Here is a 56708-nt window from a genome sequence, read left to right as displayed (position 1 = left end):
CGGCGTACGTCGCCAGGTCGGAGATGTTCATGACGAGCGCGCCGCCCGCGTCGCTGACCAGCGGGAACATGCCCGGGTCCTGCCCGCCGTCGTAGAAGCGGAAGCCGGTCGCCGACGCCGGCGCGAAGGACGTGTGCGGGGTGATGGTGAGGGTGGCGCCCTGGAGCAGTCGGAGGCCGGTCGGCTGGAGACGTACGCCGGCGACCAGACCCGTCGGGAGACCGGTGAGCCCGGTCAGCGCACTCATGGTCACCTTGGTGCTCGCGGCGACGGCGCCTGCCGGCACGGCGAGCCGGTAGGTCGTCCCGTCCGGGCCGGTCGCATCGAGGACGCTGGCGGTGCCGGTGGTCGGGTCGTTGCCGGTGTAGGCGTAGAGCCAGGGCAACGACGGCGGTGTGGTCATGTCGGCGTACGTCGGCCCGGCGGTCAGCGGGTTCGGCTGCTGCGGGAACGTGCCGGGTGCCGGCGGTGTGGGCGTCGGCGGTGTCGGTGCGACCACGGTCAGGGCAACCGACCGGCAGTTGTTGCGCTCGTTGCTCTCGCGGATCCGCTTGGCCGCGTCGGCGCACGCGACGACGTACCAGCGGCCGGTCGCCGTCGTCGCGGGGATCGTCACCGTGGCGCGCAGGGTCTGCCTCCCGCCCGCCTTCAGCACCCGGGTGGACAGCGCGGCGAGTCGCCGGTCGTGGCTGTCCTGGCTCGCGTCGCGGGACAGCCAGAGGTCCGTCAGGGACGCCTTGGCCCTGGCCTTGGCCGACGTCACCGTGACGCCGACCGAGAGCGAGCGGCCTCGCAGCACCCGAACGACGGACGGCTGGAGTGCCGTCACGCGCAGGTCCGGCCTGCTGGCGGCCTGCGCCGCGCTCGGGACCAGGCTCAGCCCCCCGATGAGCACCAGGGCGACCGTCGCGCTGCCCGCGCGGCGCCGGAGTCGGGGTGCGGACGAACGGTCAGCCGAGGTGTGGGACATGGGTGGTCCTCCGGAGGGTGCGCAGTTGGCTTTACCGTCCGCCTGCCCATCCCGCTGCCGGAATAGTCCGTTCGGGCTATTCGCATAGCCCGCCAATCGATCCTCTCGAACGCCGCTCCGCCTGCCGCGGGACCGCCGGACCGCCCGACCGCCTGCCGCCGGACCGCCTGCCGCCGGACCGCCAAAGTGTCACGGTGACAGTTCGGGCGGTGGGTGACAGCTGCCAACTGTCACCCGTGCCGCAAACCATCACGGTGACAGTTCGGGCGGTGGGTGACACTTGCCAACTGTCACTCGTGCCGCAAACCATCACCGTGACAGTTCGGGCGGTGGGTGAGCGGTCGACCCCTCAGCCGCCCAGAGCGGCGGAGACGACCGCCCGGGCCTCCTCCTGCACCTGCGCCAGGTGCTCGGGGCCGCGGAAGGACTCGGCGTAGATCTTGTAGACGTCCTCGGTCCCGGACGGCCGCGCGGCGAACCATGCCGACTCGGTCGTCACCTTGAGCCCGCCGATCGCGGCACCGTTACCGGGCGCCTCGGAGAGCTTCGCCGTGATCGGCTCTCCGGCCAGCTCGGTGGCAGCCACGGCGTCAGCCGACAGCTTCGCGAGCGCCGCCTTCTCCTCGCGCGTGGCGGCCGCGTCGATCCGCTCGTACGCCGGCTCGCCGAACTGCTCGACGAGCTCGGCGTAGTGCTGCGACGGCGTCTTCCCGGTCGTCGCCAGGATCTCCGAGGCGAGCAGGCACATGACCAGGCCGTCCTTGTCAGTGGTCCATGTCGACGCGTCGCGGCGCAGGAACGACGCCCCGGCGCTCTCCTCGCCACCGAACCCGAACGACCCGTCGATCAGGCCGGGCACGAACCACTTGAACCCGACCGGCACCTCGACGAGCTCCCGCCCGATCGACGCCGCCACCTTGTCGATCATCGAGCTGCTCACCAGCGTCTTGCCGATCCGAGCCGTGGGGGCCCAGCTGCGCCCCCGGCCGAAGAGGTAGCCGATCGCGACCGCCAGGAAGTGGTTGGGGTTCATCAGTCCGGCGTCGGGGGTGACGATGCCGTGCCGGTCCGCGTCGGCGTCGTTCCCGGTGGCGAGGTCGTAGTCGCCTCGCCGCGCGATGAGGGACGCCATGGCGTACGGCGAGGAGCAGTCCATCCGGATCTTCGCGTCCCAGTCGAGCGTCATGAAGCGCCAGGTCGGGTCGACGCCCGGGTTCACGACGGTCAGGTCGAGCCGGTGCTGCTCGGCGATCCGGCCCCAGTAGTCGACGGACGCCCCTCCGAGCGGGTCCGCGCCGATCCGCACGCCCGCGAGTCGGATGCCCTCCAGGTCCACGACCGTGGGCAGCGCGTCGACGTACCCGCCCAGGAAGTCGTACTGACCGACCTTGCGCACGGCGCGCTCGTAGGGCGTCCGCAGCACCTTCTTCAGACCGCCGCGGATCAGCTTGTTGGCGCGCTTGGCGATGGCGGCCGTGGCGTCGGAGTCGGCCGGGCCGCCGTGGGGCGGGTTGTACTTGAAGCCGCCGTCGCCGGGCGGGTTGTGCGAGGGCGTGATGACGATGCCGTCGGCCAGGCCGGAGCCGGTCGTCCGGCCCTCGTTCGCGGTGATGATCGCCAGTGACACCGCCGGGGTCGGCTGGAAGCCCTCCTGCACCAGCACGGTGACGTCGTTGGCGATCAGCACCTCCAGGGCCGAGACGTACGCCGGCTCCGAGAGCGCGTGGGGGTCGCGACCGAGGAACAGCGGGCCGTCGTACCCCTGCTTCTTGCGGTAGTCGCAGATCGCCTGCGTCGTCGCGAGGATGTGGGTCTCGTTGAACGCCGTCCTCAGCGAGGAGCCGCGGTGCCCCGAGGTTCCGAACACGACCTGCTGGTCGGGGTCGTCAGGATCGGGCGTCCGGGAGAAGTACGCCGTCACGAGCTGCGGGACGTCGACGAGGTCCGCCTCCGTGGCGGGTGTTCCAGCGCGCGGGTCAACCATGCGAGGCATCGTGCCACGCCTCGGGTGGTCGCAACCGAAGTGAACAGGAGCATTCGCGCGCGAGGGCCGGATTTCCGACGTTTGCTACTCCCCAGTAGGTACGTCCCCACCGGCAGTAACTACCCTGCCCCCATGGCCCTCGTCACCTGCACGACCACCGACGGCATCGCCCAGGTCCGGCTCGCCCGTCCGGACAAGCTCAACGCGCTCACGCTCCCCCTTCTCGACGAGCTCGTCGCGACGGCGAGCGCGCTGCGCAGGGACAAGACCCTGCGCGCGGTCGTCATCGCCGGCGAGGGGGACTCGTTCTGCGCGGGCCTGGACTTCGCGACCGTGCTCAAGAAGCCGGGTCAGGTGGCGAAGGCGTTCACGCCGCGGCCGTGGCGCGGCACCAACACGTTCCAGGAGGCGTGCTGGGCCTGGCGCCGCGTCCCGGTCCCCGTGATCGCCGCCGTCCACGGACACTGCCTCGGCGGGGGCGTGCAGATCGCCCTGGCCGCTGACTTCCGGTTCGCGACCGCCGACTCGACCTGGTCCGTGCTCGAGGGCAAGTGGGGGATCATCCCGGACATGTCGGGTGTCCAGGCGCTCTCCGAGCTGGTGGGCATCGACACCGCCAAGCGGCTGACGATGACCGCCGAGATGCTCACCGGCGAGCAGGCGCGCGACCTCGGGTTGGTCACCGAGCTGGTCACCGGGCCCGACGCGGACCCGGTCGCAGCGGCCACGGCGTTCGCCCACGAGCTCGCGGAGCGCTCGCCCGACGCACTCGCGGCCGCCAAGCGGCTCTTCAACGACACCTGGCACCGCTCCCCGCGTCGTACCTTCGCCCGCGAGCGGATCGAGCAGGCCTTCCTGCTGTTCGGCGCCAACACCAAGATCGCCCGGGAGGCGGCCTTCAAGAGGATCGCGCCGGACTACCAGCCGCGCCAGCGCTGAGGCGGCTAGGGGTAGGTCAGCCCGACCGTCCGCTCGGAGAGCTCCCAGAGCGCACCCTGGTCGGCCGTGGAGTGCGAACGGCCCGTGCTGCGCACCACCTGCGCCGGGCCTGCCCACTCGCCGAGCCGGCTCGGGCCGGTGAACGTGCCGCCCGGGACGTCCGCGGTCGCGGCCATCAGCGTCGGCCACGCCCCGGCCGCGGGCGTCTGGAAGACCGCCCGCATCGCCGTCTCGACGACAGGTCGCCCGAGCGGGATCCGCTCCAGTGGGCCGTTGCGCATCAGCCGGGTCGTGGCGATGCCCGGGTGCGCGGCCAGCGCCGTCACGGGGGATCCGGCCGCGCGTAGTCGGCGATCGAGCTCGTAGGTGAAGAGCAGGTTGGCGAGCTTGGTCTGCGAGTAGACCTGCCAAGTGCCGACGGCGCCGTACGACGTGGGCGTGGTCCGCGCGTCGCCCAGCGGCGCCGAGCGTGCCATCCGGTGCATGAGCGACGACACCGTGACGACCCTCGCGTCGCCGGCCGCGGCCAGCTGGGGGAGCAGCAGGCCGGTGAGCAGGAACGGCCCGAAGTGGTTGGTGGCCAGCTGGACCTCGAGCCCGTCGACGGTGCGGGAGTACGCCGTCGCCATCACGCCGGCGTTGTTGACCAGCAGGTCGATCGCGCCGAGGTCGGCAGCCTGCGCTGCGGCCGCCCGGACCGCCGCGAGCGACGTCAGGTCGAGCACCAGCCGCTCGACCTTGCCGCCGGGCACCTCGCGTAGCAGTGCAACCGCCGCCTCGTCGAGCTTGTCCGCGGAGCGGCCGGCCAGCACGACACGTGCGCCGTGGCGCAGCAGCTCGAGGGCGGTGAAGTAGCCGAGACCTCCCGCGGTCGGACCGGTCACGACGGCCGTCCGGCCGGTCTGGTCGGGCATGTCATCGGGGGTCCAGGTCATGGAGTCAGGCTAGGAGGCAGGGCCAGAGGTCGGCCCGGCGCGCCGAGTCGGCGCGTCTTCGCACCCGTACGACGCCGAGTCGGCGCATCCTCGCGCGTGTGAGGGGCCGAGTCGGCGCATCTTCGCGCGTGTGAGGGTCCGAGTCGGCGCATCTTCGCGCGTGTGAGGGGCCGAGTCGGCGCATCTTCGCGTCGGCCTTCGCCGCACCGGGACAGGTGTTCGGGGCCGCGCCTTCGTTGGTCGCGCGCGAGTGCAGCCTCGCGATGACGTTCGCCGTCGATCCGGGGCGACTCGCCTCGAGCCGGCCGCGAGGATGCGCCGACTCGACGCAGTACGGGTGCGAGGATGCGCCGACTCGACGCAGTACGGGTGCGAGGATGCGCCGACTCGACGCCGTACGGCTGCGAGGATGCGCCGACTCGGCGTCGTACGGGTGCGAGGATGCGCCGACTCGACAGTGAGTGGTCACCGCCTGCGCTGGATCCAGGCCCCCGGAGCGGGGAGCTTCCGCTTCGTGAACCGCAGCGTCATCCCGTAGAGCGCACGCACCGGCCGGCGGTAGTCCTCCTGCCCGTCCCAGGCGTGGAACGGCTCCTTGCACGGCCGACCGCTGCCGCGGCAGACCCAGGCGTGGAAGTACAGCGAGACAGTGGCCGTCGTGCCGCGCCCGCTGACCAGGACGTCGGCGCCGCCGGGACCGCACAGCCCGGTGTTCGCCTTCGAGAGCAGCGTCCGGCCGGGGCCCGGCCAGGAGAGCATGTTGGGGGAGCGCCGGAAGACGGTCGTGTAGCTGCACCGGGTGTAGTCGCCGACCGAGTCGAACAGGTAGTAGAACCGCCCGCGCTTGAGCATGACCGGGTTCTCGACGACCCCGCTGCTCACCACCAGCGGGCGGCTCCTGCCGGCGACCTGCAGGCCGTTCGGCGCCAGCGGCACGATCCGGATCGAGGACGGCCGCCCGTCGGTCTTGTAGAGCAGCCACGTGCCGCTCGGACCCTGGAAGAGCGAGGGGTCGATGGCGCCCGTCGTGGGCAGGGTCGGCTCGGCGTGACCGGGATCGAGCACGGGGTCGGAGGCCGGCGGCGTGCGGGCGTCGGGAGGGCAGACCAGCGGCCCGGTGCCGATCGGCCGGAAGTGACCGGTCGGGTTGCCGGCCACGGCTACGCCGATGCAGCGGCCGGCGCTGGAGAGCCCTCGCACCGGCGCGGCGTAGTAGAGCACCCAACGTCCGCGCAGCCGGACGATGTCCGACGCCCAGACCGAGCCCGTCGTCCGGGCCCAGGTGGGGCGCGTGAGCAGCGCCGGGCTGGCCAGCCGCCACCGCCTGCCGTTCGTCGACGACATGCGGAGCACCTGGTCTCCGGTGCCGACCACGACGTAGTGCTTGTTCTTCGTCTGCGCGATGCTCGGGTCGGGGACGTCGCCGTTCACCAGGGGGCGGACCCGCGCCACCGCGCTGGGCATCGTCAGGGCGAGCACGCCGGCGAGCAGAGCCGTGCACAGTGCCGTACGTCGACCGGTGGACGTGCGTGGCGTTCGGACGTGCATGGGCTGCTCCCGGATCGACGGCGAGGCTGAGGTTAACCCGACCCTTTACCTCCGGCCAGGACCCGCGCCGCTCAGCGGCGGCGGTGCCTGCGGTGCTTGACGACGTGGTGGCGGGCGCGCGGATGCCGCTTCGCGTGGTGCCGGCGGACGCGGTGCGGGTGCCGCCCCACGTGGTGGCGCCTCACGTGGCGGCGCCTCACGTGGTGACGCTTCACGTGGTGCCCGGCGCGGTGCCGCCGGACCCGATGCCGCTTCGCGTGCGGCGCGTGCGGCCGGATCCACGACCCGACCCGCACCGACGCCCGGGAGAACCGCAGCCGGGCGCCGTAGAGGGCACGGACCCGCCGCGCCGCGTGGAGCGAGTCTGCGCACGGCCGGACTCCGCCGCCGCACGCCCACGCGTGGAAGTAGAGCCGCACCCGGCTCCGGTCGACCACGACGTCGGCCCCGCCGGGGCCGCACAGTCCAGTGCCCTGCCTGGCCAGCAGCGTCCGCTGCGGGCGGCCGCGCCAGCGCAGGATGCTCCTGCTCCGGCGCCACACGGTCGAGTAGCTGCACCGGCTGTAGTCGCCCGCCGACATGAAGAGGTAGAGCCACCGGCCGTGCCGGACCATGACGGGATTCTCGACGACGCCGCGGGCGGCGAGCAGCGGGCGGCTGCGGCCGCGGGCGTGCAGCCCGTTGACGCGCAGGCGCAGGAGGCGGATCGACGACGGCCTGCCGTCGGTCTTGTAGAGCAGGAACACCCGTCCGTGGTCGACGAACGCCGACGGGTCGATGGCGCCGATCGTCGGGAACGTCGGCCGTGCATGCCGCCGGTCGAGGATCCGGTCCTCGGCTCGCGGGGCGTGCGCGGCGGGCGGGCAGACCAGCGGGCGGCGGCTGACCGGTCGGAACCGGCCGGTCGCGTTGCGCGACACGGCGACGCCGATGCACCGGCTGGTCTCGCCCATGCCCCTGACCGGGGCGGCGAAGTAGAGCAGCCAGCGCGGACCGACGCGGACCAGGTCGGCCGCCCAGATCGTGTTGCCGGGGCGGGCCCAGGCCGGCCGGTAGGCCAGAGCGGGCCCGAGAGTGCGCCAGCGCACCCCGTTGGGGGAGACCAGGCGTGCGACGCGCGACCCGGTCGCCACGGCGACGTACTGCCGGGGGCCGGTCTTCACGACGCTCGGGTCGGCCATCGGCCGGCGGTGCTCGAGCGGGCCGGCGGCGGCGTCCGCGTCCGGCACGGCGAGTGCCAGCAGGGTCAGGACCGCGAGCAGCAGACGCCAATGGCGACGACCGGCGGCCGGGGTGAGGAGTGTTCGGTTGCGGGGGTTGTGCGCGTTGTGCAAGGGGGGTCCAGAGGGCCTCGTGGTTCAGGGGGCGCCAGAGGCTAACCCGGGACCATGGCCCCGCTTGCACGGACCCGTGCGTCCGCCGGAAGAAATGTCCGATCGGCCAGATCCGGGGTCGTCGTTCGAACTACCGAGGCCCGCCCGGCGGGTGCCGGACGGGCCTCGGAGTCGTGCAGGGCGAGTGCTCAGAACGCCGCTTCGTCGATCTCCATGATCGAGTTGTCGATCGCCTCGGCGATCGCGCGCTCAGCGGTCAGCTTCGGCAGGTTGTACGCCGCGAAGAACTTCGCCGCCGCGACCTTGCCCTCGTAGAACGCCTTGTCCTTGCCTGCGTCGCCGCCGAGCTTCTCGAGCGCGATCTCCGCCTGGCGCAGCATCAGCCAGGCGCAGACGACGTCGCCGAGCACCATGAGCAGGCGGGAGGTGTTCTGGGCGACCTTGTAGACGTTCTTGATGTCGCCGGTCTCCGCGCTCGGGTCGGAGGACAGCAGGTCGTTGAACATGTGGCTGACGATCGCCTCGGCGTCGGCCAGCGCCGTGGCGAGCAGGGCGCGGCTCTCCTTGAGCTCGCCGTGACCCTCGTCGGCCAGGAACGCCTTGATCTCGTTGGCGATGTGGCCGAGCGCGACGCCCTGGTTCTTCACGATCTTGCGGAAGAAGAAGTCCTGGCCCTGGATCGCGGTGGTGCCCTCGTACAGCGTGTCGATCTTGGCGTCGCGGACGTACTGCTCGATCGGGTAGTCCTGCAGGAAGCCCGAGCCGCCGAACGTCTGCAGCGACTCCGTGCCCAGCAGCACCCACGACCGCTCGGAGCCGTAGCCCTTCACGATCGGGAGCAGCAGGTCGTTGACGTCGACGGCGAGCTGGTTGGTCTCGCCGTTGTGCTTGGCGATCGACACGTCGTCCTGCCACGTGGAGGTGTAGACCACCAGAGCGCGCATGGCCTCCGCGAAGGACTTCTGCACCATCAGCGAGCGGCGTACGTCGGGGTGGTGCGTGATCGTCACCCGCGGGGCGTCCTTCGCCGCGTTCGTGAGGTCGGCGCCCTGGACGCGCGTCTTGGCGTACTCCAGTGCGTTGAGGTAGCCGGTCGACAGCGTGGCGATGGCCTTCGTGCCGACCATCATGCGGGCGTTCTCGATGACGTCGAACATCTGGCGGATGCCGTCGTGGACCTCGCCGAGCAGCCAGCCCTGCGCAGGCTCGCCGCCGCCGACCTGCGGGTCGCCGAAGGTGAGCTCGCAGGTGTTGGACACCTTGATGCCCATCTTGTGCTCGACGTTCGTGACGTAGACGCCGTTGCGCTCGCCGGTGAGCTCGCCGGTCTGGTGGTCGAAGTGGTGCTTCGGGACCAGGAACAGCGACAGGCCCTTGGTGCCCGGGCCGCCGACGCCCTCGACGCCGCGCGGACGCGCGAGGACGAGGTGCATGATGTTCTCCTGCAGGTCCGACTCGGCGCTGGTGATGAAGCGCTTGACGCCGGAGATGTTCCAGGTGCCGTCCTCGTTGGGGGTGGCGAACGTCTTGCCGGAGCCGACGTCGGAGCCGGCGTCGGGCTCGGTGAGCACCATGGTGGCGCCCCACAGACGCTCGACCATGATCTCGGCGATGCGCTTGTCGCGCTCGGTGCCGTTCTCGTAGACGACCTTGGAGAAGAACGGGCCGCAGCCGTACATCCAGACCGGCGCGTTGGCGCCGAGGATGAACTCGGCGGTGGACCACACCAGCGAGTGCGGCGCGGCGGTGCCGCCGATCTCGGCGGGGGCCTGGAGGCTCCAGAAGCCGGCCTCCATCCAGGCGTCGTACGACTTCTTGAACGCGGCCGGGACGGGCGCCGTGTTCGTGGTCGGGTCGAAGACCGGCGGGTTGACGTCGGACTCGACGAACGAGGCGGCCAGGTCCTCGCGGGAGATGCGCTCGACCTCGGCGAGGATCTCCTTCGCGGTGTCGACGTCCAGGTCCGCGTACGGGCCGGTGCCGAGGATCTTGTCGCGACCGAAGACCTCGAAGAGGTTGAACTCGACGTCGCGCAGGTTGCTCTTGTAGTGGCTCACTGCTCCACCTATCCAGATCGGGGAAGGATGCTTGCCTCGTATAGCAACGGGTCGTGCTACCGGCCGGTAACATAAGAGTAGACCGGGGTGTTTGCCGGTGCAAGCGCGGGGTCATCAGGCCCCCGATACGGTGTCCAGGGTGCGAAGGATCAGCGGGACGGTGGCGCGGGTGGCCGCCATCGTCATCCTCGTCCTCGCTCCCGTCGCCGGAGCCGTCGTCGCGGTCCGGTACGCACCGCCGGCGCACGCGACGATCGCCGGCCAGACGATCACGGTGAAGCCGGTGATCGGACGCGACACCACCGAGCTCCAGGGCGGCGCGATCGTCCGTCCCGAGCACGGGCACGTCGGCGTGCTGGGCGTGGGGACCGACATCGGGCTGGACCTCAGCCTCGACTGGAACCGGCTCATCCCGCAGGACAAGCAGACCCGCGCCTACGTGACGCAACTCTTCGACGACCCGCGGCCGGCCATGTCCGAGGTCCGCGAGGCGGCCCAGGCGTACGTCGTCCGCTGGGCCGCGCTCGGCGCCGCGGGCGTGGTCATCGTCGAGGTCGGCGTGGCCCTGCTGGTGCTGCAGCGTCGCCGCAAGCTCGCCGCCCTGCCCCCGGACCTCGCGGAGGCCGTCGCCGCCCACAACGCCCGGCTCCGGGGGGCGCTGGCGGCGGTCGCGGCTGTCGCGGTGCTCACCCTCCACGCGCTGGCGGTGCAGACGCTGTCGCACCACGACCGGCATGCCGTGATCGGGAGCCCGTTCTTCAACGGGACCGCGCTGGCGGGCACCCAGGTGAACGGCCTCGCGGGTGAGGTCGTGCCGTTCCTGTCGGTCCTCCAACCGCACAGCACGTTCTACGAAGATGTCTCCGACAACCTCGACGCCGCTCTCGCCAACACCGACCTGCGAGCGTCCCCGGACGACGTCCTCTTCATCGCCGCGGAGGACCTCGAGGACGTCAACGGGATGGCCAGGATCATCGGTCGGGCGGCGAAGCTCACCGGCGCGGACTTCCTCGCCTACACCGGCGACCTGACCTTCGCGGGGAAGTCGCTCGAGACCTACATCCTGGACACCATCGACTACTACTCCGGCGGCGTGAAGGTCGAGTTCGCCCCCGGCCTGCACGACACCCCGGCGATCGTGCGCGCGGCGTCGGCACGGGGGTGGAAGGTCGGCGACGGCCGCACCCACGACGTCTCGGGCATCTCGCTGCTCTCCCTGACCGATCCGCGCATCTCGACCGTCGGCGACTTCGGCACCGGTGCCGTCCTGCGCGACCCGTCCACCGACGTGACGACGTTCGTCGACGACGCGACCACGGAGGCCTGCGCGACCCACCCCGACATCGTCCTGCTCCACGACCACCTGCTCGGTGCCCGCATCGCCGCCGCCGGCTGCCAGAGGGTCGCTGTGATCGACGGGCGCTCGTTCAAGCCCCTCGGCGTGCAGGTGCACGCGGGCCCGACGGGCGAGCAGTCGCTGGAGTACACGGGCGGCAGCGCCGGCGGCCACGTCAGCACCGAGCCCAACCCGGGCGACATCCAGAACCCGGCCACCTTCGAGGCGTTCAGCCTCAATCCGAGCACGGGCGCGCTGAGCGTCAGCGTCTTCACGGTGAAGCCCGACGGCAGCGTCGACATCTCCGCCCCTGCCCCGATCCCCTGAGGTCGACTCCTCCACCGCCTCGCGTCATGGGGCGAGCGCCGCGGTGTCCTCCTGACATGAGCTCTGAACGCACGACCACCGCAGCCGACCTCGTCTCCGCGGTCCGCGACGCGGCGGCCGGGACGCCGTACGTCGTCCAGGAGACGGCACGCGGCTTCGACCTGACGATCGACGTCGCGAACGCGCGCTGGCTGGCCGTGCTGCGCGCGCACGGACTGAAGAAGGTCTTCACCCACGAGGTGACCCTGGACGTGCGGCGCCGCCGGCTGGTCATCGTCGACGTGTCCAACACGCTGTCCTGGTCGGCCGGGGCTCCTCGGCTGGCCACGGTCCAGAAGGAGGCGTCCCGCGGGCGGATCTACCAGAAGTCGTGGCGCAAGGACTTCGGGGTCGACCTCGACACCGGCCGCGTGGGCGAGGTGGTCGGCTACTCCTTCGACGCCGGCGTGGGTCGCGACATGATCCGCACGGTGGCCAAGGCCCACGGCTGGTCCGAGCGGATGGGCGGGGTCGAGAAGGGCGCCATCGTCATGGCCGCCATCGGCCTCGTCGGGGGTCTGGCCGGCGCCGTGGTCGCCGTCGTGCAGCGCTGAGCCGCGCTCAGGTCGCGAGCCGCTCCCGGCACCACTCGGTGAGCGGGCGCAGGCTGCGCCAGTCGTCGCGTACGACGTCCAGCAGCTCCGCCGTGTGGATGACCGGCTCGAAGCCCAGCGACCGGCCCGCCGTCAGCGACTTGTGCCGCAGCAGCCCGATGCGCGGATGGTCGGCGTCGAAGCCGCGCGGCGTCGTCTTGAGTGTCTCGCCGCCGATCTCGAAGCCGTCCTTCTCGATCTGCGCGAGCAGCCGCTCGAGCTCCGGGCCGAAGCGGTCGTGCACGATCGCGGCCCGGAAGGCCGCCAGCCGGTCCGAGGGGGCGTGGTAGAAGCCGCCGCCCGTCCGGATGCCGCGCGGCGAGAGCTCGACGTAGTAGCCGGTCGCCTCGGCCACCCCGACGAACGCGCCCTGGTGCGTCTTGTACGGCGTCTTGTCCTTGCTGAACCGCACGTCGCGGTAGGGCCGGAAGATCTTGGCCGTCCCGAACTCCGGCTCGAGTGCGGCCGTCAGGGCCTTGAAGGGGGCGAGCACCGACTCGGCGTACACGTGCTTGTGCGCCTCCCAGAACGACCTGGTGTTGTCGACCTCGAGGTCGTCGTAGAAGTCGAGCGCAGCGGCGGGGAAGCCTTCGAAACTCACGACGACGAGACTAGGCCGACCTCAGGCCGGTTGGCTCAGCACCGTCCGCGCGCGCCGCGTCCACGCCGTCATGCCGATGACGAAGAGGAGCGTCGAGAGGACGACCTGCGTGGCCCCGACCTCGGGGGAGACGATCCACGCCCAGCCCGCCAGGTCGGGCCGGTTGGCTGCTCCGAGCGTGGCGGCGGCCAGGAGGTGGGCGGTCATCGGGAGCCATCCGTAGCGGAGGCCTGCGACCGACGCCACGGCGAGACCTTCGCCGCAGAGCGCCATCGACGTCCGTGCGCTGAGTCCGGCGACGGCCAGGTCGCGGGTGCCCGTCGCCGCGGCTGCACCGACGGTGAAGGCCGCCAGGGTGAGCACGATCCTCGCGACGTTGACGGCGAACGCCCTCCTCGGCACCGTCGCGAAGACCTCGGGACACGGCTCGCTGGCTGCGGTGGTCGCCGTGAGGGCCGCGACCCAGGCGAGCAGCGCCGGGACGGGCGCCACGACCGTGTCCATAGCGCCGATCTGGGGAAGGCCGACGACGTCGGGGGCCGCGGCAGCGACGGCCGCTGTGGTGACCGCCGCGGCGGTGGTGGCGAGCGTCCAGCCCGACACGTGGGGCGGCAGCCAGCGGTCGGGTGACGACCTCACCGGCAGCTCGCGCGAACCGCGCTCAGGCGCTGCACGACCCACCCCGCGGACGTAGCCGCGGACGCGCTGTGTCCGAGCTCCCTGGATGACTCGACCACCAGCCATCGGACGAGCTCGCCATAGGCTCGGGTGACCGCGAGGCGCGAGCACGTCGGGACCGGGATGAGTGCCATGGCCTCCTCGGTGCCGTCCTGCACGAGATCATCGTGACGGGGCATGTCGTAGGCCGCAGCGCGCTCCGGAGACACCAAGCCCACTTCGAAGAAGTCGGTCGGAGCTGCGTCGTCGTACATCGCGAGAACGCGGTGCATCCGATCGAGTCGAGACAGGCTCTGCTCGAGCGATCGGGACGGGAAGGGCCACGTGCACAACCTGACGTCGTGCTTCCGGTAACAGGTGGCGGAGTGCGGCGGACGCCGTACGGCGACCGGTCGTTCGTCGGTGTGGATTCGTGTCACCACGGAGCTGGCGAGAAGAGCGCCGGCGATGACGAAGCCCAGCGCGCGGAGCCTGCTCCGCCGCACGGCCAGGCCGGTCCAGGCCACGACCGTCGCGAACGCGAGACCGAGGGCCGTGCTGGACAGCAGGCCCGGGTTGGGCTCGAGGTAGATCTGGTAGTGGATCTCTGGGTAGATGACCCGCAGCCGATCGGCAGGGTCCGAGGTGAGATACAGGATCGCGAACAGCGCCACGGCCACGGCCGGCGCCGCTAGGTGGTGCTGCCAGAGCCTCGCCACCGCCACCCCGGCCGCAGTGCAGGCGCTCACCAGTAGCGCTGCCTGGAGGGGAAGCAGGAGCATCGCGGGCGAGAACCCGCCCGAAAGGTCAGATCGCACGAGGATCAGCGCGCACAGGACCAGGAGGGCGAGCGACTGCCAGCTGGCGATCGCCAGCCAGCCCAAGCGGATCGCGGACGCCTTTCCCCGAGGGGTCGTCCCAGCGAGCTCGAGTATCCCGCTCGCTTGCTGGAGCGATACCTGCAGTGCGGCCGCGCCAGCCGCGAGCGGTCCCAGGTAGAGGCACGCCGTGAGGACCAGGTTCAACGGATCCGCCCAGCCCGGCAGCTGTCCATCGGTCGAGGTGAACACGCCACCGAGCACCAGGGCTGCGCCGACGGCGGCGGACCCCGAGATCAGCGGCGCCCCGGTCCCGAGCTCGACCACCAGGGGCGCACGGCTCGTGGCGGGCATCAGCCATCCGCTCCGGTCTCGATGATCCGCTGATAGGCGGCCGAGATCGCGGCACCCGGAACGGGCTGGCCGTCGGCCGTTTCGGCGAACGACGCCAGCCTGCCGGCATACGCGCACCGCCCCTCGTTCAGCACCACGACCTCGTGCGCGAAGACCGCGACGTCCTCGACCAGGTGGGTCGCGAGTAGCGTGGTCGTTCCACGGCGGCGGACCTCGCCCAAGTTGGCGAGGAAGGACTCGCGCTGTGCCGGGTCCAGGCCGACGGTCGGCTCGTCGAGCAGCAGGAGACGCGGGCGCGAGACCAGGGCTTGGGCGAGCGCCACGCGCTGGAGAGTGCCGCCCGAGAGGGTGCCGATCTTGCGCTCTCCGTACTCAGCGAGGCCGGTCAGGACGAGGGCCTCCGCGATGTTGTCCGCAACGGCCGCTCGCGGGACCTGGCGGAGCCAGGCGACGTACGCGAGCACCTCCCGGCACGTATACCCGTGCGGGGCCCGGAACCTCTGCGGCACGACACCGATCCGTCTGCGGTACTCCGCGAGGCTGCCGGCCGAGCCCGCCGAGTCGTAGCCCGCCACGGCGAACGACCCGCCCGACGCCGAGGTGGACGTCGACAGGATCCTGAACAGCGTCGACTTCCCCGCGCCGTTCGGCCCGAGCAGCGCCACCGCGCTGGAGGACGCCCGGGCCGACACCCCGCCCAGTGCCGGCCGGCCCCGCCTGCGCGGGGCGCGCAGGCGTCGGTAGTCGTAGGTCAGGTCCCGAAGCACGAACCCCTGCTCGGCGTCGTCGACCGGCTTCGAGACGGCCGGAGTGGTCAGCACGGGCTCGGCGCATTGAAGCCATCACGGGCAAAGCCACTCACGCTGTTCGCTGCTGCGGGGACGGCGCTCCAGCTGACGTACGTGTGGTATCTCGTGTAGCTGTCGGTGTCGATACCGGCGCTGCGGTACACCCCCTGGTTGTACAAGCGCGAGATCTTCTTGAGCGTGACGTCTGGCGCCAGGGACTTGTTCCGGATGAACGCCGCGTTGTACGAGTTGTTGCCGCCGGCGTTGTTCGCGTCGGAGCACAACCATGCGATCGTGCTGCCGGCCGGTCCATAGCCCGTGAAGTTGTCGCTGTCTCCGTGGCCGGCCGTCTGCCCGAAGTAGAACCGGACCCCGCGCGACAGCTGTGCGGTGCCGGTGGTGGCGTACGCGGTTGCGGTGGTCGCCAGCAGTGTGCCCAGCACGATGGCGAGGACTCGTGGCCCCCGGGAGCGGCGCAGCCATCCTGCCAGCGGGTTCGTGTTCGTGATCATGGTTCGTCCTCCGTCTGCCCGAGACCGACGTGGACCCGCCAACGTGTCGCGGGTCCACACTCGGAAGACACATGGCGGCCCCGTTCATGACGCGCCGCGGCGAACTTGTGGAAACGACAGCGCCCCGCGCGGACTGTCGTGCAGTCTCGCGCGGGGCGCCTTCTCGGAGCGGATGACGAGGCTCGAACTCGCGACATTCAGCTTGGGAAGCTGACGCTCTACCAACTGAGCTACATCCGCAGTGCCTGCCGGAGCAGGCGGTGAGGATGCTACCTCACACCTCCGCGGTGGGGGGAAGGGGTGTGAGCGCTGGATACCGCGGGTCCAGGCCATCGCCCGACGAGCGTCCGGTCAGCCGGCGCCGGACCCACGGGCCGAGGTGCTGGCGGGTCCACTCCCAGTTCGCAGCGCGCAGCTCGCGCGCGGTGAGCTCGGGGCGGGTGAGGGGGACCGGCTGTGGCAGCGAGTGCGCGACGCCGAGGAGGTCGAGCACCTTGACGGCCATGAGCTCGTGGCCCGGCGTCGCCATGTGCAGGCGGTCGACGTCCCAGTAGCCCCAGTCGTCGTACTCGCCCATCCGCCAGTAGTCGACGATGCGCGCGCCGTGCTCGTCGGCGATCTCCCGGACGAGCTCGTTGTAGTACGCGAACCGGCCCCTCATCGGCTTCCAGAAGGCCGACCGGCGGGCGCCGAACGCCGTCCAGACCAGGACGGTCGCCCCGGTGGCCGCGAGCCGGCCGATCGCGTCGTCGTACGCCGCCATGAGCGCGTCGACGTCGACCGACGGACGCAGCAGGTCGTTGGCGCCCGCGTAGACGGTGACGAGGTCGGGCTCGAGCGCGACGGCCCGGTCGAGCTGCTCGTCGAGGATGCCGGCGAGCTTGCGTCCGCGGATGGCGAGGTTGGCATACCCGAAGTCGGGATCCGCGGTGGCCAGCACCTCGGCGACCCGGTCGGCCCAGCCCCGTACGCCGTTCGGCCGACCGGGGTCCGGATCGCCCACTCCCTCCGTGAAGGAGTCCCCGATCGCGACATACCTCTTGAAGCTCTCTCGCACGGTGAGCATTGTGCGCCCGGCGTCGGCCGCGCCGATCGGTAGGGTGACCCCCGTGCTGCTGAGCGACAAGGACATCCTCGCCGAGATCGAGGCCGGCCGGATCGTCATGGACCCCTGGCAGGAGGCCATGCTCCAGCCGTCGAGCATTGACGTCCGGCTGGACCGCTTCTTCCGGGTCTTCGACAACCACAAGTACGCCACGATCGACCCCGCCGTCGACCAGTCGGAGCTGACCCGGCAGGTGGAGACCGAGGGCGAGGAGCCGTTCATCCTGCACCCGGGGGAGTTCGTGCTCGGGTCGACGTACGAGACCGTGACGCTGCCCGACGACATCGCCGCGCGCGTCGAGGGGAAGTCCTCGCTCGGCCGGCTCGGCCTGCTGACGCATGCGACCGCGGGCTTCGTCGACCCCGGCTTCTCCGGACACGTCACGCTCGAGCTCGCCAACGTCGCCACGCTGCCGATCAAGCTCTACCCGGGCATGAAGATCGGGCAGTTCTGCTTCTTCCGGCTCACCTCTCCGAGCGCGCACCCCTACGGCTCGGAGAAGTACGGAAGCCGCTACCAGGGCCAGCGGGGTCCCACGCCGTCACGCAGCTTCCAGAACTTCCACCGCACCGCGATCTGAAGCACGGGACCGCGAGCGGCGCCAGAGCGCGTCGCCCCAGAGCCCGATCCCGAGCAGCGCCAGTGCGACGATGCCGTCGAGCCACCAGTGGTGGCCGGTCGCCGCGACCACGAACATCGTGATCGGCAGGTGCAGGACGATGAGCGAGCGCCACGGGCTGCGGGCGACGCAGAGCACGCCGAGCCCGACCACGGCCGCCCAGGCGACGTGGATCGAGGGCATCGCGGCGTACTGGTCGCTGATGCCGGTCCCCGGGTCGCCGTACACCTGGAAGCCGAGGCGCTGCGACAGGTCGACGAACCCGAGCTCGGGGATGAAGCGCGGAGGTGCCACCCGGACGAACCGGATGATGAGGCACCCGAGGGTGACGTAGACGAGCCCGTTGCGCCAGTGCGGGTAGGCGTCCCGGTGCCGGATCCACAACCAGACCAGGAAGGCCAGGAGCGCCGGCACGTGAAGTGTCGCGTAGTAGGCGTTGACCAGCCGCGCGAGCGAGTCGTGGTGCACCACGAAGTGCTGGAGCCCGATCTCGCTCGGCAGGTGCAGGCGGAGCTGGAGACGGTCGATCGCGCGGCCCCGGTCGATCGCTCCCGCCTCGTGGGTGAACGGGAGCTGCCGCGCCAGCCGCCAGATCGAGTACAGGCCGCTGACCAACGCGAACTCGCGGAGCGTCGGAACCGATGCGGTGCGCAGGCGTCCGTCGGGAAGCCGGAGACCGATCACCGAGAGCAGCAGTGCCGCGATGCAGGCGAGCGCTGCTTGATCCCAGGACGGCCACGGCACGTGCACAGTCTGCCTCTTGGCGAACCCGGTGCAACCCCGCCCTGCCCCTCGATGGTCAGGTCTGGTGGTCTACGCCTGGGTCGCGGGCGAGTCCAGGCTCGTGACCGGGCTCAGGCGGGCGCTGGTGTCCGACCTGGGGCTGAATCGGTCAGAGGTCGCCTTCATGGGCGACTGGCGCGATGGCGTCGCCATGAGGGGCTGACCCCCGCGTGGCCACACGAGTCGGGCGATCATCGTTCGTCTCCGTTCGTTCGCTGTGCCTCGGCAGCGGCCGGTCGGTGGACCGGCTCGGAGCCACCGCCGTCCCGCCGAGGAAGGAGTAGACGCTCATAGCGACACCAGGGTGATGTCACCGCTGCCGCTGTGGACGCGCACCTCGACGTGGTCCTGGCCGGGCTCGGGCTCGCCCAGGCGGGGGAGCGTGGAGCTGATCCGGCCGCTGACGGTCGACACGTCGGTCCACACGGGTACGCCGGCGGGGACGCCGACCCGGATGTCGCCGGAGCCGCCCTTGCCGTTGATGCGGCCGCGCGTGATCGCGTCGACCTCGAGGTCGCCGCTGCCGGTGGTGAGCGAGATGTCGCCGCTCGCCCGGTGCACCCGGAGGGCGCCGGAGCCGCTCTTCACGCGCACCGTCCCGCCGACGGATCCGAGCTCGACGTCGCCGGAGCCGATCGACGCGACGACGGTGCGGGTCGCTGCCCCCACCGAGACGTTGCCGGAGCCCGACTTGATGCGCACGTCCCCGTCGGTGTCGCCGAGCTGGATGCGGCCTGAGCCGGTCTCCAGGACGGTGGAGCCGGAGGAGTGCTCGACGTCGATCCCGGCCGAGCCGGTCTGCACGACCACCGAGCCGTTGTCGCCGGTGAGGGTGACCTCGGCGGAGCCCGTCCTGATCTTCAGGTCGCTGCCCGACGGCAGGTCGACGGTGACATCGATGCCGCCGCGTCCGAACAGTCCGCGCTGTCGCGGCGCGACGATCAGGATGCCGCCGCCGCGCTCCTCGACGCGGGTCTGGTCCGCGTCCTGACCGGTGACGACGACGTCGGTGGTGTCCCGGTCACTGGCGCGTACGTCGATGCGGCCGGCGCCGAGCATGGCGTGCAGCCGGGTCGGGCCGGGGGTGTCGAAGTGGTGTTCCATGGTGTGTCTCCTCCTCGGGAGCTGTCAGGCCCAGCCGGTCATCCGGCGGGGGCCGCGTCCTTGTGTTCCGGGCGTCGGGCCGCCCAGGAACGGGACGCTGGAGAGGTCGATGTCGACGTTGATGCCGCCCTCCCGGGTCGCGTTGCGGACCAGGTTGACGAGCCACGTGTTGAGCGAGGCGCCGCTGCGGGCGGCGTACTCCTCGGCACGGGTCTTGACCGACTCCGGGATGCGGAGTGTGATGCGGGCCAGGGAGCCCTCGTCCTCCGGGTCTCCGGGCTCGGCGTCGACGGTCGCGGCGGCCGGGGGGACCTCGACCCGGAAGTCCAGGTCGCGTCCGGCGAGCCGGACCTCGACGCTGCCGGCGGGAAGCTCGGCGGTGATCTCGGCGGCAGCCTGGCTGACCGCCTCCATCAGTGCGAGCCGAGCGGCGGGGTCGAGCGCATAGGAGAGTCGCTCGGCGGTGTCACGGGCCTCGGGCCCGGCCGCCTCGGCCGCGGCCAGGAGGTCGCGGCGGAGGCCTTCGACGTACGGCGTGATGTCCATGCGCACCACTATGACATCACGAAGACGTCAGCGCAATGTCACGACGACGTCAATCGTGACATCAGGTGTGTCTTGCCCCATTTCGGGGCATGAGGAGGGCCTGGCACTCGACGTGTCAGGGCTACATCTGAATCGAGAAGAGAAAGGTCGTGGACCTATGGCCGCGGCTCCCGTGGTGGCGCTCGCGAGTAACACGCTCATCGATGCGAGCGCCGTTGACTACCTGCTGATCGCGATCTACTTCGCGTTCGTCATCGGGATCGGGGTGATGGCGAGTCGTCGGGTCTCCGACTCCGTCGACTTCTTCCTCTCCGGTCGCTCCCTTCCCGCGTGGGTGACCGGTCTGGCCTTCATCTCGGCCAACCTGGGCGCCGTCGAGATCATGGGCATGTCCGCGAACGGCGCCCAGTTCGGGCTCCCGTCCGTGCACTACTTCTGGGTCGGCGCGATCCCGGCCATGCTGTTCCTCGGCGTCGTGATGATGCCGTTCTACTACGGCTCCAAGGTGCGCTCGGTCCCCGAGTTCATGCGGCGCCGCTTCGGTCCGGGCGCCCACCTCGTCAACGCGCTGTCGTTCGCGATCGCGCAGCTGCTCATCGCGGGCATCAACCTGTACCTGCTCGGCTCGATCCTGCACGCCCTGCTCGGCTGGCCGCTGTGGATCGCGCTCATCGTCGCCGCGGCGATCGTGCTCTCGTACATCACCCTCGGTGGTCTGCGTGCCGCGATCTACAACGAGGTCCTCCAGTTCTTCGTCATCGTCGCCTCGCTGGCTCCGCTGACCCTCCTCGGCCTGCACCGCATCGGCGGCTGGAGTGGCCTGAAGGACAAGGTCACCCCCGGGGTGGACCCGAAGACGCACGACGTCACGGCGTCCGTGCACGACCAGCTGCACTCGTGGCCGGGCAACGCGCTCACGGGCTTCGACTCGTCGTTCCTCTCGGTCATCGGCATCGTCTTCGGCCTCGGCTTCGTGCTGTCCTTCGGCTACTGGACGACGAACTTCGTCGAGGTGCAGCGCGCGATGGCCTCCGACTCGATGGCCTCGGCCCGGAAGACGCCGATCATCGGCTCCTTCCCGAAGATGTTCATCCCGTTCATCACGATCATCCCGGGCATGATCGCCGCGGTGCTCGTGAGCGAGATCGCCAAGGTGAAGAACGGGCAGGCGGTGCCGGGCGGTGCGTCCGGCGACGGCGTCCAGTTCAACGACGCGCTGCTCTACCTGATGCGCGACGTGCTGCCCAACGGCCTCCTGGGGCTCGCGATCACCGGTCTGCTGGCCGCGTTCATGGCGGGCATGGCGGCCAACATCTCGGCCTTCAACACGGTGTTCTCCTACGACCTCGTGCAGACCTACATCATCAAGGACCGCGAGGACCACTGGTACCTCGGGATCGGTCGCTGGGCCACCGTCGGCGCGACGGTCATCGCCATCTTCACGGCGGGACTGGCGTCCAACTTCTCGAACATCATGAACTACCTGCAGACGCTGTTCGGGTTCTTCAACGCCCCGCTCTTCGCGACGTTCATCCTCGGGATGTTCTGGAAGCGGATGACGGCGACGGCCGGCTGGGTCGGCCTGGTCGCCGGCACACTCTCGGCGGTCACGGTCGCGTTCCTCTCCGAGGACGCCTTCGGCTCGTTGTCGACCGGCGCGCTGCCGTTGTCGGGACAGGGCGCGTCGTTCGTCGCGGCGTCCACCGCGTTCGTCGTCGACGTGGCGCTGTCGATCATCGTGTCGTACATGACCGTGCCGAAGACCCACGACGAGCTGGTCGGGCTCGTCTACTCCGAGACGCCGCGCGAGGACCTGATCGACGAGAAGGAGGCGACGTACCCCTGGTATCGCCGTACCGTCCCCCTCGCGACCGTGTCGCTCGTCCTCGTGATCATCCTCAACCTGCTCTTCTGATCGGAGACCGACATGGCAGTGAACAAGACAGCTGGCCTCTTCGACATCCGCAACGTGATCGGCTCGCTGCTCGGCATCTACGGCGTGATCCTGGTGCTGATGGGGATCTTCGGCGACGAGGAGGGCAAGAAGACGGGCAACGTCAACGCCAACCTGTGGTCCGGCCTGATCCTGCTCGTGGTGGGCCTCATCTTCATCTTCTGGGCGTGGAAGCGTCCGGTCGTGGTCGACGAGGAGGCCGTCGCCGAGGTGCGCCGAGAGGAGCCGTGACGGCCACCGACCCGGTCGACGTGCTCCGCCGATGGGAGGCCGCGGGCGGCGTGTGGGAGGTCGTCTCCCGCTCCTCCGGCGGCCTCACCGTCCGGCTGTGCACCTGCACCGGCGGTGAGGAGGTCGACAGGCTCGAGTCCTCCTCGCCCGCCCTCGTCGCGTACGTCGGCGAACGCGCGCGCAGCGACGACTGACCCGCTGGTGCCGTGGTCCCGAGTCATCCGGTGACTCGGGGCCACGGCGCTGTCTGCGCTGTCTGCGCTGTCTGCGCGCAACGCGCGCAGGGCCGGTGGGCTCCCTGCCAGCCGTGACGCTGCAACAGCTGCGCGACCTTGACCGCCGTGCTGCAGGGTCGGTCGAAGACCTGGCCCCAACCGAGCCTGACCGTGACGCGACCGGCGGCGACCCTGGCATCGAGGTCGCGCTCGAGGTCGCGATCCCGGGCGGCTGAGCCGTCATGCCCGAGTCGGCCGTCGAGCTCCACGACGATGCCCAGCTCGGGGTAGTCGATGTCGCGGAACCCCGGCCGGCCGACCCCGGTCGGCGCCTGACGCCGGGGTCGCGGCGGCCCGTGGGCGCGCTCGACGCCGACCAGGTATCCGTGCTCGAGCACCGAGCAGGTGCCGTCGCGCACGTCCGCGAGCGTGTTGGCCAGGAACCGGCGACGTGGGATGCGCGGGCGGGAGGCGAGCGTGTCGAGCAGCCGGGCCGGGGTGGTGAGCCTCGCGTTGACCGCGTCCGCGAGCCGGCCGATCGCGGCCAGCTCCGTGGCGGAGCCCGCCGCGAGGTCGAGCAGCGCCTCCTCGGTCCGGAGCCGGGGCGGGCTGGTGCTCCACTGCACCCGGGCGGCCAGACGGCTCAGCCGCTGGATGACGATGCCCTCGCGCCGTACGACGCTGCGCTTGCGGTCGACCGCGACCCGGATCGGAGCGCCGTCGTCACGGTCGCGTCGACCGGGCCCCTCGACCGCCCGGAGTGCGGACTCCCCGGCCAGCGCGGCAGGCCACGCGTGGAGGACAGCCGCCCAGGCCCGTTGCCGCCACGTCATCGGACCGGTGTGGTCGACGAAGATCGCCGGATGCCCGGCGGGCGCCCACTCCCGGCGTCGGACCAGGCGGCGGATGTCGTTGACGGTGAAGCCGCACTCCAGCACCTGGCGCCGCGCGACCACGCCGTGCTGGGCCTGGAGGAGCTCGTCGAGGCGCGCCTGGTCCGGTTCACGGTCGGCATCGGGCGCGAGGGACATGCGGCCGAGCCTGGCCGACCACGCGGCCCGGCGGTAGCGCTGCGCGGCGATCTGTGGAGAGCCGCGGAAGCGACTGTGCCGCGGATCCGAGTCATCCAGTGACTCGGATCCGCGGCACTGAGGCGTTGCCGACCTGGGGAGGTGGTCGGACGGTCGGCGCCGAGGATCCGTGCGGGCTCAGCAACGCCGCCGACGGATCTCTGGCGAGGCCCGGAAGCGACTGTGCCGCGGATCCGAGTCATCCAGTGACTCGGATCCGCGGCACAGTCGGATCTGTCCGACTCAGAGGTCGAAGAGCGACTCCGTGGAGCTGATGTCGACGTCGGTGCGCGGGCTGTGCGCCTCGCCCGAGGAAGCCGCCGGTGCAGGCCGCGACGCCTCGGTCGGCTCCTCGGTCGGCTCCTCGGGCTTCTCTCCGGCCGGCTCGACCGTCGTCTCCACCGGCGCCTCGACGGGCTCATCGGCGGCCTCATCGGCGGGCTCGGCGTCGACCGGCTCGGCGGCGACCGGCTCGGTGACCGGCTCCGCGGCCGTGGAGGCACCGGTCGGTGCCGCCCCTGCGACGGCGCCCGCAGGTGCCTCGATGTCGAAGAGGGACCCGATCGACTCGATCTCGACGTCGGTCCGCGGCGTGGACGCCGTTCCCGAGGAGGCAACCGGTGCGGTCGCGGGTGCAGCCGCCTGTACGGTCGCCGGTGCTTCGCGGACGGGCGCGGGCGCGTCGGCGGGCTGCTCGTCCACCGCGCTCGCGGCCTCCGCCGCCGGCGCTTCGACCGGCGCTTCGACCGGTGCTTCGGCAGGGGTGTCGACCGGGGTCTCGACCGGAGCGGCGACGGCGTGAGCCGCCGGGGCGCTCGTGACGGCGCCCCCCGGAGCCTCGATGTCGAACAGTGACGCCATGCTGTCGATGTCCACCTCGGTCCGCGGCGCCGATGCGACTACAGGCCCCGATGCGGCCACAGGCGCGGCCTCGACGGGCGCCGCCGGTGCTTCCTCGGCAGCCGGTGCGGTGGCCTCGGGTGCCTGCTCGGCGCTCGGGGTCGCGGGTGCCTCGGTCGGGGCGGGGATGTCGAACAGGGAGCCGCCGGCACCGAGGTCGGGCTCGGCCTGCGCCGGCGCCTCGGCCTTCGCGGCCGGCGGTGCTTCCTCGGCAGCCGGTGCGGTGGCCTCGGGTGCCTGCTCGGCGCTCGGGGTCGCGGGTGCCTCGGTCTGGGCGGGGATGTCGAACAGCGACCCGCCGGCACCGAGGTCGGGCTCGGCCTGCGCCGGCGTCTCGGCCTTCGCGGCCGCCGGTGCTTCCTCGGCAGCCGGTGCGGTGGCCTCGGGTGCCTCGGTCTCGGCAGGGATGTCGAAGAGGGACCCGCCGGTCGCAGGGGCTGCCTCGTCCTCGGTCGGCGCGGCCGGAGCCGGCGTCGAGGGCGTGTCGAAGAGCGACCCGCCCTCGTCGAAGAGCGAGCCGCCTGACGTGCTCTCGGGCGCGCTCGGCTCGGACGGGGCAGGGGTGTCGAAGAGCGACGATGCGTCGTCCGGCGCCGACTCGGGCGCCGACTCCGGCGCCGGTGTGTCGAACAGCGACGATCCGCCCGATGCCTTCGCGGCAGGGCCGGCGTCGGCGGTCGACCTGACGGTGTCGGGTGTGTCGGTCGCGTCGCCGGCGGACGGCTCGGCGGCCAGTGCTGTCGACGCGGCAGCAGCCGCGGGAGCGGCCGACGTACCGCCACCGGGCGCGACCTTCGTCGCCATCTCGCCCTTGACCGAGGCGAGCAGCATCTGGGCGACGTCGAGGACCTCGACCGACTCCCGCGCGCTGCCGTCGGCCTGCGCGGCGGTGAGCCCGTCGGAGAGCATGACGCGGCAGAACGGGCAGCCGACCGCGATCTGGTCCGCCCCGGTCTCGACGGCCTCATCGGTGCGGTTGCGGTTGATCCGCGAGCCGAGGTTCTCCTCCATCCACATCCGGGCGCCGCCGGCGCCGCAGCAGAACGAGCGCTCGGCGTTGCGGGGCATCTCCTTGAACTCCGCGCCCGGGAGCACCTGGAGCAGCTCGCGCGGCGGGCTGTAGACGCCGTTGTGGCGGCCGATGTAGCACGGGTCGTGGTAGGTGATGGAGCGCTGGTGGGCGCCGGCGCCTTCGGTGACCGGGGTCAGCTTGCCCTCGCGGACGAGCCGGTTCAGCAGCTGGGTGTGGTGGACGACCTCGAGCTCGACGCCGAAGTCCTTGTACTCGTTCTTGAGCGTGTTGAAGCAGTGCGCGCAGGTCGAGACGACCTTCTTCACCTTGTACTCGTTGAAGGTCTCGGCGTTCTGCTGGGCCAGGCCCTGGAAGACGAACTCGTTGCCGGCTCGTCGGGCGGGGTCGCCGGTGCAGGTCTCGCCGTTGCCGAGCACTCCGAAGGACACGCCGGCCATGTCGAGCAGCTCGGCGACCGCACGGGTCGTCTTCTTCGCGCGGTCCTCGTAGGCGCCGGCGCAGCCGACCCAGAACAGCCAGTCGACCTCGTCGAGCGACTCGATGCCGCCTTGGTCAGACGGAGCGCCGACGACCTTGACCTCGAAGGGCAGGTCCTTGGCCCAGTCCAGGCGGGCGGAGGGCGACATGTTCCAGGGGTTGCCCTTGTTCTCCAGGCCCTTGAACAGCCCGTTGAGCTCGGAGGGGAAGTTGGACTCCACGAGCACCTGGTAGCGGCGCATGTCCATGATGTGGTCGACGTGCTCGATGTCGACGGGGCACTGCTGGACGCAGGCGCCGCACGACGTGCACGACCAGAGCACGTCCTCGTCGATCACGAAGCCGCCGTCGGCCGGGTTGTAGAACCACTCGAGCACGTCGTCGCCCGCACCCACCGAGCCGTCCTGGTCGGTGTGGCCGATGAGCGGCTTCTGGGCGACCTCGGCCCCGGCGCCGTCGGTCTCGCCGGCCTGGAGGTACGGCGCGGCGGCGTACGCGTGGTCGCGCAGGCTGAGGACGAGGTGCTTGGGGGAGAGCGGCTTCTGCGTGTTCCAGGCCGGGCACTGCGACTGGCAGCGACCGCACTCGGTGCAGGTCGTGAAGTCGAGGATGCCCTTCCAGGAGAAGTCCTCGATCGAGCCGACGCCGAGCTTGGCGTCCTCGTCGAGGTCGTCGATGTCGTCGAGGGTGACCGGCTTCCCGGCGGAGACGAGCGGCTTCATGGCGCCCAGCGCCGTGCGACCCGAGTCCTCGCGCTTGAACCAGATGTTGAACCAGGCGGTGAAGCGGTGCCAGGCGATGCCCATGGTGAGGTTGCGCGCGATGACGATGAGCCAGACCATCGCGAGCGCGATCTTGAAGACGGCGATCGCGTAGATGATGTTCTGCAGCGCGGCCTCGGAGCCCTGCGAGCTGGGGTAGAGCGCGTCACCGAACCACGACGCGATCGGGAAGTGCGCGCGGGTCGCCTCGTCCTCGTGGCCGGTGATCTTGGCGAGGTTGTACTCGGCGCCGCGGATGAACAGGATCGCTGCGCCCTCGAGCAGCGCCATGATCTCGACGAAGTACGCCTGCCAGAAGGTCGAGCCGAAGAAGCGCGAGTCACGGCCGAGCGAGCGAGGGTGGTTCCGCTGGCGGTAGATGATCAGGTAGACGATGCCGACCGTGCTCAGCACGCCGATGAGCTCGCTGAACCACTCGTACGGGTAGAAGTGGCCGATGATCGGCCACGCGAACTCCGGCGAGAAGAGCTGGAAGTAGGCGCTCAGCACCGCGAACGACAGGAAGATGAACGCCGCGAACACGAACCAGTGCATGACGCCGACGACCGTCCACTGGAGCATGCGCGTGTGGAGCACCGTCTCCTTGAGCATGGTGACGGTACGTCGGCCCGGGTTGCCCGTGCGTCCGGGCGCCGGCTGACCGGTCCGGATGACGCCGAGCATGCTGCGCACCGCGCCCACGAGCAGCGCGACCGCGGCGACCGTGAGCACGAGCGAGACAACGATGGCAAAGGCTTGCATGCGGGAACTTCGCTCCTCGTCGATAACGAGCCCGCCGCGTCCGACGAGCGATCCACCACCCTAGGGCGGGCGTGCCGCGAGTGGCAGCCCGTCCAGGAGTGACACACATCCTACCCGTCGGTAACTTCGCCGCCTTCGGACGGCTTCCCGAAGCCGGTCGTTCCGAGGGGCTCGTCGATGCTGGTTACCGGCCGGTCGAGCGGCATGATGCGCGCGAGCTGTGAGCCCCCTCACAAGGGGGCCACGGCTCATTCACCGACAGGCTGATCACACCCCACAGGGAGGATTGGATGAGCGAACCGCTCGTCGATGCCCGCCGCCAGCTCGCAGATGCCGTGAAGATCCTCGGCTACGACGACGGCGTCTACGCGAACCTGGCCGCGCCCCGGCGCGAGCTGGCCGTGAGCATCCCGCTCCGGCGCGACGACGGCACCACCGAGGTGCTGACCGGATACCGCGTCCAGCACAACTACTCGCGCGGCCCCGCCAAGGGCGGACTGCGCTACGCCCCGAACGTCGACCTCGACGAGGTCCGCGCGCTCGCCATGTGGATGACGTGGAAGTGCGCGCTGCTCGGGGTGCCGTACGGCGGCGCCAAGGGCGGCGTGACGATCGACCCGCGCAAGTACTCGGTCGCCGAGCTCGAGCGCGTCACCCGCCGCTACACCTCGGAGATCCTGCCGCTCATCGGCCCGATGCAGGACATCCCGGCCCCCGACATCGGCACCGACGAGCAGACGATGGCCTGGATGATGGACACCTACTCCGTCAACAGCGGCCACACGGTCCTGGGCGTCGTGACCGGCAAGCCGATCAGCCTGGGTGGCTCGCAGGGTCGCGCCTCCGCGACCTCGCGCGGCGTCGTCCACATCGCGCTCCAGGCGATGTCGCACCTGCACCTCTCGCCGTCCGAGTCGACGGCGGCGGTCCAGGGCTTCGGCAAGGTCGGTCGCGGCAGCGCGCGCTTCCTCGCCGAGGCGGGCGTGAAGGTGCTGGCCGTCAGCGACCAGTACGGCGGCGTCCGCTCGGATGCCGGCCTCGACATCCCGGCGGTGGAGCGTCACGTCGACGAGACCGGCTCGGTGGTCGGCTTCCCCGGCAGCGTGCCGATCGACAACGACGCGCTGCTCGAGCTCGAGGTCGACCTGCTCGTCCCGGCCGCAGTCGAGGGCGTGATCCACGCCGGCAACGCCTCGCGGATCCACGCGAGGCTCGTCGTCGAGGGCGCGAACGGACCGACCACGGCCGAGGCCGACGAGATCCTCGCCGGGCGCGGCATCACGGTCGCCCCCGACATCCTCGCGAACGCGGGCGGCGTGATCGTGTCCTACTTCGAGTGGGTCCAGGCCAACCAGGCCTACTGGTGGAGCGAGGAGGAGGTCGAGGGGCGTCTCGCGGAGCGGATGAACAACGCGTGGCGCGACGTCCTCGCCTACGCGCAGCGACAGGGGCTGACCCTGCGTACGGCCGCGACCTGCCTCGCCGTCGAGCGCGTCGCCAGTGCCCACGACATGCGGGGCCTCTACCCGTAAGCGGCAGCGCGTCAGACGGCGAGACCCTCGGAGGCGTACGTCTCCTTGACCACCCGCAGGTGCGTCCAGCACTCGGTCTCGTTGACGCCCGGGACCTCGCGGATCTGCTCGAGACCCTCGAGCAGGTCCGCGGGGTCGTACGCACGCAGCGTGACCAGCACGTCGAACCGGCCGAGGGTCCGTGCGAGGAAGCTCACCTGCGGGACCGCCAGGACCCGCTCGAGCGCATCGCTCGAGTCGCCGCCCAGCCGCAGCCCCATCCCCAGCGCCGCCTGGCCGTCGAGACCGGGCTGGCGCACCAGTGCGCCGATGTGGACGACCTGGGACTCCAGCAGCCGGATGACCCGCCGCCGTACGCCGGCCGGCGTGAGCCGCACGTGCCGGGCCAGGTCGACGTACGACGCGCGGCCGTCGCGCTGCAGGACGCCGAGGAGCGCGACGTCCACGGCGTCGATCTGGTGCACGACGTCGCCCACCGGCCCCGCGACGTCGCGCATGACCTCCACGTAGGAGAGTGTGTCGACGCCCTGCACGCCCGGCAGCGAGCGCAGCTCCGCGATCGCCCGGTCGACGGCCAGGGGCGACGAGGTCCGCACCTCGGCGAGCACGCCGTGGCGCCCCGAGGCCAGGGACACGAACGGGGTGTCGTCACGCTCGGCGACCTCGGCCGCGACGGCCACGGCGGAACCGCGGACGACCAGGCCCACGTGGGCGAGCGAGCCGCGGCCGAGGACCGCCGGATGCACGACGCCTCGTACGACGACCTGCCCGGTCTCGATCAGCCGCTGGACGCGTCCCGCTGCCGCCGACCGGGAGAGCCCGACGGCCTCGGCGATCTCGCGGTGGCCGAGCCGTCCGTCGCGCTGCAGGAGCCGCACGATCGCCTGATCGGTCTCGTCCACGCCGCCCACCCCCGAAATTCCTGCGATGAATTTTCGCCCGGGATCGCGGTCGCACGGTGACGTGACGCCCACCACGTCGCACCCGAATCGACGGCCCGGAAACCAAGTGTAGGCAGATCGTGATTCGACGCTCCCGCACGATGCAGGAACTGCTTGCGCGGCGGCGTAGATCTTCTTAGATTCCCGCTGCAAGAACGCGGAAAGGAGCCGGGATGCCGGATCTGACGACCGAGCACGTGCTCGAGGCCACCGACCGGTTGGTCGCGGCCTTCGCGGCGACCGACACGGACGCCTACTTCGCCTGCTTCGCCGAGTCGGCGAGCTTCGTCTTCCACCCCGAGCCGCAGCGGCTCGACGGCCGGGCGGCGTACGAGTCGCTGTGGGCGGAGTGGGTCGCGTCGGGCTGGCGCGTGGAGGAGTGCCTGAGCAGCGACCGGCTCGTCCAGGTCCACGGGGATACAGCCGTGCTCAGCCACAGCGTCCGCACGGTCACCTCCGTCGGCGGCGAGCGCACCACGACTTTCGAGCGCGAGTCGATCGTCTTCGTCCGCGATGGCGACGACCTCGTCGCGGTCCACGAGCACCTCTCCCCGGCCCCGCCGGCGAGCTGAGTCGAAGGAGTTCCATGTCCGTCCACGAGTTGTCGGTCGACGAGGTCGCCCTGCCGCCGCGGATCACCGACGTCGAGCCGCACGGTGTCGAGCCGATCCCGGCGGAGGAGCGCAGCGCCACGCCGCTGGACCTGTTCCGCCTCGTCTTCGGCGGTGCGAACACGTTCGCGACGGTGGTGCTCGGCAGCTTCCCGATCCTGTTCGGCCTCAGCTTCCGTGACGGCCTCGTCGCCACGGTCCTTGGCCTGCTGGCCGGCGCCCTGATCCTGGCGCCGATGGCGGTCTTCGGGCCCCGCAACGGCACCAACAACGCCGTCTCGTCCTCGGCGCACCTCGGTGTGCACGGCCGGGTCGTCGGGTCGTTCCTGTCGCTGCTCACCGCGTTCGCGTTCTTCTCGATCTCGGTGTGGTCCTCCGGTGACGTGCTCGTCGGCGCGGCGCACAAGGCGGTCGGGCTGCCTGAGAGCGACGTCATGCTCGGCGTCGCGTACGGCGTCTTCGCGGTCCTCGTCCTGACCGTCTGCATCTACGGCTTCCGGTTCATGCTCTTCGTCAACAAGATCGCCGTCGTGGCGGCGACGCTCCTGTTCGTGCTCGGCGTCTTCGCCTTCGCCGGCACCTTCGACGCCGGGTACGCCGGCAGCCTCGCGCCCGGCGACGCGGCGTACTGGCCGTCCTTCGTGGGCGCGATGCTGATCGTGATGTCGAACCCGGTCTCCTTCGGGGCGTTCCTCGGCGACTGGTCGCGCTACATCCCCGCCGAGACGCCCCGCAGCCGAGTGATGGCCGCCGCGTTCCTCGCCCAGGTGGCGACGCTGGTGCCGTTCCTCTTCGGCCTGGTGACCGCGACGATCATCGCGACGGAGGCGACCGACTACTTCGCGGACGGCAACTACGCCGGTGGGCTGCTCGCGGTCTCCCCGAACTGGTACTTCCTCCCGGTCTGCCTCATCGCCCTGATCGGTGGCATGTCGACCGGCACGACCGCCCTCTACGGCACCGGGCTGGACTTCTCGAGCGTCTTCCCGCGCTTCAACCGGGTGCAGGCGACCCTGTTCATCGGAGCGATCGCGATCGCGTTCATCTTCGTGGGCCGCTTCGCCTTCGATGTCGTGCAGAGCATCTCGACCTTCGCGGTGCTGATCGTGACGTGCACGGCCCCGTGGATGGTCGTGATGATGATCGGCTGGGTCGTGCGTCGCGGCTGGTACGACTCCGACTCCCTGCAGGTCTTCAACCGGCGCCAGACCGGCGGGCGCTACTGGTTCGCCCACGGGTGGAACTGGCGCGGCCTGGTCGGGTGGATCGTGCCGGCGGCCCTCAGCATCTGCTTCGTCAACCTGCCCGGCCAGTTCGTCGGCCCGCTGGGCGACCTCGCGAACGGCGTCGACCTCAGCATCCCGGTCGGGCTCGGCCTGGCCGCGGTGCTCTACCCGGCCCTGCTCGCGCTCCTCCCCGAGCCGGCCGACGCGTTCGGCCCCGAGGGCCCTCGCTTCGTCCCGGCCGGACCGGCCGCCGACAGCCCCATCGTCACGAACGGATGAACCGCCCCATGCCGCATCTCGGACCCACCGACAGCTCCCGCACCCCCCGCTTCGCGGGCCCCGCCTCGTTCGCCCGGCTGCCGAGGCTCGACGAGGTCGGCACGGCCGACATCGTGGTCGCGGGCGTGCCGTTCGACGCCGGCGTCTCCTACCGGCCGGGCGCCCGGTTCGGCCCCGCGCACGTGCGGGAGTCCTCGCGGTTGCTGCGGCCCTACCACCCGGCACTCGACGTCTCCCCGTTCGAGGTCGCCCAGGTCGCCGATGCCGGCGACGTCGCGGTCAACCCGTTCAACATCGAGGAGGCCCTCGAGACGGTCGAGGAGTCGGCCCTGGCGCTGACGGCGAGCGGCGCCCGCCTGCTCACCATCGGGGGCGACCACACCATCTCGCTGCCGCTGCTGCGGGCGGCCAAGCAGCGACACGGCGAGATCGCCCTGCTGCACTTCGACGCCCACCTCGACACGTGGGACACCTACTTCGGCGCCGACTACACGCACGGCACGCCCTTCCGGCGCGCGGTCGAGGAGGGCCTGCTCGACACCGAAGCGCTCTGCCACCTCGGCACCCGCGGGCCGCTCTACTCGAAGAAGGACCTCGAGGACGACCGGCGGTTCGGCTTCGGCATCGTCACGGCCGCCGACATCTACCACCAGGGGGTCGTGGAGGTCGTCGACCGGGTGCGCCAGCGCATCGGCGACCGGCCGCTCTACGTCTCCATCGACATCGACGTGCTCGACCCGGCACACGCTCCGGGGACGGGCACTCCGGAGGCCGGCGGCATGACGTCGCGCGAGCTGCTGGAGATCCTGCGAGGACTTCAGGGGCTCAACCTGGTCGGTGCTGATGTGGTCGAGGTCTCGCCGCCGTACGATCACGCAGAGATCACGGGGATCGCCGCCTCACACGTTGCCTACGACCTGGTCGCGCTGCTCGCGCTGCGCCACGAGGCCGAGGCGTCGATCGCCACCGACCCGGAAGGACCGCCAGCATGAGCTTGTACGCCGTCACCGACCCCGCAACGGGCGAGGTCGTGCAGGAGTACCCCACCGCCACCGACGCCGAGGTCGAGGCCGCCGTCGCGTCGGCGACGACCGCCAGCAAGGGCTGGGCGCGCACCACCACCGTCGCCGAGCGCGCCGCGCTGGTCCGTCGGGTCGCCGAGCTGCACAACGAGCGCAAGGACGAGCTCGCCGCCATCATCGTCCGCGAGATGGGCAAGCCGCTCGCCGACGCCGTCGGGGAGGTCGAGTTCAGCGCGGCGATCTACGAGTACTACGCCGACAACGCCGAGAAGATGCTCGCCGACGAGCCGGTCGAGCTCCTCGACGGTGACGGCTCCGCGGTGATCCGACGGTCGCCGTACGGCGTGCTGCTCGGGATCATGCCGTGGAACTTCCCGTACTACCAGGTCGCCAGGTTCGCGGGGCCCAACCTGTGCATCGGCAACACGATCATCCTCAAGCACGCGCCGCAGTGCCCTGAGTCCGCCGCGGCGATCCTGCGGATCTACGACGAGGCCGGCTTCCCGCAGGGTGCCTACGTCAACGTCTACGCCACCAACGAGCAGGTCGCCACCGTCATCGCCGACCCGCGCGTCGCCGGCGTCTCGCTGACCGGCTCGGAGCGGGCAGGTGCGGCGGTCGCCGAGATCGCGGGGCGCAACCTCAAGAAGGTCGTCCTCGAGCTGGGCGGCTCCGACCCGTTCATCCTGCTGTCCACCGACGACCTCGACGCCACCGTCGAGGCGGCGGTCAGCGCCCGGCTCGACAACACCGGCCAGTCCTGCAACGCGGCCAAGCGGTTCGTCGTCGCCGAGGACCTCTACGACCCGTTCGTCGAGAAGTTCACCGCGGCCATCAAGGCCGGCGCCGACGGCATCACGCCGCTCTCCTCGGTCGCCGCGGCCGACCGGCTCCAGTCGCAGGTCGACTCGGCCGTCGAGCAGGGCGCCCACCTGGAGTCCGCCGGCGAGCGCAAGGGCGCGTTCTTCCCGACCGGTGTCCTGACGGGCGTCACGCCGGAGAACGACGTCTACCACCAGGAGCTGTTCGGCCCGGTCGCGATGGTCTTCAAGGTGTCCTCGGAGGAGGAGGCCGTGGCGATCGCCAACGACATCCCGTTCGGTCTGGGCTCCTACGTGTTCACCACCGACGCCGAGCAGGCCGAGCGGGTCGCCGACAAGATCGAGGCCGGCATGGTCTTCGTCAACGGCGTCCTGGCAGACGGCGTCGAGCTGCCGTTCGGTGGCATCAAGCGCTCCGGCTTCGGCCGTGAGCTCGGTCGGTACGGCATCGACGAGTTCGTCAACAAGAAGCTGATCCGCACGATCTCCTGACGTGCGGTGAGCGGTAGCTGACGCCCACGGGGGCAGGTCCATCGCGACCTGCCCCCGTGGGCGTCTTCGTTCCTCCTGCACCTGACGTCATACGTCTCTCCCGAAAAGATCCGCATCGGCGCGTAATGAGTTGGGCGTCTGTGGGTCCTCATGTCGGGGCGCTCGTACGCCCCGCTCGTGGCGAGCCGGTTCGCACAGCCCCGGCTCGCCACGCCTGAGGCGCCACGAACGGTTCGTCGCGTCGCATGAATCAAGGGGGAGTGGACGTGAAGAGATCGGGTCTCGGGAGCCTCGGCGCCGTGGGAGTCGCGGTGACGTTGCTGTTGATGGTGGCCACGCTGGGCCAGTGGCCGAGGGCGGACGCCGCGCAGATATCCGGCGCGATCACGGGGATCACGATCGCGCAGTCCCAGGCCACCCAGTGGAAGCAGGTCGACGTCGACTGCACCTGGGCGGTTCCGGACGGCTCGTCTCCGGGTGACACGTTCACGCTCCAGCTCCCCGACCAGCTCCGGTGGTCCGGGGCGACCGACTTCCCGCTCAAGGACGACGCCGGCAACACCGTCGCTCAGGCTCACGCGGACTCCTCCGGGCTCGTCACCTTCACGTTGACCGACTACGTCGCGACGCACCCGCTCGGCGTCAACGGCACGTGTCACTTCGCGACGCAGTACACCGCGGCGACCGACGGCTCCCAGGTCGACCTCGAGTTCCAGGTGGGCTCGACGGTGCTCACGGTGCCGGTCGGGACGGCGCCGGCGTGCCAGACCAACTGCACCGCGCCGGCCCGCACGAAGGCGGTCAAGTGGATGTGGTGGGCCGACGCCTCGCAGCAGCGGACCGCCTCGCTGATCGCGGTGCCGGCAGCGACCGCCGACTCGACCGACGTCGTCGTGACGGACACGCCCGGGCCCGGGCTCGAGCTCGACTGTGCGAGCGTCGTCACGCACACGGGCACCACGCTGGACTCGCAGGGTCACCTGACCTCGCCGTACGACGACAGCAGCCACCGCCCGGTCGTCGACTGCACGCCGACCGCGCTGACGGTGACCTGGCACGGGCTCCCCGCCGGAGAGATGGCGGACGTGGCCGTCGACTCGAAGGTGACCGACCCCGCCCTGGCGACGTACACGAACAGTGGCACGGTCGACCTCGACGGCACCGTCACTCCGGTCAGCGACGACGCCGTCCGCAGCGATGCCAATGGGACTGGCACCGGCACCACGCCGACTCCGACGCCGACTCCGACACCTACGCCGACTCCGACGCCTACGCCTACGCCGACGCCGACGCCGACGCCTACGCCTACGCCGACGCCGACGCCGACGCCGACGCCGACGCCGACGCCGACTCCGACGCCGACGCCGACGCCGACTCCGACGCCGACGCCGACGCCGACACCGACTCCGACGCCGACGCCGACGCCGACACCGACACCGACACCTACGCCGACTCCGACGCCGACTCCTACGCCGACGCCGACTCCGACACCTACGCCGACGTCGCCCGCGTACCCGCTTCCGGCCGGAAGCGCGACGCCGACGCCGACGCCAGCGCCGACGCCAGCGCCGACGTACCAGCTGTCGGACTCGACCGGCGGCTACGTCCTCGCTGACACCGGCATGCCGGTCGCCATCGGCCTGGTGGCGGCGGCGGTCGCCCTGCTCGGCGCCGGAACGGCGCTGGTGCTGACGACCCGACGCCGGCGCACGAGCTGACGACGACCCGGAGCGCCGCCGCGACTACACGTCTTCGCGGCGGTGCTTCCGGTCGGGGTCGTCGACCGTGTCCGTCCGGGTCTCGTCGACGGTGTCCGTCCGGGTCTCGTCGACCATGTCGGTCCGGGTCCCCTCGACGGTGTCCGTGCGAGTCCCGTCGAAGGTGTCCGTCCGCGTCCCATCGACGTGGGGATCGATGCGGTCGGCCTCGCGGAGGGTGTCCTCCTGTCGTGCCTCCTCGAACATCGACGAGTGCCGCGCCGCCTCGGCGCGCTCCTCAGCGCGTTCTGCCTCGGCGCGGGCGATCTGTGCCTGGGCCTCGGCCTCCGCGGCGCGACGACGCTCCTCGGCCACGTCCGGGTCGCGCTCGGCGGCATGGGTGCGGAGCTCAGCCGCACGCTCGGCGAGCTGCGCCTGGCGCTTGCGTCGGACGGCCATCACGGCCGCCACGATGATCGCGACGACGATGATCGCGATGATGATCCAGATGATGGTCTGCATGGTCATCCCTTCCCTTTCATCGGGTGAGGTACCCGTCCGCGGGCCGAATGCTCATTCCTCGCGTCGATGAACCTCGGCGGCGCGTGCCTCGGCGGCGTGACGAGGCGATTCGAGGACGTCCACGACCGGTCCTGCGACGCTGACGGTCGCCGGGACGGTCTGGACGTAGGTCGGGCGGCCGCGCCGTACGGCCCGGACGACGCCGATGACGAGAGCCGCGACAGCGAGCGCGGCGATGATCCAGATGGTGGCTTGCATGGTGGTCCCTCCCTTTGCGGGAGGCGGTACCCAACGGCGGACTGTGACGCACGTCTCAGTTCATCGGGTCTCGGTCTACGCCAGCTCCCGCTCACCGGCCACGGGGACGAGCGGCGCCGCGAGGATCGGGAAGAGCGCTGCGAGGGCGAACGCCCACGAGAACCCGGCAGCCGCGACCGCCAGCCCGCCGAGCGGCGGGACGAGCGAGCTGGTGAGGAACTGCGCGGTGTTCTGGATGCCGAGCGCGCGGCCGCTCCAGAACGGTCCGGCCCGCTCGGCGACCGCGGTGAACGCGAGCCCGTTGTCAGCGACGGTGAGCATGGTGGCGACGACCATGAGCGGTACGGCGACCCACCAGCCGGTCCCGGCGGTCACGCCCAGCAGCAGCATCACTGCCGCGGCCGCGACCGCGACCCAGCGCAGCGGCCGCATCCGGCTGCCGACGACGTCCGAGAGCTGGCCGGCGGCGATCCTGCCGAGCGCGCCGAAGATCTGCGCGACCGCCACGACCGCGCCGGCCGCGGCCGCCGACCAGTCGCGGTCCTGCACGAGCCAGACGAGCGCGAAGGTCCACACGACGAACTGGGGGACGACCAGCAGCACGCTCACCCCGTGGATGCGGGCGAGGTAGCCGTCGCCGCGGTAGGGGTTGCCGTGACTGCGCGAGGTGCCGGCCGGTCGCGTGGGTCGCGGCGGGTCGATCACGACCAGCGCGACGACGACGGCGGCGACGGCGGCCGCCACGGTCGGAACCGCGATGGCGGCGTGGATGCCACGGTGCTGGGCGACCACCGCGATGGAGATCGCGGCGATCCCGACACCCGCAGGCTGTGCCATCTGCCGGATGCCCATCGCCAGGCCGCGCCGCTCGGGCGGGAACCAGCCGACGACCACCCGGCCGCTGGCGGAGTTCGCGCTCGCGGCGCTCGCGCCTGCCAGCCCGATCAGGACGGCGAAGAGCACGAGATCGCCGGCCAGGACGGCACCCAGGCCGAGCACCGCGGTGCCGGCCAGCCCTGTGATCAGCACGATGCGCTCGCCGTACGCGTCCGTCACCGCGCCCCACGCGACCAGCGCGACCATCACGCCGACCGTCGGTGCCGCTGCCACCAGCCCGGCCTGCGCCAGGGACAGCCCGAGACGCTGGTGGAGGACGGGGATCAGGAAGGCCGGCCCGTGCATCATGATCGCCGCGCAGGCCTGCGCCAGCGTGCTCGCCCCGAGCATCGCCCAACGCCGGGTCGAGCTGATCGTGGGCGGGGCGACGGCGGCGGTGGACACCTGACGATTCAACGACCGATCACGCGTGGGCGAGACGGGTTTCTCGGCTGGTGGGCTGTGAGAAATCAGTCGCCATGCACGGTGAGCGACACGATCGGCGTCTCCGACGGGCAGTGCGTGGCGCTGCCGGCGTACGCGACGTAGACCCGGTGCGACCCCGGGGCGAGGGTCGGCGGAAGCTCGATCGTGCCGACGCCGTCCACCACGTCGCCGGTCGCGAGCAGGCGCGCCCGCTCGTACAGCGCGACCGTGCCCGAGGCGTACGACGTCGCATCGGTCGTCCGCACGGTCACACCGAGGCGCCCGCCGGCGGCGACGCCCGTCAGCGGCACCAGCACGTCGATGACCGTCTCTGCCGGGAGCACCAGCACCGTGAACGGCGCCGAGGAGGCACACCGGTAGCGCGACCCGCCGGTGTAGGAGGCCGTCAGGGTGTGCCAGCCGGGCGTGAGCCGGCCGAGGTCGAGCGCCGCGCTGCCGAAGTCGTGCAGCTGCGCCGTGAGCCCGGGGACGACCCAGCCGTCCTCGTAGACGCGCAGTGCGCCGTCGATCGGCCCGACCGACTGCTCCGGGAGGACCGTGACCGTCGCACGGCAGTCACCTGCATGGACGGCGGCGACCGGCGCGTCGACCAGCAGGTCGATGACGGCGGGGACTGTCGGAGTCATGACGTTTCCTCCCTGGGGCGGACTCTAGGCCTCCGCCCGGCGTTGCTGTGATGGATTTCTGAGGCCCGGGGCCCGCGGTGGCGGGCCCCGGGCGGTGGATCAGCGGATCCGGACGGTCCAGCGGTGCTGGGCGCCGAGAAGCGTCGCGGAGCCGAGGTACGTCGCCGTGAGGGTGTGGCGACCCTTCGTCAGGCGCTTGAGCTGCACCGTCCCGTGGCCGCCGGAGAGGCTGACCGTGGCGACGAGCCGCTTCCCGTCGCGGATCTGCACCTTGCCGGTCGGCGTCGACCGGCCGCTGACGACGATGGCCAGCCGCACGCTGCGCGCCTTGACTCGCGCGGTGCCGCCGAGTGTCGCCGGCGTCCTCACCGGCGTCGCCGCACGGACGTCGACACTCACCGGGGCCGACGTCGAGGGCAGGTGGTCGGTGCTGCCGGCGTACTCGACGTGCAGGGTGTGCCGACCCGTGGGCAGCGCCGCCGGAAGGGTGAGCCGGACCGTGCCGTCCGCGGTCAGCTGACCGGTCGCGAGGAGCGTCGTGGCGCCGAACAGCCTGACCGTCCCGGTCACCGGGCCGGTCGGCTCCGTGCTCGTCACCCGGGCCGTCACCTGCGTCCCGCGGGTCGCGACGGCGGGAGCCGACAGCTCCGCGAGCGTGACCATGCGGGCCTTGGCGACCGTCAGCTGCGCGAGGGAGAGGTTGCTCGAGCCGTTGAGCCACACGTTGCCGTCGTAGACGTAGCCGAGGGTCCACGACCCGACGTGGGTGCGCGCCCACTCGGTGAGGTCGAGGTCGAACGGCGATCCGTCCGAGCTGCCCTCGGCCACCACGACGCGATCGCCGCCGGCCGCGGGGACCGCGCTGAGGTGCCAGGGGCCGCTCGGCGGATGCGCGGCGTTGCCGCCCACGGGTGCGACGTGCAGCGACAGCGGCTCGCCCTGGGTGAGCGAGGTCGTGGACAGCTGCGTCTCGAAGCCGGACGGCAGCGGCCACACCTGGAGCGTCGCGGACCCGGTGCCGGCGCTGAAGGCGCCGTCGCCGCCGTACGTCGCCACCGTGCTGTAGGTGCCCGGCGCGATGTCGGTGAACGAGGCGACGCCCTGAGCGTCGAGTGCGGCGATCCCGAGCGTGCCGCCGCCGGCGGACAGGGTGATCGTCCCCGTCGGTACGACGCTGGTCGCGGTCGTGGCGTTGACGCGCACCTTGAAGGCGCCGGTGGCCATGGTCGTGAGGTTGACGAACTGGAGCGCCGACGTGATCGGGTCGACGCTGAACGCGAGTCGGGCCGATGCGCCGCTGCTGCCGTCCTCCTTGCTCGCGCTGGCGCGCAGGAAGTAGGTCTGGCCGGGCGCGAACCGGGGCGCCGTCGCGATGTCGAAGTCGCCCTCGGGACCGTTCGCGACGACGACGTCGCTGAGCCCGGTGCGCTCCCAGGCGATCGAGACCCCGCCGTCCATCTCGGGCTTGTCGGTCGAGACGGTCGCGTGCAGGGCCTGGCCGTAGATCGGCGTGGCGCCGAGCGACAGGGTGACCGACAGGGCCGGCGTGCCGGGATCGCCGCCTCCGCCGCAGTCGAGACACTGCGCGGCCCCAGCGGGCGCGGCGAGCAGCCCCGCCGAGGCGAGTGTGCTGAGCAGGACGAGGACGATGCCGTGGCGCATCAGTCGCGTCATGGTGGTTCCTTCCATCGGTGACAGGGGCGACCCCCTGGGTGTGTGCTCAGGGTGGAAGGCGTCACTTGGACCCGGCTTCGGGCCGACTTGGACGAGCGGCTGTGGTCTAGACCGCGGCTCTGTGGAGAACGCTGGGCGGATGTCGTCGCCAGCGGGCAGACTCCACGCATGGCGAACACTCCGGCCCGGACGCGGGTCACCCTCTCGGGCATCAGCTCGCGGACCTGGGAGCACCCGGCCGACCGCGGCGCGCTGGTCGCGCTGCGCAAGCTGAAGGGATTCGACACGCTGCTCAAGGCGATGTCGGGCCTGGTCAACGAGCGGGCGGTGCGGCTCGCCGTGCTCGGCTCGTCCGTGCGCGTCGACGAGCGCCAGTTCGCACGTGTGCACCGGTTGCTGGTCGACGTCGCGACCGTCCTCGACGTCCCCGTGCTGCCGGAGGTCTACGTCGCCAACAACCCGATCACGAACGCGATCACGATCGGCATGGACAAGCCGATCATCGTGATCAACTCCGGCCTGGTGGACCTGCTCGACGACGAGGAGCTCGCGTTCGTCCTGGCGCACGAGCTCGGGCACGTGCTGTCCGGGCACGCCGTCTACCAGACGCTGCTCCAGCGGCTGCTCATCCTGAGCATCACCTTGACGTCGATCCCCATCGGCGGCCTCGGGATCCGGGTCATCATCGCCGGGCTCATGGAGTGGTCACGGAAGGCGGAGCTCTCCGCCGACCGCGCCGGGCTGCTCGGCGTCCAGGATCCCGCCGTCGCGCTGCGGGTCCACATGCAGCTCGCCAGCGGCGGCCACGTCGGCGACCTCGACCCGACCTCGTTCCTGGCCCAAGGTGCGGAGTACGTCGGCGCCGGCGACCTGCGCGACTCGGTGCTCAAGCTGCTGCTGCTCGAGAGCCGCACCCATCCGTTCGCGGTCGTCCGGGCGGCCGAGCTGCGTGGCTGGGTCGACAGCGGGGACTACACCCGCGTGCTGAGCGGCACCTACCCGCGCCGGGCCGATGACGCGACGGCCACGGTCAGCGAGGCGGCGAAGGAGGCGGCGCAGAGCTACACCGAGGCGTTCAAGCAGACCCAGGACACGCTCGGCCGGCTCGTCCACGACGCCGCCGGCTGGCTCGGCAGCGCGAAGCTGTGGTGGGACGAGCGGTTCGGCCGTCCGGGGGAGTGATCCGTCCCCACGGCTCACTCTGATCCACCGGGCCCCGCCGACCTCAGCCGAGCCCGGCGATCGCCTCCGCGATGCTCAGCGTCCGCCGTGCCGACTCGACGTGCAGGCTCTCGACCATCTTGCCGTTGTAGGTCACCACACCCTTGCCCGCGCCGTCCTCCCAGGCCCCGATGAGGCCACGTGCCTCCTCGATCGCCTGGTCGCTGGGGGCGAATCCGGCGTTCGCCCCCTCGATCTGACCGGGGTGGATGATCGTCTTGCCGTCGAAGCCGAACTGACGGCCCTGCTCCACCTCGGCCAGGTAGCCCTCCACGTCCTTCACGTCGTTGTAGACGCCGTCGAGCACGACCTTGCCGGTCGCCCGGGCCGCGAGCACAGCGAGCTGCAGGCTCGTCACGAGCGGCCCACGGCCGGCCACGTGGTCGATGAACAGCTCCTTGACGAGGTCGTTGGTGCCGAGCACCAGCACCGCGAGCCGGTCGGAGGCGGCCGCGATCTCCTCGGCGTGCAGGATCGCGTACGGCGACTCGATCATCGCCCACAGCCTCGTCTTCTCCGGCGCCCCGGCCGCCTCGATGGCGTCGACCAGGCCGAGCACCGCCTCCGGGCTGTTCACCTTCGGCACCACGATGGCATCCGGCCCGACGGCGGCCGCGGCGCGCAGGTCGTCGGCGTGCCACTCGGTGTCGGCACCGTTGATGCGGATGGTGAGCTCGCGGCGGCCGTACTCACCCGAGGCGACCGCGGTGACGACGTTCTCCCGGGCGACCGCCTTCGCGTCAGGCGCGACCGAGTCCTCGAGGTCGAGGATCAGCGCGTCGACGGGGAGCGTCTTGGCCTTCTCGAGGGCGCGCTCGTTCGCGCCGGGCATGTAGAGGACCGAGCGGCGCGGGCGGAAGGCGGTCGTCACAGCTCGATCCCGTCGTACAGGGCCTTGAGGCTCGGGTCGATCGCGGCCAGCTCCTCGGCGAGCTCGACGAGGACGAGGCACTGCTTGAGCGAGGCGTCGTCCTCCATCTTCCCGTCCAGCATGACCGCGCCGGTGCCGTCGCCCATCGCGGCGACGACGCGGCGGGCGTGCCGGATGTCCTCGACGCTCGGGGAGAAGACGCGGTTGGCGATCTCGATCTGCTTGGGGTGCAGGCTCCAGGTGCCGACGCAACCGAGCAGGAACGCGTTGCGGAACTGGTCCTCGGCCGCGACGACGTCGGCGATGTCGCCGAACGGGCCGTAGTAGGGGTAGATCCCGTGGGTCGCGCAGGCGTCGACCATCTTCGCGATCGTGTAGTGCCACAGGTCCTGCTGGAAGATCGCCCGCGGGCCGGTGACGTCGCCGTCGCGCGGGTCCTCGCGGACGAGGTAGCCGGGGTGACCGCCTCCGACACGGGTGGTCTTCATCTTGCGGTCGGCGGCGAGGTCGGCGGGGCCGAGCGAGAGACCCTGCATGCGCGGGGAGGCCCCGCAGATCTCCTCGACGTTGGCGACGCCGCGGGCGGTCTCGAGGATCGCGTGGACGAGGATCGGCCGGGTCAGCCCGGCCTTCGCCTCGAGCTGGGCGAGCAGCCGGTCGACGTAGTGGATGTCCTCGGCGCCCTGCACCTTCGGGACCATGATGACGTCGAGCCTGTCGCCGATCGCGGGCACCAGCGTCGTGAGGTCGTCGAGCACCCACGGGCTGTCGAGGCTGTTGATGCGGGTCCACAGCTGGGTCGTCCCGCTCGCGCCGCCGAGCCCGGGCGTCTCCTGGGCGATCCTCACCAGCCCCTCGCGTGCGGCCACCTTGTTGTCGGCCTTGATCGCGTCCTCGAGGTTGCCGAGGAGGACGTCGACGGTGCCGACCATCTGCGGGATCTTGTCGACCATCTTCGGGTTGCTCGGGTCGAAGAAGTGGATCGCCCGGCTCGGACGGGCCGGGATCTCCCGCAGGGGCGCCGGCGCGCCCACGGCCAGCGGCGCGAAGAAGTCCTTCGGTGACTTGTGGCTCATGGGCCCGGAACGTAGCAGCGGTTGCCTACTCGCCGGTATGACGGATCTGACACGCCGAGAGGTCAATCCATGCGCGGGCCGAGTCGGCGCATCCTCGCGGCTCGCCGGCGCTCGCGTGCGAGGATCCGCCGACTCGGCCTTCGACGGATCGACCTCTCGGCGGTCGAGGGGGTCAGCGGCGGCGCCACCAGCGACGACGTCGCGGCTCCGCCGCCTCCGACGTACGCCGGGCCGCCAGTCTGGCCTCACGCCGGGCCGCCCACCCGGCCACCGTGGCGTCCACCTCCCGCGGCATCGTGATGAGCGGTGGGCCCTCGGGCAGCGCGTAGCGGGCCTTGACGACGCGCTCGTTGAAGTCCTCGACCCGGGCCCGGACCGCCTTCTCCGTCGTGAGCCGATCGAGCTCGTCGTCGAGGTCGGCGTCCTCCTTGCGCAGCTGGACCGACAGCGGCAGCACGACGAGCCGCTCGCGCTCGACGAGCTTCTTCAGCCACCACTCGGGGTCGTGCTCGGTGCCGAGGTCGGCGATCGGCTTGCCGGCACCCGGCAGGTCGTCGAAGTCGCCCCGCTCCATCGCCGCGCGGATCTGCAGGTCGACCCATGTCTGCTGCTGCCGGATCCGTGCGGCGGCCTCGGCGGACCCCGTCCGCTTCGGCGGGCCGCTCCCCGCGGGCCGGTCCTCGGTCTCGGGCATGCGACCAGGGTAATGACGACCGAGGTGGAGCGGAACGGTCGTGACTACTCCGCGGGCCGACGGTGCTGGGACGCGAGCACGATCCCGGCGACCAGGGCGGCGAGGGCGCAGACCGACCAGACGACGTAGTAGCCGGACAGCGGCGCGTGGCCGTAGCTCGGGTCCGCGATCGAGCCGGCCGACGCGAGCGCGATGGCGAAGACCGCCGAGGCGACCGCGCCACCGATCGTCTTGGTCGCGTTGGTCATCCCGGTCGCGAAGCTCGTCCGCGTCGGAGGTGCGGCGCCGGCCGCCGCGGCAGGGAGTGCGGCGACGAGGGCGCCGGAGCCGATGCCGACCACCGCCATGTTGATGAGCGCCTGCCACGTGTGGTCGTGGAACGGCAGCCACAGCGCGTAGCCGATCGCCACCAGGAACGACGCGGCCGCCAACGCTCGGCGGTCACCGAGGAGCCGCGCCCACAGCGGCAGTGTGAACGCGCCGATCGCCAGGAAGATGACGTAGACCCCGATCAGCGTCGACACGAAGGACGCCGTGGCGCCGAGGCCGTAGCCCGCGACGTCCGGATCCGTCCGGGAGAACGTCGAGAGCGGGATCTGCGCCCCCAGCACGGACATGCCGAACAGGAACGCGGTCAGCTGGAGCGGCCACTGGCCGGGCGACGACATCAGGCGTACGTCGACCAGCGGCTCGTCGAGCCGACCCTCGATGCGCGCGAACGGCACCAGCGCGAGCAGCCCCAGCGCGATGAGCACCCAGGCGAGCACCGACGACGGCCCCGCGACCCGGATCGTGATGAGGCCGCCCATCACCAGGCCGAGCACGACCGTGAGCAGACCCAGGCCGACCCAGTCGAAGCCGCCCGAGCCGGCGCCGGGCACGTCCTCGACGCCGATCCAGATGAGCAGGAGGCAGATCGTGACGACGATCGCCGGCAGCATCAGCAGGGTGCGCATGCCGACGGACTCGACGAGCGCGCCCGACGTCAGCGCGGCCACGATGACCGACAGCTCGAGCGCCCCGACGAGGATCGCGGCGGCACGTCGGGTGAGCAGCGCCTGCCGGCCGGTGTCGGCCGTGCGGCGATGGATGATCGCGATCTCGAGGGGCAGCCAGACGACGTACGCACCCTGGATGGCCCAGCCGACGAGGAACGTGCCGAACGACGGGGCGAAGGCGAGGGCCCACGAGCCGAGCGCCGTCACCGCCGTCGAGAGGAGCAGCACCCTCTTGTGGCCGACGAGGTCACCGAGCCGCGCGAGCGGCGCCACGACGAGCGCGGACAGCACCAGCTGGGCCGCCTCGAACCAGTTGACGTCGGCGTCCTTGATCGAGAGGTGGTTCGCGATGTCGCTGAAGATCGGCGTGTAGTAGCCCTGCAGCACGCCGCTGGCGATCTCGACGCAGACGAGGAAGCCGACGATGGCGGCGAGGCTGCGGGCGTGCGGCGCGACTGCTGTCCGGAGGTCGGTCACGGGAGCCTTTCGATGAGTCGGCGGTACCACTGGACCCCGTCGAGGTAGGCGTCGGTCCCGAGCCGCTCGTCCGCCGCGTGGATCGTCGCGCGCTGCGCTCTCGTCATCCGGAACGGGGCGAACCGGTAGACCCTCTCGCAGATCGCCGTGAAGAACCGGGAGTCGGTGGCGGCCATCATGACGTACGGCGCAGGCACCGCGTCGGGAAACACCTCGCCGATCACGGACTCGAGCAGGTCGAAGGCCTCGTCGGCCTCGTCGGGAGTCGAGTACGGCGACACCGGGCTCGGCTCGGTCGCCTCGACGACCTCGACGGCGACCGTGTCGTCGCGCACCGCCGAACGGATGTGGTCGAGCACGCCGGCGACCGTGTCGCCGACCATGACACGGACGTTGACGCCCGCGCTCGCGGACGCGGCGATGACGTTGAGCGCCGGCGACCCCGCCAGCGTCGTGATCGCGAACGTCGTCCGGACCATCGCCGCCGGCTCGGCGCCCGCGAGCGTCAGCGCCCGGGAGACCACGGGGGCCAGCCGGTGCGCGCTGCCGAACAGGGCCCTCAGCGGCAGAGGTGAATGCGGCGCGAGTCGGCGGAACAGCTCGATCGTGGGCGCCGGCAGCCGGGGGGACATGGGTGCCGCGTCCAGCCGGGTCAGGGCCTTCGCGAGCCTGACCGTCGGCCCGTTGCGGACGGGGGTCGAGGCGTGGCCGCCGTCGCCCGTCACGGTCAGGGTGACCGAGGTGACGCCCTTCTCGGTGACGCCCACCACGCCGACCGGGGCGGCGATGCCGGGGAACGCCTCGTGCGCGATGGCGCCGCCCTCGTCGAGGACGAACCACGGCGCGACCCCGCGCTCGCGGAGCACGTCCACGGCCGCCTCGGCCGCACCGCCGGAGACCTCCTCGTCGCAGCCGAAGGACAGCCACACGTCCTGGGCAGGCACGTGGCCGTCGCCCAGGAGCGTCTCGACGGCCTCGCAGATCGCCGCCACGCACCCCTTGTCGTCGAGCGTCCCGCGGCCCCAGATCTCGGCGCCGTGCTCCCCGTCGACGACGTCGCCGCAGAACGGGTCGCGGCTCCAGTCCGCCGCGACGACGGGGACGACGTCGAGGTGTGCCATCAGCACCACCGGCCGGTCGGCGGAGCGGCCGGGCCAGTGGACGAGCATCCCGTGGCCGCCGACCCGCGTCACGTCGAGGTCGTGCAGCAGCGGCCACTGGTCACGCATCGTGTCGAGGAGCCTGTCGAACGCCTCGGCGTCGACGAGCGAGGCGTCGCGGTGCGAGACGGTGGGGATGCGCACGAGCGCGGCGAGCCGTTCGACGGCGGGGTCGGTCACCCCCGCAGGATAGAGCGGCGCACGCCGGTGCCGACGCGGTGCCGACGGGGGTGCCGTCCCCCCGCCGATGGGGGGTGCCGACCCGGCGCGCGGAGCCCTACGGTGGCACTCGACGCGACGACGAGAAGAGGACGCATGTCGGCAACGAGGGTGCACAACCTGGCGGTCTCCCTCGACGGGTTCGCAACGGGCGAGGGGCAGAGCCTCGAGAGCCCGTTCGGCCATGCGGGCATGCGGCTGATGGGGTGGTTCTTCCCGACCGCGACGTTCCAGTCGATGGACGGCGATCGTGAGCGCCTGGAGGTCGACCCGGCCACGGCACCGGACGACGCGTTCGCCTCCCGGTGGGGCGACCGGATCGGCGCGGAGATCATGGGGGCGAACAAGTTCGGCCCTCCCGGGTGGCAGGACGACCCGGACTGGCGCGGGTGGTGGGGTGAGGAGCCGCCGTTCCACACCCCGGTCTTCGTGCTGACCCACCGACCCCGCGGGAGGCTCGAGATGGACGGCGGGACCACCTTCGATTTCCTCGACGCCTCGCCGGCCGAGGCGCTCGGCGTGGCGCGTGAGGCCGCGAACGGCCTCGACGTCCGCATCGGCGGCGGCCCGACCGTCGTCCGCGACTATCTCGCGGCCGGCCTGGTGGACCACCTGCACGTGGCCGTCGTGCCGATCCTGCTCGGTCGGGGCGTCCGGCTCTGGGACGGCCTCGAGGGGCTCGAGACGGCGTACGACGTCGCGTCGGTGACCACGCCGAGCGGCGTCACGCACCTGACCTTCGACCGGCGGGTGCCGTGACACCACGACGGTGACCCGGGCTCACCACGAGCCGCGGTGCACGACCTCGTCGAGCGGCTTGCGCACCCGGCGCGTGGGCGAGCCCTTGGCGCCTCCGGTCGGCGCGGGGTGGCCGAGCGCGACCACGCCGATCGGGTCCCAGCCGGCGGGGATGCCGAACGCCGTACGGACCTCGGCGTCGTGGCGCGGCGGGATGCCGAAGTAGCAGGCGCCCAGCCCCTGGTCGACGACCGTCTGCAGGATCAGCATCACGGCCATGGCGGTGTCCATGTACCAGAACGGCATGGGCCAGCGGGCCTCGTCCTCGTCCGTCCAGCCCTTGTCCGGCTCGGCGTAGCGGGAGAGGTACGCGGCCTTCGAGGCGCACGGGAGGATGAGGACCGGAGCTGTGCGCATCCCGCGCAGCCAGCCGTCGGCCTCCCACTCGTCGTCGCCGACGAAGAGGTCCCAGTAGCGGTCGACGTCCTCCGGCGTGTCCAGCACGAGGAACGACCAGCCCTGCGTGAAGCCCGCCGACGGTGCCCGCGTGGCGTTGCGCAGCGCGAGGTCGACCACCGCCGGGTCGACGGGGTCGGCGGTGTAGCGGCGGACCATCTTGCGGCGTCGTACGACGTCCGAGAACTCCATGGCCGCAGCATGCCGCAGACGGTCGTCTAGGGGGGTGCGGGGGCCGATCTGAGGTAGCCGCACCCCGGAAGTACGGGAGCGTTCCCGATGTCCGCCCCTACCTCAGAGAGCGACCGTAGGTGTCAACGGTCCACCAGGGGCCGGGTAACCGAGGAGATGTCATGAGCAACTACGACACCGGGTACGTGCGGGCCGAGTCCGCCTACCGTGCCGAGCAGATCCGCGCCGGGATCGTCGGCCGTCGCCAGAAGAGCCGGCTGCGCAGGTCGCGGCCGAGTCGGAGGGGGATCTCGATCGAGGTCCTGTGATGGTCGCCGAGTTGAGCACCGCATTGTCGGTGCCACCTGGGATCATGAGCAACGTGGCCCACGCGGAGCGGATCCTGATCGGACGCGACGCCGAGCTGGAGGAGATGTCCTCCCTGCTCGGCGTCGACGTCGTTGCCGAGGGCGTGCCCGGCGTCGATGCGACCATCCGCCAGCACGTCCTCCTCGCCGGCGACGCGGGAGTCGGGAAGACGCGACTGCTGCAGGAGCTGGCCGCGCTCGCCGCGACGCGCGGCTGGCAGGCGTACGCCGGCCACTGCCTCGACTTCGGCGACAGCGCGCTGCCCTACCTCCCGTTCTCCGAGATCCTCGACAGTGTCTCGACGCAGCTCCCCGATGTGGTCGAGCGCGTCGCCCACAGCCACCCCGCGCTGTCCCGCCTCCTGCCCGCCGGCCGTGAGACCACCGCCGACGCGCGCACCGAGGCGGTCGACCGCGGCCAGCTGTTCGCCGCCGTCCACGCCCTGCTCGAGGCCCTGGCCGACAAGGCGCCCGCCCTCGTCGTCGTCGAGGACGCCCACTGGGCGGACCAGTCGACCCGCGACCTGCTCACCTACCTGTTCAGCCGCCCCTTCGCAGGCCCTGTCGCGATCGTCGCGTCCTACCGCGCCGACGACCTGCACCGGCGCCACCCGCTGCGCCGCCAGGTCGCCGAGTGGGCCCGTCTCGGGGCCGTCGGCCGCGTCTCCCTCGACCGGCTCGGCGACGACGACGTCAGGGCACTGGTCGCGACCATCGACCCGGCCGTGCGCGGCCGCGAGCGGGAGGACATCGTCGCCCGCGCTGAGGGCAACGCCTTCTTCGTGGAGGAGCTCGTCGGCGCCGCCGGCGGACCCGACCACTGGATCCCCGACGAGCTCGCCGACGTGCTCCTCGTCCGCCTGGACCGGCTCGACGAGACGACCCGGTCCGTCGTACGCACCGCGTCCGCCGCCGGGCGTCGCGTCGGTCACGACCTCCTCGCGGCCGTCGCCGCGCTCCCGGCGCCGACCCTCGACGACGCGCTGCGGCACGCGGTCGAGTCCCACGTCCTGGTCGCCGGCCAGGGCGCCTACTGGTTCCGCCACGCGCTGCTCGGCGAGGCGGTGTACGACGACCTGCTGCCGGGTGAGCGCGTCCGACTGCACGGGCAGTACGCCGCCGCGCTGACCGACACCGACCTCGGTTCCGCCGCTGAGCTGGCCCGGCACGCCCGCCTCGCGCTCGACTTCGAGACCGCGCTCGTCGCGAGCGTGCGCGCCGGCGACGAGGCGGCGGCCGTCGGTGGTCCCGACGAGGCGGCCCAGCACTACGAGCGTGCGCTCACGCTTCTCTGCGACCGGCCCGCGCCGGACGGCGTCTCGCCGGGCCGCGTGGTCGAGGCGTGCGTCGTGGCGCTGACCGCAGCCGGGCGCTTCGAGCGCGCGGCCAGGATCGCCGAGGAGCAGCTCGAGCGACTGCCGGCGGACACCTCGCCGGGCGACCGGGCCCGGATCCTCACCGCCGCCGCGATGGCGGTCGGCGTCATCGACAACGCCCAGCTCGACCCCCTCGTCCCGTCGGACCGGGCGCTCGAGCTCGTGCCGGACGACGACCACGCGCTGCGCGCGCGGGTGCTCGCCGACCGCGCCCTGCTGCTGCACTGGCGCGGCCGGACAGAGCTCGCCCAGGCGGCCGGGACCGAGGCGCTCGCGCTCGCCGAGCGCCACGACCTGCCGGCGATCGCCTCCGCCGCCGCGACCACGCTGACGGCCCTCGGCAGGGTCGGGGACCCCACGCAGCTGCGCGCTTCGGTGCAGGCCGTGATCGACCGGGCCGTCGCGAGCGGTGCGCTGACCGCCGAGCTGCAGGGGCGCTACCTCCTGGCCCGCTCCTACGAGGACTGGGGCGAGTGGCCGGCCGCAGAGGCGGCGTTCCGGGCCGGAGTCGAGCGGGCGGAGGCGGCGGGGCAGCCGTGGGCGCCGTACGGCTTCGAGCCGCGCCACCAGCTCGCGTGGGTGCTCTACGTCGTCGGGCGGTGGGACGAGGCGCTCGAGCTCGTCGCGATCGCGCGGCCCGGCACGCCGCCCGTGCCGTTGGCCGCGCTCGACGGGATCCGGCAGTCGATCCGGCAGGGCCGCGGGGAGCCGGTGCCGCGCCGGCTGCACCGTGACGCGTGGGAGAGCGACGGCATCGTGCCGGTCTTCAACGCAGCGACCGAGATGATCGCGGCCGGCCGGGCAGGCGCGCCCCGGGAGACCGTCGCGCTCTATGACGAGGTCGTCGCGCTGCTGACGCGCGTCTGGCATCCCTGGTTCGTCGCGCGGCTGCGCCTCGCCGCGGTGGCGCTCGGCGTGCTCGCCGACGCGATGCCGGGGATGGCCGCCGCCGAGCGGGCAGCGGTGCTGCCCGACGTCGAGCGGCTCGCATCGGACGGTGCGACCGTCGTCGCGAAGTACGACCACACGCGTGGCTGGGGCCCCGAGGGCCAGGCGTGGGAGGCCCGGCTCACGGCCGAGGCGTTGCGGGCGCGCTGGCTCGCCGGGGCCGAGGTCGACGCGGCCGAGCTCGTCGGGGCATGGCGGGAGGCGGAGCGCCGCTTCGCCGACTTCGGACACGTGTGGGAGACGGCGACGGTGCGCGTGGCGCTCTCCGGGATCCTGCGGGCCACCGGCGACGTGGCCGGAGCGGAAGCGGTCGCCGAGCTCGCCCGAGCCGCCGCCCGCCAGCTGGGCGCCCGCCCGCTGCTCGACGCGCTCGGCTCGTCAGCAGTGCCGGTCGAGCCCGCCGGCACCGAGTCGCTCACCCGGCGTGAGGCCGAGATCCTGGCGCTCGTGGCCGACGGTCGGACGAACGGCGAGATCGGGAAGCGCCTGTTCATCAGCACCAAGACGGTCTCGGTGCACGTCTCGAACATCCTCGCCAAGCTCGGCGCCTCCGGCCGGACCGAGGCCGCCGCCATCGCTCGTCGGCGCGGGTTGGTCTGAGCCTCTGCCGAGACGTCGATCCAGACGGTCCGAGACGTCAATCCGTCGACCCGCGCGGACGGGTACGTCCGCACTGGTCGACGGATTGACGTCTCGGACCGTCTGGATTGACGTCTCGGCGGGTCAGGTTGCGCCGACTCGGCGAGGTCAGGACCCGTGGCTGGCCGTCGCGAGCGTCGCGCCCAGGCCGATCATCATCACGCCCCCGGTCGCTCCGAGGTGGTCGAGCCGCTTCGGCTTCCGGGCGAACCAGTCCCGCGCCTTGCCGGCCGCCAACGCCCAGCAGGAGTCCGATGCGCAGGCGAGCGCGCCGAAGACGAGTCCGAGCTCCAGCAGCTGCGGGCCCGCCGGCGCGTGGTCGTTGACGAACTGCGGCAGGAAGGCCGCGAAGAAGACGATCGTCTTCGGGTTCGTGGCGCCGACCACCAGGCCGGTGCGGACGGACTCCCAGGCCGTCGTACGACGTGCCGTGGTGCGCGCCTCGAGGGCCAGCCTGGCCGCGCTGCGGTGGCGGATGGCCTGCACGCCGAGATAGACGACGTACGCCGCCCCGGCGAGCTTGAGGACCGTGAACGCCTCCGCCGACGCGGCCACCAGCGCACCCAGCCCGACCGAGACGCCGACGACCTGCAACGTGAGGCCGAGCGCGTTCCCGACCACCGAGAGCAGGGCATCGCGGCGGCCGACGGTCAACGCGCGGCCGAGCGTGAAGAGCAGGCTCGGGCCCGGCACCTGGATGAAGAGGATCGAGGCGACCAGGAACGCGACGAACTGGCTGAGCGAGGGCACGACCTGATTGTCGCGCGTCCTCACGCTCGGGGCATCCGGATTAGCGCCGCCCTTGATGCGTCTGCACACAATGGGTTCAACACCGCGCCGGACTCGGAAGGACGACAGGTGGCCTCGGACGAGAAGCACCCCATCGCTGCCGGGTTCGTTGCGCTCGTCGGGGTGGGCCTGGCCGTCGGCCTCCTGCTGGGGGTGTTCACGCTGGTCGTGGCGCGGGTGGCGGGTCTGGGTGGAGACGACGGCTCGACGGCCGCCAACGCCGGTCCGTCGCTCTACCTGCCCAGCCCGGTGCCGACCGAGAGCGCGTCCGGCCAGCCCGACTCGGCCGCGAGTCAGCCGGCCGCGCCGCCACCCTCGACCAAGGCCGCGCCCGCCAAGCGGATCACGCTGCAGGCCGGCGAGGCGGCGGTCGCCGCGATGCAGCGCATCGACCTCTCGGGCGTCTACACAGGCGGCGAGGGCGCGGTCCTGCAGGTGCAGCGCATCGGCGACGGTGGCACCTGGGAGGACTTCCCGGTCACGGCAGCGGTGTCGGGGCAGACGTTCTCGACGTTCGTCCAGACCGGCCGCGCGGGCGTGCAGAAGTTCCGGGTGCGCGACTCGGACTCCCGGCTGGTCTCCAACGTCGTCTCCGTCACCGTGCGCTGACTGCCGGACGTCATACGAGCCGGCCGCTCTGGGTCACGGTCCGTATGACGTCCGGGGCGTCAGCGCGATGTCAGTGCGAGGTCAGTCGCGCGGGATCCAGTCGAAGACGTCCGGGTTCGGGCCGGTGCGTCCGGCCTCGCCCTTGTCGAGCGCACTGATGGCGGCGACCTGCTCGGGCGTGAGCGCGAAGTCGAAGACCTCGAAGTTCTGCTGCAGCCGGTCGCGGTGGGTCGACTTCGGGAAGACGATGTCGCCGCGGTCGAGGTGCCAGCGCAGGACCACCTGGGCGGGGCTCTTGCCGTGCTCGACGGCGATCCCGGTGATCACCGGGTCGGTCAGCTCGCCGCCACCCTGGCCGAGCGGGGACCAGCCCTCGACGAGCGCGCCGTGCCGATGCGTGGCGGCCCGCGCGTCCTCGTTGCCGAAGTAGGGGTGCACCTCGATCTGGTTCACCACCGGCGCGACGCCCGTCTCGGCCACGATCCGGTCGAGGTGGGCCGGCTGGAAGTTCGAGACGCCGACGGACGTGGTCAGACCCTCGGCCTGCAGGTCGACGAGCGCCTGCCAGGTCGAGACGAAGTCGCCGTCGTACTGCGTCGGGAGCGGCCAGTGGATGAGGAAAAGGTCGACCTTGTCCAGGCCCAGCCGCCTCAGCGACTCGTGCAGGGTGCGCTTGGCGTCGTCGGGCCGGTGGAAGCCGTTGTTGAGCTTCGTGGTCACGTAGTAGTCGCCCCGGGCGAGCCCGGAGGCCTTGAGTGCGGCTCCGACACCGCTCTCGTTGCCGTACATCTGAGCGGTGTCGACGTGCCGGTAGCCGATCTCGAGCGCGTCGCTCACGACGCGCTCGGTGTCTTCCGCGGGCACCTGCCACACGCCGACGCCGAGCTGGGGGATGGTCGTCGAGTCGTTCAGAGTCAGGGAGGGAACGGTCATGACAGTCGTTAACCCGCACCGCCCGCATCTATTCCGCGACCGCGCGGGCGGCAGGATGGCCCGGTGAGCGCCATCGACCCCACCGCCCCGCTCGAGCGGCCGCACTACACCGACTACGACACCCGCCTCGCGGCGTACGTCGTGGTGGTGCGCGGCGACCAGCTGCTGCTCGCCCTGTGGCACGACGACGAGCGCCGTCGCTGGACGCTCCCCGGCGGCGGGGTCGAGCTGCGCGAGACCCCGGAGGAGGGCGCGGTCCGCGAGGCGCGCGAGGAGACCGGGTACGACGTCGAGCTGACCGGCCTCCTCGGGATCGAGACCGACGTGTTCACGGCGGAGCAGCGGACTCGCGGCGCCGGACGCGACAGCGGTCGCCCGCTCAAGGCCGTCCGCGTGTTCTACACGGCCAGGGTCGTCGGCGGGGAGCTCACCGACGAGGCCGACGGGACCACGGACGAGGCGCGCTGGATCCCGCTCCCGGAGGTCGCGGACCTGCCTCGCGTGTCGATGGTCGACACCGGGCTGGGACTTTTCGCCGAACGGGAATGATCCCCGCTCACCCTTCGTTGGCCCGTGTGAACGAAGTTGAGTTGATTCGACTCAACTATTTTGGAAGACTCGCCGCGGCGGTCAAGATGGCCAGCACAACATCTCTTGGCAAGCAGTCACGGCACCACAACGAAGGAGCATCACCATGGCACGTGCGGTCGGTATCGACCTCGGCACGACGAACAGCGTCGTCGCCGTCCTCGAGGGCGGCGAGCCCACCGTCATCGCGAACGCGGAGGGCGCGCGCACGACGCCGTCGGTCGTCGCGTTCGCCAAGTCCGGCGAGGTGCTCGTGGGCGAGGTCGCCAAGCGCCAGGCCGTGACCAACGTCGACCGGACCATCAAGTCGGTCAAGCGCCACATGGGCACCGACTGGTCGGTCAAGATCGACGACAAGTCCTTCACCCCGCAGCAGATCAGCGCGTTCATCCTCCAGAAGCTCAAGCGCGACGCCGAGGCCTACCTCGGCGAGACGGTGACCGACGCGGTCATCACCGTCCCCGCGTACTTCTCCGACGCGCAGCGCCAGGCGACCAAGGAGGCCGGCGAGATCGCGGGCCTCAACGTCCAGCGCATCGTCAACGAGCCCACCGCGGCCGCGCTGGCCTACGGCCTGGACAAGGGCGACGACCAGACCATCCTCGTCTTCGACCTCGGCGGCGGCACGTTCGACGTGTCCCTCCTCGAGATCGGCGAGGGCGTCGTCGAGGTGAAGGCCACCAGCGGCGACAACCACCTCGGCGGCGACGACTGGGACAACCGGATCGTCGAGTGGATGGTCAAGAAGTTCAAGGACAACAACGGCGTCGACCTGGCCGCCGACAAGATCGCCGCGCAGCGCCTCCAGGAGGCCGCCGAGAAGGCGAAGATCGAGCTGTCCTCCTCGAGCGAGACCACGATCCACCTGCCCTACATCACGCACGGCGAGTCCGGCCCGCTGCACTTCGAGGAGAAGCTGAGCCGCAGCGAGTTCCAGCGGATCACCGCCGACCTGCTCGAGCGCACCAAGGTGCCGTTCCAGAACGTCCTCAAGGACGGTGGCGTCGCGATCGCCAACATCGACCATGTCGTGCTCGTCGGCGGCTCGACCCGCATGCCGGCCGTGACCGACCTGGTCAAGGAGCTGCTCGGCGGCAAGGAGCCCAACAAGGGCGTCAACCCGGACGAGGTCGTCGCCGTCGGCGCCGCGCTGCAGGCCGGTGTCCTCAAGGGCGAGGTCAAGGACGTCCTGCTCCTCGACGTCACGCCGCTCAGCCTCGGCATCGAGACCAAGGGCGGTGTCTTCACCACCCTGATCGACCGCAACACCACGATCCCGACCAAGCGGTCCGAGATCTTCACGACCGCCGACGACAACCAGCCGTCGGTCGAGATCAAGGTCGCCCAGGGCGAGCGCTCGATCTGGGCGGAGAACCAGCCGCTCGGCAACTTCGAGCTGACCGGCCTCCCGCCGGCGCCGCGCGGCGTGCCGAAGATCGAGGTCACCTTCGACATCGACGCCAACGGCATCGTGCACGTCTCCGCGAAGGACCAGGCGTCCGGTCGCGAGCAGTCGATGACGATCTCGGGCGGCTCGGCGCTGTCGAAGGACGACATCGACCGGATGGTCAAGGAGGCGGAGCAGTACGCCGAGGAGGACGCGCGTCGCCGCGAGGCCGTCGAGGTCCGCAACCAGGGCGACCAGCTCGTCTATACGACCGAGAAGTTCGTCGCCGACAACGGCGAGAAGATCCCGGACGACATCAAGACCGAGGTGAACGCCGACGTCGAGGCCCTCAAGGCCGTCCTCGCCGAGGAGAACGCCGACAAGGACTCCATCCAGTCCGCGATCACCAAGCTCGGTGAGTCGTCGCAGAAGATGGGCGCCGCGATGTACGCCGCCGCCGAGGCCGACTCCGCCGCGGCCGGTGGCACCACCGGCGCCACGGGTGAGGCCGACGAGGACGTCGTCGACGCCGAGATCGTCGACGAGGACGCTGAGGGCGACAAGTGACCGACCAGCGCGACCCCGGGGCCGAGGCCCAGGCGTCGACCGAGCCC

The 56708-nt window shown here is 71.5% G+C and carries 52 protein-coding genes and 1 tRNA gene (1 of these 53 running past the window's edge); 21 read left to right on the top strand and 32 right to left on the bottom strand.

The features are described from left to right. Both ABD205_RS01520 and pgm read right to left on the bottom strand, forming a co-directional pair. Positions 1 to 970, bottom strand: partial view of a CARDB domain-containing protein gene (locus ABD205_RS01520; RefSeq protein ID WP_344041684.1) — the 5' portion only. The gene continues 1178 nt to the left of window position 1, outside the view; the window shows 970 of its 2148 coding nt (coding positions 1-970); the start codon lies at positions 968 to 970; its stop codon lies beyond the left edge, outside the window. Between the two features lie 349 nt (positions 971 to 1319). Then, positions 1320 to 2954 carry a phosphoglucomutase (alpha-D-glucose-1,6-bisphosphate-dependent) gene (pgm, locus tag ABD205_RS01515; protein WP_344041682.1) on the bottom strand — a complete coding sequence of 545 codons (1635 nt, stop codon included), beginning with the start codon at positions 2952 to 2954 and terminating at the stop codon, positions 1320 to 1322. Positions 2955 to 3086: 132 nt separating this feature from the next. Here pgm and ABD205_RS01510 point away from each other — a divergent pair, with 132 nt between their 5' ends. After that, positions 3087 to 3893, top strand: a complete 807-nt coding sequence (locus ABD205_RS01510) for a crotonase/enoyl-CoA hydratase family protein (protein WP_344041681.1) — start codon at positions 3087 to 3089, stop codon at positions 3891 to 3893. Between the two features lie 5 nt (positions 3894 to 3898). On the opposite strand, the gene ABD205_RS01505 is transcribed toward ABD205_RS01510, so the two are convergent. The 4 genes from ABD205_RS01505 to ABD205_RS01490 form a co-directional block, all read right to left on the bottom strand. Continuing rightward, complete coding sequence (locus ABD205_RS01505) at positions 3899 to 4828, bottom strand: oxidoreductase (RefSeq protein WP_344041679.1); 930 nt, start codon at positions 4826 to 4828, stop codon at positions 3899 to 3901. Positions 4829 to 5293: 465 nt separating this feature from the next. Continuing rightward, positions 5294 to 6376: a family 43 glycosylhydrolase gene (locus ABD205_RS01500; RefSeq protein WP_344041677.1), complete on the bottom strand. Its 1083-nt coding sequence runs from the start codon at positions 6374 to 6376 to the stop codon at positions 5294 to 5296. A 71-nt stretch (positions 6377 to 6447) separates the two neighbouring features. Beyond that, entirely contained in the window at positions 6448 to 7710 is a 1263-nt protein-coding gene (locus ABD205_RS01495) for a family 43 glycosylhydrolase (protein ID WP_344041675.1), read from the bottom strand. Positions 7711 to 7898: 188 nt separating this feature from the next. Then, a complete protein-coding gene (locus ABD205_RS01490) occupies positions 7899 to 9767 on the bottom strand; it encodes an acyl-CoA dehydrogenase (RefSeq protein ID WP_344041673.1) in 1869 nt (622 codons plus the stop codon). Between the two features lie 139 nt (positions 9768 to 9906). Here ABD205_RS01490 and ABD205_RS01485 point away from each other — a divergent pair, with 139 nt between their 5' ends. Continuing rightward, positions 9907 to 11430, top strand: a complete 1524-nt coding sequence (locus tag ABD205_RS01485) for a hypothetical protein (RefSeq protein WP_344041671.1) — start codon at positions 9907 to 9909, stop codon at positions 11428 to 11430. Positions 11431 to 11486: 56 nt separating this feature from the next. Then, positions 11487 to 12023: a hypothetical protein gene (locus ABD205_RS01480; protein ID WP_344041669.1), complete on the top strand. Its 537-nt coding sequence runs from the start codon at positions 11487 to 11489 to the stop codon at positions 12021 to 12023. A gap of 7 nt (positions 12024 to 12030) precedes the next feature. Here the strand turns inward: ABD205_RS01480 and ABD205_RS01475 are convergent, their stop codons facing one another. From ABD205_RS01475 to ABD205_RS01445, 7 genes are all read right to left on the bottom strand, one after another. Then, positions 12031 to 12663, bottom strand: a complete 633-nt coding sequence (locus ABD205_RS01475; RefSeq protein ID WP_344041667.1) for a DUF2461 domain-containing protein — start codon at positions 12661 to 12663, stop codon at positions 12031 to 12033. Positions 12664 to 12684: 21 nt separating this feature from the next. Further along, a complete protein-coding gene (locus ABD205_RS01470; protein ID WP_344041665.1) occupies positions 12685 to 13302 on the bottom strand; it encodes a hypothetical protein in 618 nt (205 codons plus the stop codon). Then, positions 13299 to 14492, bottom strand: a complete 1194-nt coding sequence (locus tag ABD205_RS01465; RefSeq protein WP_344041663.1) for a hypothetical protein — start codon at positions 14490 to 14492, stop codon at positions 13299 to 13301. Before ABD205_RS01465 ends, ABD205_RS01470 begins: the two co-directional genes overlap by 4 nt. Continuing rightward, the gene (locus ABD205_RS01460; RefSeq protein ID WP_344041661.1) at positions 14492 to 15313 is read right to left on the bottom strand and encodes an ABC transporter ATP-binding protein; all 822 of its coding nucleotides are present in this window, start codon (positions 15311 to 15313) and stop codon (positions 14492 to 14494) included. The genes ABD205_RS01465 and ABD205_RS01460 overlap by 1 nt, the downstream gene beginning before the upstream one ends. Next, positions 15307 to 15792, bottom strand: a complete 486-nt coding sequence (locus ABD205_RS01455; protein ID WP_344041659.1) for a hypothetical protein — start codon at positions 15790 to 15792, stop codon at positions 15307 to 15309. The genes ABD205_RS01460 and ABD205_RS01455 overlap by 7 nt, the downstream gene beginning before the upstream one ends. 167 nt (positions 15793 to 15959) lie before the next feature. After that, positions 15960 to 16032 (bottom strand) — tRNA-Gly (locus ABD205_RS01450). A 34-nt stretch (positions 16033 to 16066) separates the two neighbouring features. Continuing rightward, positions 16067 to 16849 (bottom strand): SGNH/GDSL hydrolase family protein, encoded by a 783-nt coding sequence (locus tag ABD205_RS01445; RefSeq protein ID WP_344041657.1) that lies wholly within the window; start codon positions 16847 to 16849, stop codon positions 16067 to 16069. A gap of 52 nt (positions 16850 to 16901) precedes the next feature. Between ABD205_RS01445 and dcd the strand changes: the two genes are divergently transcribed. Beyond that, the gene (dcd, locus tag ABD205_RS01440; RefSeq protein WP_344041655.1) at positions 16902 to 17477 is read left to right on the top strand and encodes a dCTP deaminase; all 576 of its coding nucleotides are present in this window, start codon (positions 16902 to 16904) and stop codon (positions 17475 to 17477) included. Here the strand turns inward: dcd and ABD205_RS01435 are convergent. Beyond that, complete coding sequence (locus ABD205_RS01435) at positions 17439 to 18260, bottom strand: phosphatase PAP2 family protein (RefSeq protein WP_344041653.1); 822 nt, start codon at positions 18258 to 18260, stop codon at positions 17439 to 17441. The two genes, dcd and ABD205_RS01435, sit on opposite strands and share 39 nt — an antisense overlap. A 28-nt stretch (positions 18261 to 18288) precedes the next feature. Here ABD205_RS01435 and ABD205_RS01430 point away from each other — a divergent pair, with 28 nt between their 5' ends. Beyond that, positions 18289 to 18462, top strand: a complete 174-nt coding sequence (locus ABD205_RS01430; RefSeq protein WP_344044440.1) for an SIP domain-containing protein — start codon at positions 18289 to 18291, stop codon at positions 18460 to 18462. Positions 18463 to 18587: 125 nt separating this feature from the next. On the opposite strand, the gene ABD205_RS01425 is transcribed toward ABD205_RS01430, so the two are convergent. Both ABD205_RS01425 and ABD205_RS01420 read right to left on the bottom strand, forming a co-directional pair. After that, positions 18588 to 19403, bottom strand: coding sequence for a DUF4097 family beta strand repeat-containing protein (locus ABD205_RS01425; protein WP_344041651.1), 816 nt, complete (start codon positions 19401 to 19403; stop codon positions 18588 to 18590). A gap of 24 nt (positions 19404 to 19427) precedes the next feature. Next, positions 19428 to 19949, bottom strand: coding sequence for a pilus assembly protein HicB (locus tag ABD205_RS01420; protein WP_344041649.1), 522 nt, complete (start codon positions 19947 to 19949; stop codon positions 19428 to 19430). Between the two features lie 157 nt (positions 19950 to 20106). Here ABD205_RS01420 and ABD205_RS01415 point away from each other — a divergent pair, with 157 nt between their 5' ends. Genes ABD205_RS01415 through ABD205_RS01405 form a run of 3 tightly spaced genes read left to right on the top strand, consistent with a single transcriptional unit; the run spans position 20107 to position 22328 of the window. Beyond that, positions 20107 to 21864 (top strand): sodium:solute symporter family protein, encoded by a 1758-nt coding sequence (locus ABD205_RS01415; protein ID WP_344041647.1) that lies wholly within the window; start codon positions 20107 to 20109, stop codon positions 21862 to 21864. A gap of 12 nt (positions 21865 to 21876) precedes the next feature. Beyond that, entirely contained in the window at positions 21877 to 22134 is a 258-nt protein-coding gene (locus tag ABD205_RS01410) for a hypothetical protein (protein WP_344041645.1), read from the top strand. Further along, positions 22131 to 22328 (top strand): hypothetical protein, encoded by a 198-nt coding sequence (locus ABD205_RS01405; protein ID WP_344041643.1) that lies wholly within the window; start codon positions 22131 to 22133, stop codon positions 22326 to 22328. The genes ABD205_RS01410 and ABD205_RS01405 overlap by 4 nt, the downstream gene beginning before the upstream one ends. A gap of 23 nt (positions 22329 to 22351) precedes the next feature. On the opposite strand, the gene ABD205_RS01400 is transcribed toward ABD205_RS01405, so the two are convergent. Both ABD205_RS01400 and ABD205_RS01395 read right to left on the bottom strand, forming a co-directional pair. Next, the gene (locus ABD205_RS01400) at positions 22352 to 23380 is read right to left on the bottom strand and encodes a hypothetical protein (RefSeq protein WP_344041641.1); all 1029 of its coding nucleotides are present in this window, start codon (positions 23378 to 23380) and stop codon (positions 22352 to 22354) included. Between the two features lie 282 nt (positions 23381 to 23662). Then, the gene (locus ABD205_RS01395; RefSeq protein ID WP_344041639.1) at positions 23663 to 27352 is read right to left on the bottom strand and encodes a (Fe-S)-binding protein; all 3690 of its coding nucleotides are present in this window, start codon (positions 27350 to 27352) and stop codon (positions 23663 to 23665) included. A gap of 290 nt (positions 27353 to 27642) precedes the next feature. On the opposite strand from ABD205_RS01395, the gene ABD205_RS01390 reads away from it, so the two are divergent. Then, a complete protein-coding gene (locus ABD205_RS01390; RefSeq protein WP_344041637.1) occupies positions 27643 to 28884 on the top strand; it encodes a Glu/Leu/Phe/Val family dehydrogenase in 1242 nt (413 codons plus the stop codon). Positions 28885 to 28895: 11 nt separating this feature from the next. Here the strand turns inward: ABD205_RS01390 and ABD205_RS01385 are convergent, their stop codons facing one another. Next, the gene (locus tag ABD205_RS01385; RefSeq protein WP_344041635.1) at positions 28896 to 29786 is read right to left on the bottom strand and encodes an Lrp/AsnC family transcriptional regulator; all 891 of its coding nucleotides are present in this window, start codon (positions 29784 to 29786) and stop codon (positions 28896 to 28898) included. Between the two features lie 212 nt (positions 29787 to 29998). Here ABD205_RS01385 and ABD205_RS01380 point away from each other — a divergent pair, with 212 nt between their 5' ends. The 5 genes from ABD205_RS01380 to ABD205_RS01360 all read left to right on the top strand — a co-directional run bounded on the left by ABD205_RS01380 (position 29999) and on the right by ABD205_RS01360 (position 35994). After that, positions 29999 to 30397 (top strand): YybH family protein, encoded by a 399-nt coding sequence (locus tag ABD205_RS01380; RefSeq protein ID WP_344041633.1) that lies wholly within the window; start codon positions 29999 to 30001, stop codon positions 30395 to 30397. A 14-nt stretch (positions 30398 to 30411) separates the two neighbouring features. Then, a complete protein-coding gene (locus tag ABD205_RS01375) occupies positions 30412 to 31941 on the top strand; it encodes a purine-cytosine permease family protein (protein WP_344041631.1) in 1530 nt (509 codons plus the stop codon). Positions 31942 to 31949: 8 nt separating this feature from the next. Continuing rightward, positions 31950 to 32933: an agmatinase gene (gene speB / locus ABD205_RS01370; RefSeq protein ID WP_344041629.1), complete on the top strand. Its 984-nt coding sequence runs from the start codon at positions 31950 to 31952 to the stop codon at positions 32931 to 32933. Then, positions 32930 to 34276, top strand: coding sequence for an NAD-dependent succinate-semialdehyde dehydrogenase (locus ABD205_RS01365; RefSeq protein WP_344041627.1), 1347 nt, complete (start codon positions 32930 to 32932; stop codon positions 34274 to 34276). Before speB ends, ABD205_RS01365 begins: the two co-directional genes overlap by 4 nt. A 299-nt stretch (positions 34277 to 34575) precedes the next feature. After that, complete coding sequence (locus tag ABD205_RS01360) at positions 34576 to 35994, top strand: Ig-like domain-containing protein (protein ID WP_344041625.1); 1419 nt, start codon at positions 34576 to 34578, stop codon at positions 35992 to 35994. Positions 35995 to 36018: 24 nt separating this feature from the next. On the opposite strand, the gene ABD205_RS01355 is transcribed toward ABD205_RS01360, so the two are convergent. The 5 genes from ABD205_RS01355 to ABD205_RS01335 form a co-directional block, all read right to left on the bottom strand. Further along, the gene (locus ABD205_RS01355; RefSeq protein WP_344041623.1) at positions 36019 to 36495 is read right to left on the bottom strand and encodes a hypothetical protein; all 477 of its coding nucleotides are present in this window, start codon (positions 36493 to 36495) and stop codon (positions 36019 to 36021) included. A 51-nt stretch (positions 36496 to 36546) separates the two neighbouring features. Further along, on the bottom strand, positions 36547 to 36753 hold the full coding sequence (locus tag ABD205_RS01350; protein WP_344041621.1) for a hypothetical protein: 207 nt from the start codon (positions 36751 to 36753) through the stop codon (positions 36547 to 36549). A gap of 75 nt (positions 36754 to 36828) precedes the next feature. Further along, positions 36829 to 38034 carry an MFS transporter gene (locus ABD205_RS01345; protein WP_344041619.1) on the bottom strand — a complete coding sequence of 402 codons (1206 nt, stop codon included), beginning with the start codon at positions 38032 to 38034 and terminating at the stop codon, positions 36829 to 36831. Between the two features lie 65 nt (positions 38035 to 38099). Beyond that, positions 38100 to 38702, bottom strand: a complete 603-nt coding sequence (locus ABD205_RS01340) for an Ig-like domain-containing protein (RefSeq protein ID WP_344041617.1) — start codon at positions 38700 to 38702, stop codon at positions 38100 to 38102. A gap of 99 nt (positions 38703 to 38801) precedes the next feature. Continuing rightward, positions 38802 to 40376, bottom strand: a complete 1575-nt coding sequence (locus ABD205_RS01335) for an Ig-like domain-containing protein (protein WP_344041615.1) — start codon at positions 40374 to 40376, stop codon at positions 38802 to 38804. A gap of 168 nt (positions 40377 to 40544) precedes the next feature. Between ABD205_RS01335 and ABD205_RS01330 the strand changes: the two genes are divergently transcribed. Beyond that, complete coding sequence (locus ABD205_RS01330; RefSeq protein WP_344041613.1) at positions 40545 to 41558, top strand: M48 family metallopeptidase; 1014 nt, start codon at positions 40545 to 40547, stop codon at positions 41556 to 41558. Between the two features lie 43 nt (positions 41559 to 41601). Here ABD205_RS01330 and ABD205_RS01325 read toward each other — a convergent pair whose 3' ends face one another. The 5 genes from ABD205_RS01325 to ABD205_RS01305 form a co-directional block, all read right to left on the bottom strand. After that, entirely contained in the window at positions 41602 to 42468 is an 867-nt protein-coding gene (locus ABD205_RS01325) for an HpcH/HpaI aldolase/citrate lyase family protein (RefSeq protein ID WP_344041611.1), read from the bottom strand. Continuing rightward, positions 42465 to 43544: an HpcH/HpaI aldolase/citrate lyase family protein gene (locus ABD205_RS01320; protein WP_344041609.1), complete on the bottom strand. Its 1080-nt coding sequence runs from the start codon at positions 43542 to 43544 to the stop codon at positions 42465 to 42467. The genes ABD205_RS01325 and ABD205_RS01320 overlap by 4 nt, the downstream gene beginning before the upstream one ends. 172 nt (positions 43545 to 43716) lie before the next feature. Then, on the bottom strand, positions 43717 to 44238 hold the full coding sequence (locus ABD205_RS01315; protein WP_344041607.1) for a DnaJ family domain-containing protein: 522 nt from the start codon (positions 44236 to 44238) through the stop codon (positions 43717 to 43719). Between the two features lie 44 nt (positions 44239 to 44282). After that, positions 44283 to 45713, bottom strand: coding sequence for an MFS transporter (locus ABD205_RS01310; protein WP_344041605.1), 1431 nt, complete (start codon positions 45711 to 45713; stop codon positions 44283 to 44285). After that, positions 45710 to 47053 (bottom strand): M20/M25/M40 family metallo-hydrolase, encoded by a 1344-nt coding sequence (locus ABD205_RS01305; RefSeq protein WP_344041603.1) that lies wholly within the window; start codon positions 47051 to 47053, stop codon positions 45710 to 45712. Before ABD205_RS01305 ends, ABD205_RS01310 begins: the two co-directional genes overlap by 4 nt. A gap of 135 nt (positions 47054 to 47188) precedes the next feature. On the opposite strand from ABD205_RS01305, the gene ABD205_RS01300 reads away from it, so the two are divergent. Further along, positions 47189 to 47851 carry a dihydrofolate reductase family protein gene (locus ABD205_RS01300; protein ID WP_344041601.1) on the top strand — a complete coding sequence of 221 codons (663 nt, stop codon included), beginning with the start codon at positions 47189 to 47191 and terminating at the stop codon, positions 47849 to 47851. Positions 47852 to 47872: 21 nt separating this feature from the next. Here ABD205_RS01300 and ABD205_RS01295 read toward each other — a convergent pair whose 3' ends face one another. Continuing rightward, positions 47873 to 48478 (bottom strand): nitroreductase family protein, encoded by a 606-nt coding sequence (locus ABD205_RS01295; protein ID WP_344041599.1) that lies wholly within the window; start codon positions 48476 to 48478, stop codon positions 47873 to 47875. A 161-nt stretch (positions 48479 to 48639) separates the two neighbouring features. Here ABD205_RS01295 and ABD205_RS01290 point away from each other — a divergent pair, with 161 nt between their 5' ends. Both ABD205_RS01290 and ABD205_RS01285 read left to right on the top strand, forming a co-directional pair. Continuing rightward, a complete protein-coding gene (locus ABD205_RS01290) occupies positions 48640 to 48786 on the top strand; it encodes a hypothetical protein (RefSeq protein ID WP_344041597.1) in 147 nt (48 codons plus the stop codon). Positions 48787 to 48830: 44 nt separating this feature from the next. Then, positions 48831 to 51749 carry a helix-turn-helix transcriptional regulator gene (locus ABD205_RS01285; RefSeq protein WP_344041595.1) on the top strand — a complete coding sequence of 973 codons (2919 nt, stop codon included), beginning with the start codon at positions 48831 to 48833 and terminating at the stop codon, positions 51747 to 51749. A gap of 147 nt (positions 51750 to 51896) precedes the next feature. Here ABD205_RS01285 and ABD205_RS01280 read toward each other — a convergent pair whose 3' ends face one another. Further along, the gene (locus ABD205_RS01280) at positions 51897 to 52538 is read right to left on the bottom strand and encodes a LysE family translocator (RefSeq protein WP_344041593.1); all 642 of its coding nucleotides are present in this window, start codon (positions 52536 to 52538) and stop codon (positions 51897 to 51899) included. Between the two features lie 108 nt (positions 52539 to 52646). Between ABD205_RS01280 and ABD205_RS01275 the strand changes: the two genes are divergently transcribed. Beyond that, positions 52647 to 53186, top strand: a complete 540-nt coding sequence (locus ABD205_RS01275; RefSeq protein WP_344041591.1) for a hypothetical protein — start codon at positions 52647 to 52649, stop codon at positions 53184 to 53186. A gap of 81 nt (positions 53187 to 53267) precedes the next feature. Here the strand turns inward: ABD205_RS01275 and ABD205_RS01270 are convergent, their stop codons facing one another. Further along, complete coding sequence (locus ABD205_RS01270) at positions 53268 to 54119, bottom strand: aldo/keto reductase (RefSeq protein ID WP_344041589.1); 852 nt, start codon at positions 54117 to 54119, stop codon at positions 53268 to 53270. A 63-nt stretch (positions 54120 to 54182) separates the two neighbouring features. Between ABD205_RS01270 and ABD205_RS01265 the strand changes: the two genes are divergently transcribed. Then, positions 54183 to 54668: an NUDIX hydrolase gene (locus tag ABD205_RS01265; protein ID WP_344041587.1), complete on the top strand. Its 486-nt coding sequence runs from the start codon at positions 54183 to 54185 to the stop codon at positions 54666 to 54668. 145 nt (positions 54669 to 54813) lie between these two features. After that, complete coding sequence (gene dnaK / locus ABD205_RS01260; protein WP_344041585.1) at positions 54814 to 56661, top strand: molecular chaperone DnaK; 1848 nt, start codon at positions 54814 to 54816, stop codon at positions 56659 to 56661. Positions 56662 to 56708: the final 47 nt, after the last annotated feature.

Origin of the sequence: Nocardioides panacihumi, from assembly GCF_039530925.1 — a bacterium.
Lineage (GTDB): Bacteria > Actinomycetota > Actinomycetes > Propionibacteriales > Nocardioidaceae > Nocardioides > Nocardioides panacihumi.
The sequence above is the reverse complement of the archived record's forward strand: the minus strand, read 5'-3'. Positions and strand labels throughout refer to the sequence as shown.

Coding starts and splice junctions, on each gene's coding strand:
- ABD205_RS01375 (WP_344041631.1), top strand. CDS start 30,412: ATGTCCGTCCACGAGTTGTCGGTCGACGAGGTCGCCCTGCCGCCGCGG.
- ABD205_RS01415 (WP_344041647.1), top strand. CDS start 20,107: ATGGCCGCGGCTCCCGTGGTGGCGCTCGCGAGTAACACGCTCATCGAT.
- ABD205_RS01395 (WP_344041639.1), bottom strand. CDS start 27,352: ATGCAAGCCTTTGCCATCGTTGTCTCGCTCGTGCTCACGGTCGCCGCG.
- ABD205_RS01335 (WP_344041615.1), bottom strand. CDS start 40,376: ATGACGCGACTGATGCGCCACGGCATCGTCCTCGTCCTGCTCAGCACA.
- ABD205_RS01300 (WP_344041601.1), top strand. CDS start 47,189: ATGTCGGCAACGAGGGTGCACAACCTGGCGGTCTCCCTCGACGGGTTC.
- ABD205_RS01365 (WP_344041627.1), top strand. CDS start 32,930: ATGAGCTTGTACGCCGTCACCGACCCCGCAACGGGCGAGGTCGTGCAG.
- pgm (WP_344041682.1), bottom strand. CDS start 2,954: ATGGTTGACCCGCGCGCTGGAACACCCGCCACGGAGGCGGACCTCGTC.
- ABD205_RS01350 (WP_344041621.1), bottom strand. CDS start 36,753: ATGCAAGCCACCATCTGGATCATCGCCGCGCTCGCTGTCGCGGCTCTC.
- ABD205_RS01510 (WP_344041681.1), top strand. CDS start 3,087: ATGGCCCTCGTCACCTGCACGACCACCGACGGCATCGCCCAGGTCCGG.
- speB (WP_344041629.1), top strand. CDS start 31,950: ATGCCGCATCTCGGACCCACCGACAGCTCCCGCACCCCCCGCTTCGCG.
- ABD205_RS01380 (WP_344041633.1), top strand. CDS start 29,999: ATGCCGGATCTGACGACCGAGCACGTGCTCGAGGCCACCGACCGGTTG.
- ABD205_RS01295 (WP_344041599.1), bottom strand. CDS start 48,478: ATGGAGTTCTCGGACGTCGTACGACGCCGCAAGATGGTCCGCCGCTAC.
- ABD205_RS01500 (WP_344041677.1), bottom strand. CDS start 6,376: ATGCACGTCCGAACGCCACGCACGTCCACCGGTCGACGTACGGCACTG.
- ABD205_RS01270 (WP_344041589.1), bottom strand. CDS start 54,119: ATGACCGTTCCCTCCCTGACTCTGAACGACTCGACGACCATCCCCCAG.
- dnaK (WP_344041585.1), top strand. CDS start 54,814: ATGGCACGTGCGGTCGGTATCGACCTCGGCACGACGAACAGCGTCGTC.
- ABD205_RS01390 (WP_344041637.1), top strand. CDS start 27,643: ATGAGCGAACCGCTCGTCGATGCCCGCCGCCAGCTCGCAGATGCCGTG.
- ABD205_RS01505 (WP_344041679.1), bottom strand. CDS start 4,828: ATGACCTGGACCCCCGATGACATGCCCGACCAGACCGGCCGGACGGCC.
- ABD205_RS01285 (WP_344041595.1), top strand. CDS start 48,831: ATGAGCAACGTGGCCCACGCGGAGCGGATCCTGATCGGACGCGACGCC.
- ABD205_RS01355 (WP_344041623.1), bottom strand. CDS start 36,495: ATGCAGACCATCATCTGGATCATCATCGCGATCATCGTCGTCGCGATC.
- ABD205_RS01420 (WP_344041649.1), bottom strand. CDS start 19,949: ATGGACATCACGCCGTACGTCGAAGGCCTCCGCCGCGACCTCCTGGCC.
- ABD205_RS01400 (WP_344041641.1), bottom strand. CDS start 23,380: ATGTCCCTCGCGCCCGATGCCGACCGTGAACCGGACCAGGCGCGCCTC.
- ABD205_RS01340 (WP_344041617.1), bottom strand. CDS start 38,702: ATGACTCCGACAGTCCCCGCCGTCATCGACCTGCTGGTCGACGCGCCG.
- ABD205_RS01320 (WP_344041609.1), bottom strand. CDS start 43,544: ATGAGCCACAAGTCACCGAAGGACTTCTTCGCGCCGCTGGCCGTGGGC.
- ABD205_RS01480 (WP_344041669.1), top strand. CDS start 11,487: ATGAGCTCTGAACGCACGACCACCGCAGCCGACCTCGTCTCCGCGGTC.
- ABD205_RS01315 (WP_344041607.1), bottom strand. CDS start 44,238: ATGCCCGAGACCGAGGACCGGCCCGCGGGGAGCGGCCCGCCGAAGCGG.
- ABD205_RS01425 (WP_344041651.1), bottom strand. CDS start 19,403: ATGGAACACCACTTCGACACCCCCGGCCCGACCCGGCTGCACGCCATG.
- ABD205_RS01455 (WP_344041659.1), bottom strand. CDS start 15,792: ATGATCACGAACACGAACCCGCTGGCAGGATGGCTGCGCCGCTCCCGG.
- ABD205_RS01330 (WP_344041613.1), top strand. CDS start 40,545: ATGGCGAACACTCCGGCCCGGACGCGGGTCACCCTCTCGGGCATCAGC.
- ABD205_RS01410 (WP_344041645.1), top strand. CDS start 21,877: ATGGCAGTGAACAAGACAGCTGGCCTCTTCGACATCCGCAACGTGATC.
- ABD205_RS01465 (WP_344041663.1), bottom strand. CDS start 14,492: ATGCCCGCCACGAGCCGTGCGCCCCTGGTGGTCGAGCTCGGGACCGGG.
- ABD205_RS01290 (WP_344041597.1), top strand. CDS start 48,640: ATGAGCAACTACGACACCGGGTACGTGCGGGCCGAGTCCGCCTACCGT.